At 71.6% G+C, this 46,515-nt stretch carries 33 protein-coding genes, 1 tRNA gene, 1 rRNA gene and 1 pseudogene (1 of these 36 cut by a window edge); 15 read left to right on the forward strand and 21 right to left on the reverse strand.

The features are described from left to right. Positions 1 to 718, forward strand: the 3' portion of a protein-coding gene (locus ACFYQQ_RS04445) for a TAXI family TRAP transporter solute-binding subunit (RefSeq protein WP_356172418.1). Its footprint begins 293 nt before the window's first position; the window shows 718 of its 1,011 coding nt (coding positions 294–1,011); the start codon falls outside the window, past its left edge; the stop codon is at positions 716 to 718. A 42-nt stretch (positions 719 to 760) separates the two neighbouring features. On the opposite strand, the gene ACFYQQ_RS04450 is transcribed toward ACFYQQ_RS04445, so the two are convergent. Both ACFYQQ_RS04450 and ACFYQQ_RS04455 read right to left on the reverse strand, forming a co-directional pair. Beyond that, positions 761 to 2,176, reverse strand: coding sequence for a HAMP domain-containing sensor histidine kinase (locus ACFYQQ_RS04450; RefSeq protein WP_355788035.1), 1,416 nt, complete (start codon positions 2,174 to 2,176; stop codon positions 761 to 763). Between the two features lie 9 nt (positions 2,177 to 2,185). Beyond that, positions 2,186 to 2,872 carry a response regulator transcription factor gene (locus ACFYQQ_RS04455; RefSeq protein ID WP_355788037.1) on the reverse strand — a complete coding sequence of 229 codons (687 nt, stop codon included), beginning with the start codon at positions 2,870 to 2,872 and terminating at the stop codon, positions 2,186 to 2,188. A 283-nt stretch (positions 2,873 to 3,155) separates the two neighbouring features. On the opposite strand from ACFYQQ_RS04455, the gene ACFYQQ_RS04460 reads away from it, so the two are divergent. The 8 genes from ACFYQQ_RS04460 (at position 3,156) to ACFYQQ_RS04495 (ending at position 10,163) form a co-directional block, all read left to right on the forward strand. Next, on the forward strand, positions 3,156 to 3,932 hold the full coding sequence (locus tag ACFYQQ_RS04460) for an amino acid ABC transporter ATP-binding protein (protein WP_355788040.1): 777 nt from the start codon (positions 3,156 to 3,158) through the stop codon (positions 3,930 to 3,932). Between the two features lie 61 nt (positions 3,933 to 3,993). After that, positions 3,994 to 4,833: a glutamate ABC transporter substrate-binding protein gene (locus ACFYQQ_RS04465; protein WP_355788042.1), complete on the forward strand. Its 840-nt coding sequence runs from the start codon at positions 3,994 to 3,996 to the stop codon at positions 4,831 to 4,833. Positions 4,834 to 4,938: 105 nt separating this feature from the next. Further along, positions 4,939 to 5,607, forward strand: a complete 669-nt coding sequence (locus ACFYQQ_RS04470) for an amino acid ABC transporter permease (protein ID WP_355788045.1) — start codon at positions 4,939 to 4,941, stop codon at positions 5,605 to 5,607. Continuing rightward, entirely contained in the window at positions 5,604 to 6,521 is a 918-nt protein-coding gene (locus ACFYQQ_RS04475) for an amino acid ABC transporter permease (RefSeq protein WP_356172427.1), read from the forward strand. The genes ACFYQQ_RS04470 and ACFYQQ_RS04475 overlap by 4 nt, the downstream gene beginning before the upstream one ends. Positions 6,522 to 7,020: 499 nt before the next feature. After that, complete coding sequence (locus ACFYQQ_RS04480) at positions 7,021 to 8,772, forward strand: FAD-dependent monooxygenase (protein ID WP_355783339.1); 1,752 nt, start codon at positions 7,021 to 7,023, stop codon at positions 8,770 to 8,772. 80 nt (positions 8,773 to 8,852) lie between these two features. Further along, complete coding sequence (locus ACFYQQ_RS04485; protein ID WP_355783336.1) at positions 8,853 to 9,155, forward strand: putative leader peptide; 303 nt, start codon at positions 8,853 to 8,855, stop codon at positions 9,153 to 9,155. A 76-nt stretch (positions 9,156 to 9,231) separates the two neighbouring features. Then, positions 9,232 to 9,759 carry a cysteine dioxygenase gene (locus ACFYQQ_RS04490; RefSeq protein ID WP_355783333.1) on the forward strand — a complete coding sequence of 176 codons (528 nt, stop codon included), beginning with the start codon at positions 9,232 to 9,234 and terminating at the stop codon, positions 9,757 to 9,759. Beyond that, on the forward strand, positions 9,756 to 10,163 hold the full coding sequence (locus tag ACFYQQ_RS04495) for a rhodanese-like domain-containing protein (RefSeq protein WP_355783330.1): 408 nt from the start codon (positions 9,756 to 9,758) through the stop codon (positions 10,161 to 10,163). The genes ACFYQQ_RS04490 and ACFYQQ_RS04495 overlap by 4 nt, the downstream gene beginning before the upstream one ends. A gap of 732 nt (positions 10,164 to 10,895) precedes the next feature. Here the strand turns inward: ACFYQQ_RS04495 and recX are convergent. Then, positions 10,896 to 11,789: a recombination regulator RecX gene (gene recX / locus ACFYQQ_RS04500; protein WP_355783327.1), complete on the reverse strand. Its 894-nt coding sequence runs from the start codon at positions 11,787 to 11,789 to the stop codon at positions 10,896 to 10,898. 3 nt (positions 11,790 to 11,792) lie between these two features. Then, positions 11,793 to 12,917, reverse strand: coding sequence for a recombinase RecA (gene recA, locus ACFYQQ_RS04505; protein ID WP_355783324.1), 1,125 nt, complete (start codon positions 12,915 to 12,917; stop codon positions 11,793 to 11,795). 463 nt (positions 12,918 to 13,380) lie between these two features. Between recA and ACFYQQ_RS04510 the strand changes: the two genes are divergently transcribed. Continuing rightward, positions 13,381 to 14,217 carry a hypothetical protein gene (locus ACFYQQ_RS04510; RefSeq protein WP_355783321.1) on the forward strand — a complete coding sequence of 279 codons (837 nt, stop codon included), beginning with the start codon at positions 13,381 to 13,383 and terminating at the stop codon, positions 14,215 to 14,217. A 3-nt stretch (positions 14,218 to 14,220) separates the two neighbouring features. Here ACFYQQ_RS04510 and ACFYQQ_RS04515 read toward each other — a convergent pair whose 3' ends face one another. Next, a complete protein-coding gene (locus tag ACFYQQ_RS04515) occupies positions 14,221 to 15,477 on the reverse strand; it encodes an AI-2E family transporter (protein WP_355783318.1) in 1,257 nt (418 codons plus the stop codon). Between the two features lie 265 nt (positions 15,478 to 15,742). Further along, the gene (locus tag ACFYQQ_RS04520) at positions 15,743 to 15,937 is read right to left on the reverse strand and encodes a DUF3046 domain-containing protein (protein WP_355783315.1); all 195 of its coding nucleotides are present in this window, start codon (positions 15,935 to 15,937) and stop codon (positions 15,743 to 15,745) included. A gap of 80 nt (positions 15,938 to 16,017) precedes the next feature. On the opposite strand from ACFYQQ_RS04520, the gene ACFYQQ_RS04525 reads away from it, so the two are divergent. Further along, positions 16,018 to 16,971, forward strand: a complete 954-nt coding sequence (locus ACFYQQ_RS04525) for a hypothetical protein (RefSeq protein ID WP_388903359.1) — start codon at positions 16,018 to 16,020, stop codon at positions 16,969 to 16,971. Between the two features lie 285 nt (positions 16,972 to 17,256). Here ACFYQQ_RS04525 and ACFYQQ_RS04530 read toward each other — a convergent pair whose 3' ends face one another. From ACFYQQ_RS04530 to ACFYQQ_RS04540, 3 genes and pseudogenes are all read right to left on the reverse strand, one after another. Continuing rightward, a complete protein-coding gene (locus ACFYQQ_RS04530; protein ID WP_355782593.1) occupies positions 17,257 to 17,565 on the reverse strand; it encodes an AzlD domain-containing protein in 309 nt (102 codons plus the stop codon). Next, entirely contained in the window at positions 17,562 to 18,314 is a 753-nt protein-coding gene (locus tag ACFYQQ_RS04535; protein WP_355782606.1) for an AzlC family ABC transporter permease, read from the reverse strand. The genes ACFYQQ_RS04530 and ACFYQQ_RS04535 overlap by 4 nt, the downstream gene beginning before the upstream one ends. Positions 18,315 to 18,577: 263 nt before the next feature. After that, positions 18,578 to 19,336, reverse strand: a pseudogene (locus tag ACFYQQ_RS04540) (AraC family ligand binding domain-containing protein); the annotation flags it as partial. Between the two features lie 98 nt (positions 19,337 to 19,434). Here ACFYQQ_RS04540 and ACFYQQ_RS04545 point away from each other — a divergent pair. The 3 genes from ACFYQQ_RS04545 to ACFYQQ_RS04555 all read left to right on the forward strand — a co-directional run bounded on the left by ACFYQQ_RS04545 (position 19,435) and on the right by ACFYQQ_RS04555 (position 26,246). Then, complete coding sequence (locus ACFYQQ_RS04545; protein WP_356172443.1) at positions 19,435 to 24,504, forward strand: ATP-dependent helicase; 5,070 nt, start codon at positions 19,435 to 19,437, stop codon at positions 24,502 to 24,504. A 51-nt stretch (positions 24,505 to 24,555) separates the two neighbouring features. Beyond that, a complete protein-coding gene (locus ACFYQQ_RS04550) occupies positions 24,556 to 25,401 on the forward strand; it encodes a DNA-formamidopyrimidine glycosylase family protein (protein WP_355793524.1) in 846 nt (281 codons plus the stop codon). An 83-nt stretch (positions 25,402 to 25,484) separates the two neighbouring features. Then, on the forward strand, positions 25,485 to 26,246 hold the full coding sequence (locus ACFYQQ_RS04555) for an SDR family NAD(P)-dependent oxidoreductase (RefSeq protein WP_355793522.1): 762 nt from the start codon (positions 25,485 to 25,487) through the stop codon (positions 26,244 to 26,246). A gap of 1,248 nt (positions 26,247 to 27,494) precedes the next feature. Here ACFYQQ_RS04555 and ACFYQQ_RS04560 read toward each other — a convergent pair. The 9 genes from ACFYQQ_RS04560 to ACFYQQ_RS04600 all read right to left on the reverse strand — a co-directional run bounded on the left by ACFYQQ_RS04560 (position 27,495) and on the right by ACFYQQ_RS04600 (position 42,126). Beyond that, the gene (locus ACFYQQ_RS04560) at positions 27,495 to 27,965 is read right to left on the reverse strand and encodes a DNA starvation/stationary phase protection protein (RefSeq protein WP_355792695.1); all 471 of its coding nucleotides are present in this window, start codon (positions 27,963 to 27,965) and stop codon (positions 27,495 to 27,497) included. Between the two features lie 206 nt (positions 27,966 to 28,171). Beyond that, entirely contained in the window at positions 28,172 to 28,549 is a 378-nt protein-coding gene (locus ACFYQQ_RS04565) for a helix-turn-helix domain-containing protein (protein WP_037620346.1), read from the reverse strand. Between the two features lie 109 nt (positions 28,550 to 28,658). Further along, positions 28,659 to 29,204: a CinA family protein gene (locus ACFYQQ_RS04570; protein ID WP_355792692.1), complete on the reverse strand. Its 546-nt coding sequence runs from the start codon at positions 29,202 to 29,204 to the stop codon at positions 28,659 to 28,661. Continuing rightward, a complete protein-coding gene (gene pgsA / locus ACFYQQ_RS04575) occupies positions 29,201 to 29,908 on the reverse strand; it encodes a CDP-diacylglycerol--glycerol-3-phosphate 3-phosphatidyltransferase (RefSeq protein ID WP_355792689.1) in 708 nt (235 codons plus the stop codon). Before pgsA ends, ACFYQQ_RS04570 begins: the two co-directional genes overlap by 4 nt. After that, a complete protein-coding gene (rimO, locus tag ACFYQQ_RS04580) occupies positions 29,905 to 31,380 on the reverse strand; it encodes a 30S ribosomal protein S12 methylthiotransferase RimO (RefSeq protein ID WP_356172456.1) in 1,476 nt (491 codons plus the stop codon). The genes pgsA and rimO overlap by 4 nt, the downstream gene beginning before the upstream one ends. A 92-nt stretch (positions 31,381 to 31,472) precedes the next feature. Further along, positions 31,473 to 32,327, reverse strand: a complete 855-nt coding sequence (locus tag ACFYQQ_RS04585) for a RodZ domain-containing protein (protein ID WP_355787621.1) — start codon at positions 32,325 to 32,327, stop codon at positions 31,473 to 31,475. A 265-nt stretch (positions 32,328 to 32,592) separates the two neighbouring features. Then, positions 32,593 to 35,355, reverse strand: coding sequence for a DNA translocase FtsK (locus ACFYQQ_RS04590; protein WP_355787624.1), 2,763 nt, complete (start codon positions 35,353 to 35,355; stop codon positions 32,593 to 32,595). A 255-nt stretch (positions 35,356 to 35,610) separates the two neighbouring features. Then, entirely contained in the window at positions 35,611 to 36,291 is a 681-nt protein-coding gene (locus ACFYQQ_RS04595; protein ID WP_355787627.1) for a response regulator, read from the reverse strand. 339 nt (positions 36,292 to 36,630) lie between these two features. Next, complete coding sequence (locus ACFYQQ_RS04600; protein WP_356172464.1) at positions 36,631 to 42,126, reverse strand: HAMP domain-containing protein; 5,496 nt, start codon at positions 42,124 to 42,126, stop codon at positions 36,631 to 36,633. Positions 42,127 to 42,469: 343 nt separating this feature from the next. Between ACFYQQ_RS04600 and ACFYQQ_RS04605 the strand changes: the two genes are divergently transcribed. Continuing rightward, positions 42,470 to 45,217 (forward strand): SpoIIE family protein phosphatase, encoded by a 2,748-nt coding sequence (locus ACFYQQ_RS04605; RefSeq protein ID WP_356172466.1) that lies wholly within the window; start codon positions 42,470 to 42,472, stop codon positions 45,215 to 45,217. Between the two features lie 87 nt (positions 45,218 to 45,304). Here the strand turns inward: ACFYQQ_RS04605 and ACFYQQ_RS04610 are convergent. The 3 genes from ACFYQQ_RS04610 to rrf all read right to left on the reverse strand — a co-directional run bounded on the left by ACFYQQ_RS04610 (position 45,305) and on the right by rrf (position 46,355). Continuing rightward, positions 45,305 to 45,377: transfer RNA gene (locus ACFYQQ_RS04610), tRNA-Thr, on the reverse strand. A gap of 84 nt (positions 45,378 to 45,461) precedes the next feature. Next, positions 45,462 to 46,124, reverse strand: a complete 663-nt coding sequence (locus ACFYQQ_RS04615) for a DegT/DnrJ/EryC1/StrS family aminotransferase (protein ID WP_355794025.1) — start codon at positions 46,122 to 46,124, stop codon at positions 45,462 to 45,464. A gap of 114 nt (positions 46,125 to 46,238) precedes the next feature. After that, positions 46,239 to 46,355, reverse strand: a 5S ribosomal RNA gene (rrf, locus tag ACFYQQ_RS04620). Positions 46,356 to 46,515: the final 160 nt, after the last annotated feature.

The following is a 46,515-nucleotide window of genomic DNA, read 5'->3' on the forward strand; positions in this document are numbered from 1 at the left end:
CGCCGCGGCGGACGCCGTCGAGACGTACAAGCACCACAGGGGCAAGGGCGCGGACCGGCTGCGCGGCTGCGCGCGGCTCTACGACGACTACGTGCACCTGGTGGTCCCCGAACACTCGAAGGTGCGCTCGGTGGCGGGGCTGCGGGGCAAGCGGGTGGCGGTGGGACCGGACGGCTCCGGGGTGCGGCTCATCGCGGACCGCGTGCTCAAGGCCGCAGGCCTCGACCCGCGGACGGACATCGTGCCGCTGCCGGACGGCATAAAGACCATGCCCGAGAAGCTCGAGAGGGACCGGATCGACGCCTTCTTCTGGTCCGGCGGCCTGCCGACGAGCGCGGTGACCACCCTGTCGGACCGTTTCCCCGTCCGGCTGGTCCCGATCGACGGCGAGGTCGTCAAGAACCTCCAGGCGCAGGCCGTGGCGGGGATCACCGCGGCCCGCTACTACCGGGCCGCGGTGATCCCCGCCAATGCCTACCCCAAGGCGCAGCAGGGCTCCCCGGTGCCGACGGTGGCGGTGGCGAACCTCCTCATCACCCGCGAGGACACGGACGAGGACCTCACCGAGGCGCTCACCCGTACCGTGATCGACAGCCGTGACTCCATCGGCGAGAAGGTGCACGCGGCACAGCGCGTGGACCTGCGCACGGCCCTGTACACCGACCCGCTCGATCTGCACGAGGGCGCGAAGCGGTACTACCGCTCGGTGAAGCCGTGAAGCCGTGACGCCATAGGGCCCGGGAGCCGCCCTCCGCGGCCCTCAGGAGGCCTGCCGGGTCCTCGGCACGGTGACCGTCACCCGCAGGCCGTGGGGCTCGTGACGGGCGTACGCGATCGAGCCGCCGCCGGCCGACAGCAGGGCCCGCGAGATCGACAGGCCCAGCCCCGAGCCCTTGACGTTCTGGTGTCCGGCACTGCGCCAGAAGCGGTCGCCGACACGGGCCAGCTCCTCGTCCGTCAGGCCCGGCCCCCGGTCGGTGACGACCACCCTCGACGTCTCGCCGTTCGACGCCACCAGCACCTCGACGCTCTCGCCCTCGGGCGTGAACTTCAGGGCGTTGTCGATCACCGCGTCCAAGGCGCTGGACAGGGCGATGGGATCGGCCCAGGCGGTGGTGGCCGGGCAGGTCCCGGTGAGCCGGACCCCCTTGCTGTCGGCGACCGGCCCCCAGGCCGCCACCCGCTCCTGAGCCAGCTCGCCGATGTCGGTGAGGCACAGGTCCGCCTCGGCGTGCTCGGCGAGCGCCAGATCGAGCAGGTCGTCCAGGACCTGCGCCAGGCGCTTGCCCTCGGTGCGGACGGAGGCGATCTCCTCGTTGCCCTCGGGCAGTTCGAGCGCGAGCAGCTCGATGCGCAGCAGAAGTGCCGAGAGCGGGTTGCGCAGTTGGTGCGAGGCGTCGGCGACGAACGCGCGCTGCTGTTCCAGGACGTCCTCGACGTTGTCGGCCATCTCGTTGAACGACCGTGCCAGGCGCCGCAGTTCGGGCGGTCCTCCGGCCGCCGCGACCCGCGACTTCAGCCGTCCGGTCGCGATGTCGTGGGTGGTCGCGTCCAGGACGCGTACGGGCTTGAGGACCCAGCCGGTCAGCCGCAGCGCGGCACCGAGGGCGAGGAGCATGGCGGCGATCTCGCCGGCGCCGATCCAGAGCCAGCCGTGCAGGGTCCGCGAACGCAGCTCCCCGGTGGGCGAGTCGGTGACGACGACCGCGACGACGTCGCCGTCGCGGATCACCGGGGACGCGACGACGAGCCGGCGCCGCTGCCAGGGCCAGACCTGCTTCGGGTCGTGGCTGCGGCGCCCCAGGAACGCCTCCGCGAACGCGTCGCGGCCCTCGCCCTTGACAGGTACGTACCAGTTCTTCGGAGCGTTGGCCATGGGGGCTTGGCCGGACCGGTAGAAGACGCCGGCTCTGATCCCGTAGACGTCGTTGTAGGTGTCGAGTTCGTCCTGCAGGATGTCGCGGCGCTCGTCGTCCCCGGCGCCGTCCGACCGGGAGCCGGTGGGAGGGTCGGTCACGAACTGGGCGAGGGCGGCGAAGCGCGCGGTGTCGTCAATGCGGTCGACGACCACCTTCTGCTGCTCGGCGGCCGCCAGGCTCGCGGCCAGCGGCACGCCGAGCGCGAGCAGCACGGCGGCCATCAGGACGATGAGCAGCGGAAGAAGGCGAGTGCGCACCGGTGCACGCTACGACGTGGGGGCGACGAGCCGGTACCCGACGCCGCGCACGGTCTCGATCAGCGCCGGCATGCGCAGCTTGGAGCGCAGGGACGCGACGTGCACCTCCAGGGTGCGCCCGGTCCCCTCCCAGCTGGTGCGCCAGACCTCGCTGATGATCTGCTCCCGGCGGAACACCACACCGGGGCGCTGGGCCAGCAGCGCGAGCAGGTCGAACTCCTTGCGGGTGAGCTGGACGACCGTGCCGTCGACGCTCACCTGGCGGGTCGGGAGGTCGATGCGCACGGCGCCGAGCCGCAGGGCGCTCTCGCCACCGGCCGCGGCGTCCTCGGGGACGGTGCGCCGGGCGACGGCGTGGATGCGGGCCAGCAGCTCACCGGTGTCGTACGGCTTGACCACGTAGTCGTCGGCGCCGAGGTTGAGTCCGTGGATCCGGGAGCGCACGTCGGCGCGGGCCGTGACCATGATCACCGGGGTGCTGGTGCGCTTGCGGATCTTGCCGCAGACCTCGTAGCCGTCCTGGTCGGGCAGTCCCAGGTCGAGCAGGACCACACCGAACCCGGCGCCCTCGGGAACCAGCGCCTGGAGGGCCTCCTCGCCGCTGCGGGCGTGCGTCACGTGGAAGCCGTGCCGGGCCAGGACCGCGGACAGGGCGGCGGCGACGTGGTTGTCGTCCTCGACGAGGAGCAGTCTCATCCCGGCCCCCTCCGGTTCATCGGTCGTACGGTCTGGGCTTGTATTGACCGGCACACATGTGTGCACCCTGGAAGTCACGCTGATGGACGACGACGGCGTCAAGGGCGTTCCGGTTCGGGGCGGCTTCCGTTACCCAGCCGGTACGCGCTCCGTCCGCGGCCGTCACGGTGAGTACCCGGACGCTACCGGATCGTTATGCTCAATATTCCCTCAGATGTAATGACGCTGGTCGTACGGGGTCACTACTGTCCACCGAAACCGAGGAGGACGGAGCCCCAGAGCGATGACCGAAGTATCGGTGGCCAAGGACGCCGTGGCCGCGACCGACGAGCTGGTCGTCCTGAAGAGCGTCAACAAGCACTTCGGCGCGTTGCACGTGCTCCAGGACATCGACCTGACGATCGCCCGTGGCGAGGTCGTCGTGGTCATCGGACCCTCCGGGTCCGGGAAGTCCACCCTGTGCCGCACCATCAACCGTCTGGAGACGATCGACTCGGGCCACATCTCGATCGACGGCAAGCCGCTGCCCGAGGAGGGCAAGGCGCTCGCCCGGCTGCGTGCCGACGTGGGCATGGTCTTCCAGTCCTTCAACCTCTTCGCGCACAAGACGGTGCTCGAGAACGTGATGCTGGGCCAGGTCAAGGTCCGCAGGGCCGACAAGAAGGTCGCCGAGAAGAAGGCCCGCGAACTGCTGGACCGGGTCGGTGTGGGCACGCAGGCGGACAAGTACCCCGCGCAGCTGTCCGGCGGCCAGCAGCAGCGGGTCGCGATCGCGCGGGCGCTGGCGATGGACCCGAAGGTCATGCTCTTCGACGAGCCGACCTCGGCACTGGACCCCGAGATGATCAACGAGGTCCTGGAGGTCATGCAGCAACTCGCGCGTGACGGCATGACCATGGTCGTCGTCACCCACGAGATGGGCTTCGCTCGTTCGGCTGCCAACCGAGTGGTGTTCATGGCCGACGGACGCATCGTCGAAGAGGCTGTGCCGGACCAGTTCTTCAGCAACCCCCGCAGCGACCGGGCCAAGGACTTCCTGTCGAAGATCCTGCACCACTGACACGGCCCGCATCTCTTCAGTACTGAAGACCTGTATCTCTTCACATCAAAGGATGTTCACGATGAAGCTCCGCAAGGTAACCGCCGCCTCGGCCGCCGTCCTGGCCCTCGCCCTCAGCGCCACCGCGTGCGGCGGCGACGACAAGGACGACTCCGGCTCGGGCTCCGGCGGGGGCAAGATCAAGGTCGGCATCAAGTACGACCAGCCGGGCCTCGGCCTGAAGGAGCCGGACGGATCGTTCTCCGGTTTCGACGTGGACGTCGCCACCTACGTGGCCAAGGAGCTCGGCTACAAGCCCGACCAGATCGAGTTCGTCGAGACCAAGAGCGCCGACCGTGAGAACGCGCTGGCCCGCGGCGACGTGAAGTTCATCGCGGCCACGTACTCGATCAACGACGAGCGCAAGCAGAAGGTCGACTTCGCCGGCCCCTACCTGCTGGCCCACCAGGACCTGCTGATCAAGGCCGACTCGGACATCACCAAGGGCACGGACCTCAACGGCAAGAAGCTGTGTTCCGTGACCGGCTCCACCTCGGCGCAGAACGTCCAGAAGACGATCGCCCCGAAGGCCCAGCTGAAGCAGCAGGCCGGCTACTCGGAGTGCATCGCGGGCCTGCAGAGCGGCGCGGTGGACGCGGTGACCACGGACGACTCGATCCTCGCGGGCTTCGCCGCGCAGGACAAGTACAAGGGCCAGTTCAAGCTCGCGGGCCTCAAGCTCAGCAACGAGAACTACGGCATCGGCATCAAGAAGGGCGATGCCGCGACCGAGAAGAAGATCAACGCCGCCCTCGAGAAGATGGTCAGCGACGGCGCCTGGGAAAAGGCCGTGAAGGACAACTTCGGTCCCGCCGAGTACAAGAACGAGCCGGCGCCGAAGATCGGCGTCATCGTCAAGTAACGCCCGCAGGTCCACAGCGCGCCGCCGCCCGCCGCGATCACGGCGGCGGCGCGCCGTGTCCGCCCCGTAGCCACGTACTCCACACACCCGGAAGCGCGGGAGATCGTGTTCGACTTTCTTGAAGGTTACGACGTCCTCGGGGCGTTCTGGATGACGGTGAAACTCACCGTCCTGTCCGCCATCGGCTCGCTGATCTGGGGCACGCTCCTCGCCGCGATGCGGGTCAGCCCGGTCCCGCTGATGCGCGGGTTCGGCACCGCCTATGTGAACATCGTCCGGAACATCCCGCTGACCGTCATCATCGTCTTCACCTCACTCGGTCTCGCCGACATCTTCGGCATGACGATGGGCGCACCCGACAACTTCGACGACCAGAGCTTCCGGCTCGCCGTGCTCGGACTGATCGCGTACACCGCGTGCTTCGTCTGCGAGGCGATCCGCTCCGGCATCAACACCGTGCCCGTCGGCCAGGCCGAGGCCGCCCGCGCCATCGGCCTGAGCTTCAGCCAGGTCGTGCGGCTCATCGTGCTTCCGCAGGCCTTCCGTTCGGTGATCGGCCCGCTGGCCAACGTCCTGATCGCGCTGACCAAGAACACCACCGTGGCCGCCGCCATCGGCGTCGCCGAGGCCGCTCTCCTGATGAAGAAGATGATCGAGAACGAAGCCCAGACCCTCGCCATCGGCGCGGTGTTCGCCCTCGGCTTCGTGCTCCTGACCCTGCCCACCGGTCTCATCCTCGGCTGGCTGAGCAAGCGACTGGCGGTGAAGCGATGACCTCCGTCCTCTACGACGCCCCGGGCCCCCGCGCCAAGCGGCGCAACGTGCTCCTCTCCGTTGTCTTCTTCGTGCTGCTCGCCCTGGTGCTGTGGTGGGTCTGGACGAAGCTGGACGAGAAGGGCCAGCTGAAGTGGGCGCTGTGGGAGCCGTTCACCACTGGTCAGGCCTGGACGACCTATCTCCTGCCGGGCCTCGCGGACACCCTGAAGGCCGCGGCGCTCGCCATGGTCATCGCCCTTCCGCTGGGTGCGGTCTTCGGCATCGCCCGCCTGTCGGACCACCGGTGGGTGCGTGTCCCGGCCGGCGTGGTGGTGGAGTTCTTCCGCTCCATCCCGGTCCTGCTGCTGATGCTCTTCGCCAACGAGGTCTACGTCCGCTCCACGGACGTCACCAGCGAGATCCGGCCCCTGTACGCGGTCGTCACCGGCCTGGTGCTCTACAACGCCTCGGTCCTCGCCGAGATCGTCCGGGCGGGCATCCTCTCCCTCCCCAAGGGGCAGTCCGAGGCCGCCATGGCGGTCGGCCTGCGCAAGAGCCAGACGATGACCAGCATCCTGCTGCCGCAGGCGGTCACGGCCATGCTCCCGGCCATCGTCAGCCAGCTCGTCGTCATCGTGAAGGACACCGCACTCGGCGGTGTGATGATCGGTTTCACCGAGCTGCTCAGCGAGCGCGCCACGCTGGCCGCGAACTACGCCAACGTCATCCCGAGCTTCATCGTCGTCGCGATCCTCTACATCGTGCTGAACTTCATCCTCACCAGCTTCGCGAGCTGGCTCGAGGCCAGGCTGCGCCGCAGCAAGAAGAGCACCGGCGCGGTCCTCGGCACCAAGGACGTGGAAGAGATCAACGCCGCCGAGGTGGGTGGCACCTTCGGCACCGGTGCCGGCGGTGGCGGCGGCTTCGCGTGACCCGCTGACCCGGATCGGGACATCCCGCTCGACCCGGGCCGCGTGGACGGTGCCCTCGGAGCAGGACACCGTCCACGCTGAGATCGCACCGGCCGACGGCCGGTCCCGGCGGCAAGGCTCCGGACGGGGGCGGCAGGACTCCTGCCGCCCCCGTCCGGCGTCCGCGTCGGCACGCCGAGCCCCTCGGCCGCCCGCACGGACAAGGCTCTCCCCCCACACGTCCTTAGAGCGGCACGAGTCGGGTCCCGCCGCCCGCCGGCCGCGGCTTCGCCGGCGTCCGAGCCGGCCCGGCGGGCAGGACCGGAGCGCGTGCCGGCTCGACGGCATGATCCGGACGACGCCCGGTGTCGTCCGGCCTCCGGTCGGGGACCCGCTGCCTCCGTCACTTGACGCAAGCACCGGCAATGGGTTGCATACGTTCTGTGATCGTGCACCCCGCTCCAACTGCCTGTTTCCGTACGTCTTCGAGGACTCCGCTCCGGGCAGGGGGCACCGCGTCATGGACCCGGTGATCATCGTCGGCGCGGGGCCCGTGGGGCTCACGCTCTCCCTTGCGCTGGCCCGCCACGAGGTCCCCTCCGTGATCCTCGACGAGAGCCCGGGCAAGGAAGAGCAGCGGTTGGCACGCACCGTCGTCCTGCGCGAGGACACCGCCGCGCTCGTCGAGCGGCTGACCGGATTCCCGCTGGACGCGGCCGGTCTGCGTTGGGCCGGATGGCGGTCGATGCGGCGCAAGCAGGTGATGCGCGAGATCAGGTTCGACGGGGACGGCACGGCCGCCACGGAGGGTGGCACGGGGCGCCCCGGCGGCGCCGTGGTGCCGGCCCAGAAGCCCGGCGGCGCGCGCGGCTCCGTCGGCGCGGGAGGCTACGGCGCCGCACACGGCCCGGCCGGCGCCCAGGGACCCGTCGAGTCCGGTCAGGCCCCACCGCTGCACCTCGCCCAGCACGTCCTGACCGCCGTTCTGCGCGAGGCCATCGCCCGCGAGCCGCTGGCCAGGATCGCGGTGAACAGCCGGCTCGACGCCCTGGAGCAGGAGAAGTCCGGCGTCACCGCCCACACCCGCGGCCCCGAGGGCACCTGGTGGCGCGGCAGCCACCTGGTCGCCTGCGACGGTCCGCGGTCGACCGTGCGCAAGCTCCTGGACATCCGCTTCCCGGGCCGCACGGCCGTGGAACGGCACGCCGTGGCGGCGCTGCGCACCGAGCTGCCCTGGCACGGCGAGGCGGTGCTGCACCGGATGCCGCCCTGGCGGACGACGGGCCCCTCGGCCGGTGAGGTGACCGGACGGCCCCTGCCGGACGGCGTGTGGCGTCTGGACTGGCTGCTGCCGCCGGGCAAGGACCTGGTCACCCCCGACCTGCTGGTGGCCCGTATCCGGGAGACCCTGGCCGGCTGGAGCGGCGGCCCCACACCCCCGTACGAACTGCTCGACACCGGTGTCCACACCGTCCACCACCGCCTCGCCCGCCGCTGGCGCGTGGGCCGGGTCTTCCTCGCGGGAGACTCCGCGCACCTGCTCGGCGCGCTGGGCACCCAGGGTCTGGACGAAGGTCTGCGGGACGCCGACAACCTCGCCTGGAAACTGGCACTGGCCTGGCACCAGGGCCCGCACGAGGCGCTGCTCGACAGCTACCAGGCCGAGCGCCGCGCCGTCGTCGCCGCCCGGCTCCGCGCCGCCGACCAGGCGCTCCCGCTTCTGCGCGGGGGCGGAGGACTGCGTTCGTACGTCCCCGGCTCGGCCCGCGGCCACGACGCGCTGCTCACCGACGGCCACCTGGGACGCGGTTCGCTGGGCGCGCCGGGGGCGTACGCCGATTCGCCGCTGGCCCCCGAGCCCAGCGAGGCGGCGGCAGCGGTCGCCACGGCGCCGGGCTCGCCGGTGACGGACGTACGGGTGACCGCCGAGGACGGCTCCTTCGTTCGGCTCCGGGACCGGCTGGGCCGGGCGGTGCTGCTCGTGGTGCTGATCGCGCCGGGAACGGGCGTGTGGGAACGCAAGCACTGGGTCTCGGCGGGCATCATGCCCCGGCTGGCGGCCGCCGTGACCGCGCTGCCGCATCCGGCCGAGCTGCTGGTCGCGGAGAGCTACCCGGGGGCGGCAGCGCACACCGTGCTGCTCGTCCGTCCCGACGGCCACCTGGTCACCGCGCTGAGCGGCGTCCGCCCGGCCGACCTCTACGCGGCGGCCGAGGCGACCCTCGGCGGACCGGCACGGACGGGGGCGCAGGCGACGGCGGGCAAGAGCTGAGGCGCGGGCGCGCCCGGGTCGCGGCGCGTTGGACGCCACCTCGTGCGGGCCTGGAGCGGGCGGCCTCCACGGCTGCGTGGATGCCCAGAGACGCCGTGCGTCCGTCCCGCCGCGCCCTCCTCGCGACCCCGCCACGGGTTCTTCTTGAACCGGAGCCGAGCGGGGCGCGGGCCCGACGCGAGCCTTCCTGGCGACGGGCCAGGTCACGCGGTGTCCGTCCGCCTCCCGGCTCACCGCGCGGTCCACATAGTGACAGTGAGTTGAACCGCCCGCGTCGTCGTGGTCTACTCCCGATCGTGACCGACACCTGCGTGCATCTGTGGCGGAGGGTCCACATGGACCTCGTCCGCTATGCGGGCTGCGTGTGTCGTCCGTCCTGCTGAATTCGCCTCCCTCCTCCCGCGTGCCCGCCTTCGTCGGCGCGGCGCGCCCCCACGCGAAAAGCCCAGGACGGTACCCGTGTCTGTGTCACCCTCTGTCTCCGCACCCGCGCACACCCCCACCCAGGCCGAACTGCTGGACTTCGTGCGCCGCGCGGCCGCTGACGCCGCACTGATCGACTCCCTGCCGCTCGACCCCGAGGGCCGTACCTGGGTACGCCTCGAAGGCCCCGGCGGCAGCGAGGCCTGGCTCATCGGCTGGCCGCCGGGCACCGGGACCGGCTGGCACGACCACGCCGACTCGGTCGGCGCCTTCCTCACCGCGTCGGGCGAACTCAAGGAGAACTCCCTTGCCGCCCGTCTGCCCACCGACGGCTGGCGCACCCTGGAACTCACCGAAGGCGTGGACCGGGAGCGGCGCCTGACCGCCGGCAAGGGCCGCTCGTTCGGCCGTCACCATGTGCACGAGGTGCTGAACGAGTCCACGGAGGAGCACGCGATCTCCGTGCACGCCTACTATCCGCCCCTGCCGCAGATCCGCCGCTACAGCCGTACGGGCCAGGTGCTGCGCCTCGAGCAGGTCGAACGTCCGGAGGACTGGCAGTGAGCACGCGTCCCGAACGACCCGTGGGAATCGACGAGTTGCTGGAGCGGGTCCGCGAGGGCCTCGACCGCGTGACGGCCGAGGAGGCGTACGACGCCACCCGCACGGACGAGGCCCTGCTGGTCGACATCCGGTACGCGGCCCTGCGCGAGCGCGACGGACTCATCCCGGGCGCCCTGGTCGTCGAGCGCAACGAACTGGAGTGGCGCCTGGACCCCCAGGGCAGCCACCGCGCCCCGGAGGCCACGAGCCATGACCTGCGGGTCGTGGTCGTCTGCAACGAGGGCTACGCGTCGAGTCTGGCGGCTGTGTCGCTGCGGCAGCTGGGACTGTGGCGGGCGACCGACCTGGTCGGCGGGTTCCAGGCGTGGAAGGCAGCCGGACTCCCCGTGACCCCTGCCTCGTAGGGGACCTGTAGGGGATGGCCCTGCGGCACCCGTGCAGGTCCCGACGCCGTGGGGCGGCCTCCGCGCCGGGGTGCGGTTGCGGGGATTACTCGGCGGCACCGGGGCAGGTCCCGGCGCCGTGGGGCGACCTCCGCGCCGGAGTGCGGTTGCGGTTGCGGCAGTCGTGCGCCGAAGTGGGCGCCCCTTGTCGTAAGGCGTCCGTGCACAGGTGTCTGTGCATCGCTGTGGCCCGGCGTCTCCCGCGGGGGTCAACCCCGCTTCGGCGAGCGGGAGTTGCCGCGACCTCGGCACCGGAGTCGTTTGCCCCCCGGGGTGCCACCGGCGCGGGGCAGATCCGCGTTACCGCCGTACGGGCCCCGAACGCGGTCGGCGCCCCCGCGCGTCCACCGAGTTCAGGGCCCGTGACCGGACAGCCGGTGCGGCACCGCTGAGCTAACGCTGACGGACCGGTCCGTCACCCACGGAGCGGACGGAGTCCGTGCGGCCGACCGCGCCGTCACGCACGCCCAGCCCAACGCGCCTACTCGGTCCCCCCACGCTCGCCTGATCGTCCCGCCCTTCCACCCTCCCCGCGCGCCCGGTCGTCACGTCGGCCGCGCCGTCACGCACGCCCGATCGTCACTCCGACACCCCCGACGCCCCCACCCGGTCCTCACGGCCACCCCCGCCGGGACAGAAGCCCGCCCGTCCCCGCCGCCCCCTGAAGCCAACCTCCCAGTTCTTCCCCGGAGATCAGAAAACCTCGTCCCCCAGCCCTTCCGTGTCCTCGCCCTCTTCCTCCAGGGCCTGTCGGACCACCCGGAGCGCCATGCCCTCGGAGTAACCCTTGCGGGCGAGCATGCCCGCGAGACGGCGCAGCCGCTTGTCGCGATCGAGGCCGCGAGTGGAACGCAGCTTGCGGGCCACGAGCTCGCGCGCGGTCGTCTCCTCCTGCTCGGAGTCGAGCCGGCCGACGGCGTCGTCGATCAGCGTCGAGTCGACCCCCTTGGTCCGCAGCTCCCGCGCGAGCGCCCGGCGGGCCAGACCCCGGCCGTGGTGCCGGGACTCCACCCAGGCGTCCGCGAAGGCACCGTCGTTGATCAGTCCGACCTCCTCGAACCGGGACAGCACCTCCTCCGCCACGTCGTCCGGGATCTCGCGCTTGCGCAACGCGTCGGCCAGTTGCTTGCGCGTGCGCGGGGTCCCGGTGAGCAGGCGCAGGCAGATCGCCCGTGCCTGCTCAGCCGGGTCCCGCGGGGGCTCCCCCTGCTCGGCCCTCGACGAGAAAGGGGGGCCTCCGTCCTGTGTGCCGGAGGTGTCACCGGGCGGGTCGCCGAATCCCCCGCGCCGCCGACGGCCCCGGTTTCGTCCGCCCCCGCGCGGACCCCCGTCACCCGCCCGCCGGCCACCGCCACGGCGCGGCCCGTCCCCCGACGGATCCCCACCTTCGGCAGGACCACCCTCGGCTCCGTCGCCGAACGGCCCCGCGGAGCCGTGAGCGTCGCCGTCGTACGGCCCTTCGGCGTCGTACACCTCACTGCCCTTCCACCCGTCGCCGTCCGGGGACGACATGCCGTCCCGTCGGGACGGCCGCCCTTCGGGGGCGACGGGTCGGGCGTACTCGGCCCAGTCGGTTCGCCGTGTCACGGACTAGCTCTTTGCCGCCGCGGCCTTGGACTTGGTGGTCTTGGCCGCGGGAGCGGGCACCGTCTTCGCGGCGTCGTCCGGAGCGACCGAGACCGCCGCGTCCGCACCCGGTTCGGCGGCGGGCTTCTCCGGCTTCACGCCGACGCCCAGCTTCTCCAGGATCTTCTTCTCGATCTCGTTGGCGAGGTCGGGGTTGTCCTTGAGGAAGTTGCGCGCGTTCTCCTTGCCCTGGCCGAGCTGGTCGCCCTCGTACGTGTACCAGGCGCCGGCCTTGCGCACGAAGCCGTTCTCCACGCCCATGTCGATCAGGCCGCCCTCGCGGCTGATGCCCTGCCCGTAGAGGATGTCGAACTCGGCCTGCTTGAAGGGCGGCGCGACCTTGTTCTTCACGACCTTGACGCGGGTGCGGTTGCCGACCGCGTCGGTGCCGTCCTTCAGCGTCTCGATGCGGCGGATGTCCAGACGCACCGAGGCGTAGAACTTCAGCGCCCGGCCACCGGTCGTGGTCTCCGGGGAGCCGAACATCACGCCGATCTTCTCGCGGAGCTGGTTGATGAAGATCGCGGTGGTCTTCGACTGGTTCAGCGCGCTGGTGATCTTGCGCAGGGCCTGGCTCATCAGTCGGGCCTGGAGACCCACGTGCGAGTCACCCATCTCGCCCTCGATCTCCGCACGCGGCACCAGGGCCGCGACCGAGTCGATGACGATGAGGTCGAGCGCGCCGGAGCGCACCAGCATGTCGACGATCTCCAGGGCCTGCTCGCCGTTGTCCGGCTGCGACAGGATGAGGTTGTCGATGTCGACGCCGAGCTTCTTCGCGTACTCGGGGTCGAGGGCGTGCTCCGCGTCCACGAACGCGACCTGGCCGCCGGCCCGCTGGGCGTTGGCCACCGCGTGCAGGGTCAGGGTCGTCTTACCGGAGGACTCCGGGCCGTACACCTCCACCACTCGGCCGCGGGGCAGGCCGCCGACGCCGAGAGCGACGTCGAGTGCGGTCGATCCGGTGGGGATGACCTCGATGGGCTCGTTCGGCCGCTCGCCCAGGCGCATCACCGCGCCCTTGCCGAATTGCCGTTCAATCTGTGCGAGCGCGGCGTCCAGCGCCTTCTCGCGGTCGGTTCCTGCCATGGGTTCCACCCGATTTGCTTGAGTCGATCGCTTCACGTCAAAGACGCTAACGCCTGCCACTGACAATGCGCCTCGACGCCCGCCCGCCCTGTGGATAACTCGGACACTTCTGCCTGAAATCCCCGTCGAAAGCCCTGCCGGAGACTCCATAAGAATGGATGTTCGATTTTAGTGTCAAGCGCACCACGCGGGCTCACGGGGTGCGAGTGACCCTGCTTCGGGTCTCTGACACAGAGCCCGGCATCGAACGCCCCGACCTCGGCACCGACCCGGCACCAAGGGCCCACCGCGCCCCGGACGCCGCGTCGGACCCGAGCCGACGAGGCCCAGGCCGGGGCCTCTTCCCGAGCCCTGCTCCTCCCTTTCCCGACCCCTACTCCCCGCCCCCCTACTTCCGTGGGCGTACGGCAGAAGACTTCGGCCGTAGGACGACCCCGGAGCCCCTCCCGCCGAAGCTGGTCCCATGCAACGTCGCAGTGGCTCCCGCGTCCCCGCCGGTATCGCCGTCACCGCCCCCGCTCCCCCGGCCGCACCGCTTCCCGTCCGCGCGGCCGCCGCCCGCTCCCGGTGGAGCACGGCACGTGCCGCCGAGCGCTTCTGCCACGCCACCGGCATCGCGCTCACCCTGTCCGGTCTGGCCCATCTGGTGGTGTTCGCCGTGGACGGCGGCCCTTGGGACGGCCCGGTCTCCTGGCGCAAGCCCGTCACCTTCGGGCTGACGCTGATGGCGGTCACCTGGGTCACCTCGTATCTGCGGATGGGGGCCCGGCTACGGACCGTGCTGCTCGTGGTCTTCGCCGCGGACTGCGTTCTCGAGGTCGGCGGGATCACCCTTCAGGCCTGGCGCCGGGTGCCCTCGCACCTCAACATGGAGACCGCCTTCGACACCGGGGTGTCGATGACGCTGGCGGTGGGCGGCGGCGTGCTCGTCGTGGTGCTCACCGCGTTCGCGCTCGCCTCGTTCCGGCGGCGGCCCGACGGCCCATCGGGAATGCCGCTCGCGCTGCGTTCCGGATTCGCGATCCTGCTCGTGGCTCTGCTGTCGGGAGCCGCGATGATCGCGCGCGGTGTCGTCCTCACCCGGACCGGCCACCAGACGGCGGCGTACGACTCGACGGCCCCGCTCAAGCCACTGCACGGCGTCAGCCTGCACGCCGTGCTCGTGCTGCCGGCGGTGGCCTGGCTCCTCTCGCGCACGTCGTGGAGCGACCTGACGAGGCGGAGGCTCGTGCTCGCGGCGGTGGCCTGTTACGGCACGGCGGTGGCCGCCGCGGGCGGGTGGGCGCTGCTCGGCCTCTGAGGACTACTCGTCCCCGGACTCCGTCTCCTCCTTCTCCCCCGTCTCCCGCCGGGTCCGCAGCCCGCGCGCGCGTCTCAGGAGGCTGCCCGGTCTGCGCCCCCGGTGCCCGTGGACCCGCGGGTCGTCCGTGACGTCGTACCGCTTCACGTACGCGCCCAGGAACGCCTGGAGCGTGGCGACCGCCGGGATGGCGACGAGCGCGCCGACGGCACCGAGGAGCGCGGTGCCCGCGATGACCGAGCCGAAGGCGACCGCGGGGTGGATGTCCACGGTCTTCGAGGTCAGCTTGGGTTGCAGTACGTAGTTCTCGAACTGCTGGTAGATCACGACGAAGAGCAGCACCCACAGCGCGTACCAGGGATTGACCGTGAACGCGATCAGCATCGGCAGGGCGCCCGCGAGATAGGTGCCGATGGTGGGGATGAACTGGGACACCAGGCCGACCCAGACCGCGAGCACGGGCGCGTAGGGGATACCCAGGGCCTGGAGGAGGACGTAGTGCGCGACGCCCGAGACCAGCGCCATCAGACCGCGCGAGTACAGGTAACCGCCGGTCTTGTCGACGGCGATCTCCCAGGCGCGCAGCACCTCGGCCTGCCGGGCGGGCGGGAGCACGGAGCAGAGCGCGCGTCGCAGCCGCGGCCCGTCGGCGGCGAAGTAGAACGAGAACAGCGCGATCGTCAGCAGCTGGAAGAGGCCGCCCAGCACCTGCGCGGACACGTCCAGGACGCCCGTGGCGCTGTTCTGCACGTACTTCCGCAGCCAGTCCGAGTGGACCAGGCTGTCCTGGATGTCCACCCGTCTGAGGTCGGTGTGGAAGGTCGCGTTGATCCAGTTGATGACCGAGTCGAGGTACTCCGGGAAGCTCTCGACCATCTTGATGATCTGACCGGCGAGCATCGAGCCCAGGAGTGTGACGAAACCGGCGGCCACGACCATCGCGCCGAGGAAGACGAGGAAGGTCGCGAGCCCCCTGCGCATCCCGTGCCCGGCCATCCAGCTCACCGCGGGCTCGATGGCGAGCGCCAGGAAGAACGCGATCAGGATGTTGATCAGCAGGCCGGTGAGCTGGTGGAACGCCCAACTGCCCAACTGGAAGACGGCGATGAGGGCGAGGGCGAGCACCATGGCGCGCGGCAGCCAGCTGGGCATACGTCCACCCCGTCCGGCGGCGTCCCCGGCCGGAGGGCCTGCGGGCGGCGTCGTACCGAACGGCGACGGGTGCTGGGCGACCTGCGAGGTCTCGTCTGTCGGGGCCACGGAGCAAGTCTCGCCCACACCACCGACAATCGGCTCCACTCGTCCGATCTCGTGACCCTTCAGCGGCTCAGGGGGCCGGGTCTCGGGGCCTCGCGGACTCCCGGCTGCCGGGTTCCGACGCCGGTTCCGACGCCGGTGCCGACGCCGGCACTGGTGCCGGTACTAGTGCCGAGTCCGCCATCCCCGCCCGCCGTCCGCCGTCCGCCGTCCGCCGTCCGCCGTCCGCCAGGCTCCACGGTCCTGCCCGGGTTCCGCTCCCGATGTGTCAGCGGTTCTCGTGCGGCACGTTCATGGCCGTGCAGACCACCCGCCACACGTCTTTGGCCTCCCAGCCCGCGTCCAGTGCCTCCTGCACCGTGCGCCCGCCGAGTTCCGTCATCACGTGATCGCGCGCGAAGGTGTCGGCGTACCCCGCCCCGAAGTGATCCGCCATCCGCTGCCAGAAGACCGTCAACCGCATGACACCAGTATCCCGCCCCTGAGGGTGGGCCCCGGCCGGTACCCCTTGCCGGAAACGCTTTCCGCCCTACGGTCTGACCCATGGCCGAAAACGGAGCATCCCCACTCCCCCCGACGCCCCCGGCGCGGACCCCGCTCTCGCGCGCCGAGCACTTCGTCTGGCTCACCGCGCGCGTGCTGGAGCAGCGGCGTTTCGCGTACCACTTCCTCGACGACGGCGACGGGAACGCGGACGCGGTGGAGACCGCGCTGGCCGCGTACCGCAACGAGGACGGCGGGTACGGTCACGCGCTCGAACCCGACCTGCGCGGTCCCGCGAGCCAGCCGCTGCACACCGCGCACGCGCTGCGCGTGCTCGACTCCATCGGGCGGTGCGGCGGACAGCGGGTGGAGCGCGTGTGCCGCTATCTGACCTCCGTGTCGACGCCGGACGGTGCCCTGCCCGCGATCCATCCCAGCCAGCGCGGCTATCCGGCGGCCCCGTTCGTGCCGGTGGTGGACGACCCGCCGAGCGATCTGCTGGCCACCGGGCCCGTGGTGGGCCTGCTGCACCGCAACGAGGTGTGGCACGCCTGGCTGTTCCGGGCCACCGACTTCTGCTGGCAGGCCGTGGAGTCCCTGGAGAAGTCCCACCCGTACGAGATCGAGGCCGCGGTCGCCTTCCTGGACGCGGCACCCGACCGCTCGCGCGCGGAGGCCGCCGCCGACCGGCTGGGCCGCCTGACGCGCGAGCAGCGGCTCGCGGTGCTGGATCCGGCCAGGCCGGACGCGTACCCGGTGGCGCCCGGTTACGCGCCCGGCGAGCACCACTTCCCGTACGACTACGCGCGGACGCCGGACTCCCTCGCGCGCGCGTGGTTCACCGACGACGAGATGGCCCGCTCACTGGACCATCTGACGAGCGAGCAGCGGGAGGACGGCGGCTGGCCGGTCCGCTGGCGCCAGTGGGCCCCGGGAACGGCCCTGGAGTGCCGCCCCATGGTGACGATCGAGGCGTTGCGCACGCTGCGCGCGTACGGACGGCCGTTGAGCTGACCGCGCCGGTGGGCGACGGCCTCGTCCGCCGAGGGGGCGAGGCCGTCCCGGCGTAGGCGCGGTGCCGCCGCTCGACGAGCGGACCGGAGGCCGAGAGGCGAGAGGCGAGAGGCGAGAGGCCGAGCATGGCGGGGATCGGCAGCCGTGACCGACCCCAAGGACTCAAGTCGAGCGGAGCGGCGATCGGGCGCCGTAGCCGGCCCCGAGGCCGAGGCCGAACACGGCGGCGGACCGCCACCCCGGCCGCCCTGCCGGCCGGCCCGCACGGCCGCCACCCCCGCCGCGTCAGCCCGTCACCGCCCGCACTCCGGCCGTCACCGCCACCGCCACAAGCACGACGAGCAGGAAGGGCGCACGCAGGATCAGGGCCACCGCGGCCGCCGCGAGTCCGGCGGCCTTGGCGTCCAGCACCAGCGCGCGCCCGTCCGCGAAGGTCTGCTGGGCCGTGAGGGCGGCGAGCAGGGCGACCGGCAGGAGCGCCGCGAGGCGCTGGACGAGGGGCCGTTCCAGGACGCCCGCGGGGACCAGCAGTCCGACGAGTTTGACGAGGTAGCAGCCGACGGCGGTGGCGCCGATCGCGATCCAGATGTTCAACGGTCTTCCTTCCGTTCTTCGCCGGTCTCGGTCATCCTCCGGCGGCCGGTCGCCCACAGGACGGCGGGGGCGGCCAGCGCGGCCACCAGGACGGGCACACCGGCGGGCAGGACCGGGAGCAGGCCGAGTCCCAGGACGACGGCGACGCCCGCCACCGCGCGCTCGGTACCGGACTTCAGCATCGGCGCGAGGAGCGCGAGGAAGACCGCCGGACCGGCGGCGTCCAGCCCCCAGGCGTCGGTGTCACCGATGGCCTCGGCTCCCATCGCGCCGAGCAGCGTCGTCAGGTTCCACAGCACGTAGAGCGTGAGTCCGGTGACGGTGAAGCCGATACGGACGCTGCGCCGCGTGGGCTGGGCGAGCGCCACGGCGGTGGTCTCGTCGATGACCCACTGCGCGGCGAACGGCCGCAACGCGCGCGGGAGGGCCAGCAGCTGCGACAGACGGAGCCCGTAGAAGGCGTTCCGCACGCCCAGGAAGAACGCTCCGGCCGCCGCCGTCAGCGGGTTGCCTCCGGCGGCCAGCGCGCCCACCAGCGCGAACTGGGAGGCGCCGGTGAACACCAGGAGGCTGAGTGCGCAGGTCTGCAGCAGTGTCAGCCCGCTGCCCGCCGAGGTCACCCCGAAGGCGAAACCGGACAGGCCGACGGCGACCCCGACTCCGAGTGCGTCTCGTACGACGGCGGCGTCGGGTTTCCCCGCCTGCCGTCCGTCCCCGCCTGTGTCCCGGTCGTCCTGCGTGGCGTGGATGTCCCGCGCTCCCCGGGTGTCCTCCGCGTCTCCGTCCCGTCGGGTCCGGCCGCCGGGTCGGTCCTGGTCGCGTGCGTCTGCGGTTGCTGGCTGTTCTCCCACGCCCCCGACGGTAGGAGAAGACCGTCCGGCGGGTCTTGTACGTTCTTGCGCGGCCCGTCGCTCCGCTGGTCCCGCACGCCTTCGCCCGCCTTCAGGCGCTCGCGCTGGTACGCGCCCGGCGGCACCCCCACGATCCGGGTGAAGTGGCGGTTGAGATGCGGCTGGTCGGTGAAGCCGACCGCGACGGCGGCCTCCACGGGGGCGGTACCGGCGTCCAGGAGGTGCCGTGCGCGCCGTACCCGGGCGTCAGTCAGCCAGGTGTGGGGCGGCATCCCGTAGGTGTCCCGGAAGGCACGCAGCAGCGCGAACGGACCGGCACCGAGGTCGGCGGCGAGCCGCTCCAGGGACGGCGGGTCGGCCATGCGCTCCTCGAGCACGGCACGCGCGCGTGCCGCGATCCGGGCGCCCGCGGTGCGTACCGCGCGGCGCGGCATCGGCCCGCCGTTCAGCCGCAGCAGCCGGGTGACGGCCACCCGCAGGAGCGTGTCGGCGGCGAGCGCGTTGCCCTCGTCGGCCGCCCGGAGCACCTGGTGGACCAGGCGGGCGGCGTACGGATCGTCCAGTACGGGGCTGGTGAAGCCGGGCGTGCCGTGGATCCGGGTGGTCTCCGCGGCGATCTCGGCCACCAGGTCCGGCGACGGGTACACGGCTCCGTACCGCCAGCCCTCGGGGACGCCCGCGCGGCCCGTGTGCGGGGTCTCCGGATTGACCAGCGCCAGGGAGCCAGGGCCCGCGTACTGGTCGGCGCCGCCGTGGTGGAAGACCTCGACGCCCTCGGAGATGGCGGCGATCACGAAGTTCTCGTGGGTGTGCCGAACGAAGATCTTCTCGACGTAGCTGGCGCGCAGCAGGTCGACACCGGGCAGCTCCGCGTACTGCCAGTGCCGTGCCCGCTCCCCGGAACCCGCCATGCACTCCATTCTGCGCCAGCCCTCGCCCCGCCCTTCTCCCGCCGCCGCACCGCTCCTCGTTTCCGCAGGTCAGGCGCGATGTCAGTGGCCGGGTGCAGGATGGACGCATGGCGAGCTCTGCACATCGAGCCCTCGAGGGCTTCTCCCCCGCGACCCGCGGCTGGTTCACGGGGGCCTTCTCCGCGCCCACCGCGGCCCAGGCCGGGGCGTGGCAGGCGACCCGTGAGGGCTCGGACGTGCTGGTGGTCGCCCCGACCGGTTCCGGCAAGACACTGGCCGCCTTCCTCGCCGCGCTGGACCAGCTGGCGTCGACCCCGCCGCCGGCCGACCCGAAGAAGCGCTGCCGGGTGCTGTACGTGTCACCGCTCAAGGCCCTCGCGGTCGACGTGGAGCGCAATCTGCGCAGCCCGCTGACCGGTATCCGGCAGGAGGCGGTCCGGCTCGGCCTGCCCGAGCCGGAGGTGAAGGTGGGCATCCGCTCCGGTGACACCCCTCCCGCGGAGCGCCGCGCCCTGTCCACCCGCCCGCCGGACATCCTGATCACGACCCCGGAGTCGCTGTTCCTGATGCTCACATCGGCCACGCGCGACGCGCTGACCGGCATCGAGACGGTGATCCTGGACGAGGTGCACGCCGTCGCGGGCACGAAGCGCGGGGCGCACCTGGCGCTCTCCCTGGAGCGCCTGGACGAACTGCTGCCCAGGCCCGCCCGCCGCATCGGCCTGTCGGCCACGGTGCGCCCGGTGGACGAGGTGGCACGCTATCTCTCGCCGCGCCGCAAGGTGGAGATCGTCCAGCCGCCGTCGGGCAAGGAGTTCGACCTCTCCGTCGTCGTCCCGGTCGAGGACCTCGGCGAGCTGGGCGGTTCCCCGGCCTCCGACGGCAAGGAGGGAGCCGAGAAGCCCTCCATCTGGCCGCACGTCGAGGAGCGGATCACCGACCTCGTCCTGTCCCACCGGTCGACGATCGTGTTCGCGAACTCGCGCCGCCTGGCGGAGCGCCTGTGCAACCGGCTCAACGAGATCGCCTACGAGCGGGCCACCGGCGAGACCCTGGAGGAGCACCACTCGCCAGCGGAGCTGATGGGCGGCTCGGGTGCGGCGCAGGGCGCCCCCACGGTCATCGCGCGCGCCCACCACGGTTCCGTCTCCAAGGAGCAGCGCGCCCTCGTCGAGGAGGACCTCAAGGCCGGCCGCCTGCCCGCGGTGGTCGCCACGTCCAGTCTGGAACTCGGCATCGACATGGGAGCGGTGGACCTGGTCGTCCAGGTGGAGTCCCCGCCGTCCGTGGCCTCCGGCCTGCAGCGCGTGGGCCGCGCCGGACACCAGGTGGGCGCGGTCTCCACGGGTGTCGTCTTCCCGAAGTACCGGGGCGACCTCGTCCAGGCCGCCGTCGTCACCGAGCGGATGCGCACCGGCTCGATCGAGTCCCTCCGGGTCCCGGCCAACCCACTGGACGTGCTGGCCCAGCAGATCGTCGCGATGACCGCCCTCGACACCTGGCAGTTCGACGACCTCCTGGCCACGGTGCGCCGTGCCGCCCCCTTCGCGGCGCTCCCGGAGTCGGCGTTCACCGCCGTGCTCGACATGCTCGCGGGCCGCTATCCGTCGGACGCCTTCGCGGAGCTGCGTCCGCGCGTGGTGTGGGACCGGGTCGCCGGCACGATCACCGGCCGCCCCGGTGCCCAGCGCCTCGCCGTCACCTCCGGGGGCACGATCCCCGACCGCGGTCTCTTCGGCGTCTTCCTCGCGGGCTCCGACCCCAAGAAGGGCGGCGGCCGGGTCGGCGAGCTCGACGAGGAGATGGTCTACGAGTCCCGGGTCGGCGACGTCTTCACGCTGGGCACCAGCTCCTGGCGCATCGAGGACATCACCCGCGACCGCGTCCTCGTCTCGCCCGCGCCCGGTGTCCCCGGCCGGCTGCCGTTCTGGAAGGGCGACCAGCTGGGCCGCCCCCTCGAACTGGGCCGCGCGCTCGGCGCGTTCCTGCGCGAGGTCGGCTCGCTGTCCAAGGACGACGCCCGGGTGCGGCTCCTCGCCGCCGGGCTCGACGACTGGGCCGCTGACAACGTGCTGTCGTACCTGTCCGAGCAGCGCGAGGCCTGCGGGCACATCCCGGACGACCGCACGATCGTCGTCGAGCGGTTCCGTGACGAGCTGGGCGACTGGCGGGTCGTCGTGCACTCCCCCTTCGGCGCCCAGGTGCACGCCCCCTGGGCGCTCGCGCTCGGCGCCAAGCTCTCCGAGCGGTACGGCATGGACGCCCAGGTGATGCACGCCGACGACGGCATCGTGCTGCGGCTGCCCGACGCCGACCTGATGGGCATGGACCTCCTCGACCAGGAGCCCGTCAAGCTCGGCCGGGAGTACGACGCGGAGCAGGCGCCCGTCGGCGCCGCGGACGTCGTCTTCGACAAGGGCGAGGTCGACCAGGTGGTCACCGACCAGGTCGGCGGGTCGGCCCTCTTCGCGTCCCGGTTCCGCGAGTGCGCGGCCCGCGCGCTGCTGCTGCCCCGCCGCAGTCCGGGCAAGCGCACTCCGCTGTGGCAGCAGCGCCAACGCGCGGCCCAACTGCTCCAGGTGGCGAGCGAGTTCGGTTCGTTCCCCATCGTCCTGGAGGCGGTCCGCGAATGCCTCCAGGACGTCTTCGACGTACCGGGCCTCACGGAGCTGATGGGCGACATCGAGTCGCGCAAGGTGCGCCTGGTGGAGGTCACCACCCCGGAGCCGTCGCCGTTCGCCCGCTCCCTGCTCTTCGGGTACGTCGCGCAGTTCCTGTACGAGGGTGACTCGCCGCTCGCCGAGCGGCGCGCCGCCGCCCTGTCGCTGGACTCGCGGCTGCTGGCGGAGCTGCTGGGGCAGGCGGAGCTGCGCGAGCTGCTCGACGCCGACGTCCTGACCGAGCTGGAGCGGGAGCTCCAGTGGCTCACCGACGACCGCCGGATCAAGGACGTGGAGGGCGTCGCCGACCTGCTGCGCGTACTGGGCCCGCTCACGGACGCCGAGCTGGCCGAGCGCGGCGCCGAGCCGCAGTGGGCCCAGGAGCTGGCCGGGGCCCGCCGCGCCATCAAGGTCAGGATCGCCGGTGCCGAGCACTGGGCGGCGATCGAGGACGCCGGCCGGCTGCGCGACGCGCTGGGCACGGCCCTGCCCGTCGGTGTCCCGGAGGCCTTCACCGAACCGGTCAAGGACCCGCTGGGCGACCTCCTCGCCCGGTTCGCGCGCACGCACGGCCCGTTCACGTCGCACGCGGCGGCGGCCCGCTTCGGACTCGGCACGGCCGTCACCGAGGGAGCGCTCCAGCGGCTCGCGGCCAACGGACGTGTCGTACAGGGTGAGTTCCATCCAGCGGGCATCGGCCAGGAGTGGTGCGACGCGGCCGTCCTGCGCCGCCTGCGCCGCCGGTCCCTGGCCGCCCTGCGCCACGAGCTGGAGCCGGTGCCGCCCGCCGCGCTCGCGCAGTTCCTCCCCCAGTGGCAGCACGTCGACAGCGGGCACGGCCTGCGCGGGGTCGACGGACTGGTGCGTGCCGTCGAGCAGTTGCAGGGTGCGTCCGTGCCCGCGTCCGCCCTGGAGAAGCTGGTCCTCCCGTCCCGCGTCTCGAACTACACGCCCGCGATGCTCGACGAGCTCACCGCGGCCGGAGAGCTCGTCTGGGCCGGCGCCGGCGCCCTGCCCGGCAAGGACGGCTGGGTCTCGCTCTACCTCGCCGACGCGGCCCCGCTCCTCCTGCCGCCGGCGCACCCGCTGGAGCTGACGGCACTGCACCAGTCCGTCCTGGACACCCTCTCCGGGGGCTACGGCCTGTTCTTCCGTCAGATCGCCGATCAGGTCCGCGCCACCACGCACCCCGACGCCACCGACCCCCAACTGGCCGAAGCGGTCTGGGACCTGGCCTGGTCCGGCCGCCTGACGAACGACACCCTGGCGCCGATGCGCGCCCTCCTGGGCTCGGGGCGCACCGCCGGATCCACGGCGCACCGCGCGAAGCGTGCCGTCCCGCGCGGAAGGTACGGCTCGTTGACGGCCGCGGCGCGCTCCCAGTCCCGTACGGGACCTCCGACCGTCGCCGGCCGGTGGTCGCTGCTGCCCGAGCGGGAACCCGACCCCACCGTGCGCGCCCACGCGCTGGCCCGCACCCTGCTCGACCGCCACGGAGTGGTGACCCGGGGCGCCGTCGCCGCGGAGGGTGTCGAGGGCGGCTTCTCGGCGGTGTACCGCATCCTGTCCGCCTTCGAGGAGACCGGCCAGGCCCGTCGCGGTTACGTGGTGGAGGGCCTCGGCGCCGCGCAGTTCGCGATGGACGGCGCGGTGGACCGCCTGCGCGCGGCGGCGAACGCACGGGACCGGGGCGAAGCCCTGCCCGCGGAGGGCTTCTCGTCGCCGTTCCCCGCAGCGGACCCCGGCTTCCAGCCCGACTTCACGGGATCGCGGGGCGCCCCGGACTTCGGGTCCGAGTTCCCCGCAGAGACGGGGCGCGGCCCCGCCGTACCCACGGTGGACGGCAGCGATTCCCGCAGCTCCCCCGCCGACTTCGGCACACCCCCGGGCGCCGGCTTCCTCGACGGCTCCGGCGCGGCGAGCGACTTCCGATTGCCCGGCGACGGCGACGGTACCTCGGACGACTTCCCCTTCCCCGGCGACTTCGGCTCGCGGAACGGCTCCGACCCCTTCGCCACCGGTCCCCGCTCGGGACGTCCGGGCCGCCCGACCGGGAACCGCGGGTGGGCGAACGGCGCCTCCCCGAGAGGCGGCGCCCCAGGCGGCCGCTCCCGGTCCAACGGCACCAGCCGGGCCGTGGTCCTCGCGGCCGCCGACCCCGCGAACGCCTACGGCGCGGCGCTGTCCTGGCCCGAGCCCCCCACCGGCGCCGGCCACAAACCGGGCCGCAAGGCTGGTTCCCTCGTCGTCCTGGTCGACGGCGAGCTGACGCTCTACATGGAGCGGGGCGGCAAGACGCTGCTCGCCTGGCCCTCCACCCCCGATTCCGAGGTCACCGACGACCCCCGCCTGCGGTCGGCCGCGGAGGCCCTGTCCCTGGCGGCCCGCGCGGGCTCCCTCGGCACGGTCACCGTGGAGAGGGTGAACGGCGCCTCCGCGCTCACCGCCCCACTCGGCACGCTCCTCGAAGCGGCGGGGTTCATCGCGACCCCGCGCGGCCTGCGGATCCGCGCGTGAGCGGGCCGACGCCTCCGGCGAACCCCTCGAACCCGTGCGACCCTTGAACCCATGCCCGAAGGAGACACCGTCTGGATGGCCGCGAAGCGACTGCACACCGCCCTCGCGGGCACCGTGCTGATCCGCTCCGACCTGCGCGTGCCCAAGTTCGCCACAGCCGACCTCACCGGCCGCACCGTCCTGGACGTGACGCCGCGCGGCAAACACCTCCTCACCCGCATCGAGGGCGGCCTGACGCTCCACTCGCACCTGCGGATGGACGGCTCCTGGAAGGTGTTCGAGAACGGCCGCCGCTGGACCGGCGGTCCCGACCACCAGATCCGCGCCATCCTCGGCAACGCCGACCGCACGGCCGTCGGTTACCGCCTCCCCGTACTGGAGCTGCTGCGCACCGCCGACGAGGAGCGGGCCGTCGGCCACCTCGGCCCGGACCTCCTGGGCCCCGACTGGGACCCCGACAAGGCGCTGGCCAACCTGCGGCGCGACCCCGACCGAGCCCTCGGCGAAGCCCTGCTCGACCAGCGCAACCTCGCCGGTATCGGCAACGTCTACAAGAGCGAGCTGTGCTTTCTCCTCGGCGTCACTCCCTGGCTCCCCGTCGGCGAACTCCCCGCGGACCGCGCCGCCCTGCTGACCCCGCTGGCCCAGAAGCTCCTCCAGGTCAACCGGGACCGCCCGAACCGCGTGACCACGGGCCGCCCCGAGCAGAAGTTGTTCGTGTACGGCCGCGCGGGCCGCCGCTGTCTGCGGTGCGGGACGCGCATCCTCGTGGCCGAACAGGGCGACGGCTCGCGCGAGCGGCCCACCTACTGGTGCCCGTCCTGCCAGCCCGGCCCCACACCGCCCGGCACGGCCCCCAGGACCGCGGGACCGACGTCGCGCAGCGTGCCCCGCTGACCCGGACCCCGTCGCGGAACGGCCGGAATGCCACCCCGCACGACTAATTGACGACCCGTCAGAAATGCTCGTACCGTCGTCACATGGCCCTGAAGGCGTACGACCTCACCGGACGCACGGCGTTCGTCACGGGAGCCGCCGGCGGCATCGGGCGGGCCTGCGCCGTCCTGCTCGCCCGCGCGGGGGCCGAGGTGCGCTGCGCGGACCGTGACGAGCAGGGCCTGCACGAGACGGCGGCCCTGATCAAGGACGAGGGCGGTACGGCCCGCACCCATCACCTCGACGTGACGGACCCGGCCGGGCTCCAGCAGGCCATGGAGTCCTGCGAGCGCCTCGACGTGATGGCGGCGGTCGCCGGGATCATGCACAGCAGCCCGGTCCTGGAGACCCGGGACGAGGATCTCGACCGGGTGCTGGGCGTCAACTTCAAGGGCGTGCTGTACGCCTGTCAGGCGGCGGCCCGCCACATGATCGCGCGGCAGGTGCGGGGCAGCATCGTCACGATGGCCTCGGGCGCCGTGGACACCGGCGGCCCCGGTCTGCTCTGCTACGGCGCCTCGAAGGCGGCCGTCGTGCAGCTGACAAAGACGCTGGCGACGGAGGTCGGCCCGCACGGGATCCGCGTGAACGCCGTGGCCCCCGGCTGGGTCCGCACCCCCATGACCCAGCGCCACGGGGAGGCCCAGGCGCACACCGAGGCGCTCATGGCCCGGCGGTCACCGCTCGGCCGGGTCGGCGAGCCCCAGGACGTCGCCCATGCGGTGCTTCACCTCGCCTCGGACGCGTCGTCGTTCACCACCGGCCAGATCCTCCGCCCGAACGGCGGCGTCGCGATGCCGTGGTGACTCAGCCCGCCCCGCGCGCCCCGTACCACCCCGGCCCCGCACCGGCGGGAGCACGCAAAGCCCGCCCATGCCGTTGACAGCAAGCGTCATGCACCGCGCGACATGCTGCCCGCCCAGGAGTCGCGTTCAACGGCAGCGTCGCGTTCCCGTGGAGACCAGGGACCACTCCCGCGCCGACGACGACGGGAACGCGCACAACCCGCCCACACGCCCACGGCAAGCAGCAGGCCCCACGCCGCGATCTGCCTGTCCAGGAGTTACACAACTGCCCCCTGACAAGGGCACGCCCGGACCAGCCTCACAGAACCCGGCGCATCACCCACCTCGTACGCCGCGCACGACAACGGCCAAGCGCCCCTGCGCCATCCCCGTACGAGGGACCGGGCCCCCCGAGTACGGCACACACGCGAGCCGGCGCGGTGCGACCCACACCGCGCCCAACCCTCGCGAACGGCGCCCCTCGACGCCGCCCCAGCGCACCCACCAGCCCCCTTGCCGGAAGAGCGGCTCCGCAGCCCACCCCTCCGCCACAGGACATCCCGGCATCAGCGCACCCCGAGGCCCCACGCACCCACCGGCACCCCCGCACGAAGAGGCGGCTCCGCAGCCCACCCCTCCGTCGCACGGCATCCCGGCATCGGCGCACCCCGTCGCCCCGCGCCCCCGTCCCCCGAAGTCGCGCCCCCTCGCTACACCCCCCGTCCCCGCTCCTCACCGGACCCGCGTCGCCATATCCCCGCGAGGCGAAGACTCCGCATCGCCCGCTGGTCCGAGTCCACGGCCCGGGCAGCCCGCGCCTTCGGCACGCAATGCACGGGCAGCAGGCTCAGCCCCCACCCTCCGGCCGCGACAGCCCCCTCCCACACCCCTGCGTCGGGAGCCAGCGCGAGCCGGAGGATCCCCCACCACCACAGCGCCCCCAGCGTCAGCGTCGCCCCCCAGCGCGCCGTCCGCCCTGCCATGGTCTGCCACCTCCAGCCCGACGCTAGACCGCCGCTCGAGGCGGCAGGGAGGGCGCACCACCGGCACAGAGGCGCACCGCACGCACACACACGCCTCACCCTGCCGGGATCTCGGGGCCGTGCCCCGCCGGGCGCCCCGCGTCCGGGGCCGCGCGCCCGCCACGCGCCCCGCCCACGGTCCGGCGCGGCCCGCCGCCCGCGCCGGCCACGCCACGGCACCGCACGTCGCGGTATGCAGCCCTCGGCGGCCCCCGGTGGTCCGGCCCGCCTGACCCTCACTCGGGCCTCAGCCGTTCTCCGCCTGGAACATCCAGTGGTGCTTCTCCAGATCCGCGGTGATGCCGATGAGGATGTCCTGGCTGACCGGGTCCGGGCTCTCGGTCGCCTTCACGCGCTCCCGCATCCGTGTGATGACCGCGCCCAGCGCGTCGACCAGCCTGCCCACGGCGTCCGCGTCCTTGACCCAGCCGTCGGCCACGGCGCCGATGCCGCTGCCGGCGGCGACCGTCGCGGCGCGTCCGTCGGGCGAGACGCCCAGCGCGGAGGCGCGTTCGGCCACCGTGTCGGAGTGCAGCCGCGCGCTGGCCACGACGTCGTCCAGTTGGAGGTGGACGGAACGGAAGCGCGGTCCGACGACGTTCCAGTGGACCTGCTTGGCCACCAGGGAGAGGTCCACCAGGTCGACCAGGGCGCCCTGCAGTGCCTCGGCCACGATCTTCAGGTCCGAGTCGGACAACGGGCTCTTCACCACGTACATCGAATCCTCCGATTCAAGATCATTCGCTACGGCCCCGAGCCACCGCCTCTCCACCATGACCGCCGGGGAACACACCGGCAAACGGGGTGGCACGGGGTACGCGGAAACACGAGAGCCCCGGCCGGTCCCCTCCGGGTCTCCCCGGAGAAGCCCCGGCCGGGGCTCTCGTGTACGTGGTTCAGTCCAGGACCGCGAGGCCGTGGACGCTAGGCCGCGACGACGTCGACCGCCTCGGCAGGTGCCTTGATCGTGACCCGTTCCGGTGGCACACCGGTCACGGACACGGAATTGAGCATCGGGCGACGCACCGGTGCGGGCACCGGTTCGGTGGCCGCAGCCGACTGTGCCAGCTCGGCGAGGGCGAGTTCATCGCTCACTTCCCGCATGAGCTCGGACATCCGTACGTCAAGCGCGTCGCAGATCGCGGAGAGCAGCTCGGAGGATGCCTCCTTCTGCCCCCGCTCCACCTCGGAGAGATAGCCGAGTGAGACTCGGGCGGACGAGGAGACTTCGCGCAGAGTACGGCCCTGGCGCTGGCGCTGCCGACGCAGCACGTCACCCAGCAGGCGACGGAGCAGAATCATCGGTGGCTCCCTCCTCGGACCGCGTAGCCGCATCCTTCACGCCCCACCGTACCGCCTCGCGCCGCGGCCGTGCGGGGAGCGATGTCGTGTTTACTCAGGGCTGCAAACATCAAGTCCCCCCGTTCTGTTCCGTATCCTGTGCCAGCTCGTTTCCGGTCTGTTCGCCCGCGAGCTCCTCCAGGAGCAGCGCGAGTACGCTCCGTACACTCTCCATACGAATTTCCGCCCGACCGCCGTTCAACCGCAGTGAGGCCACTTTCCCGCCAACATCGGCCGCGGATTCCGCCGTCGCCGGTCCGTCGACGGCGACGAAAACGGTACCGACCGGCTGCCCGTCCTGGGAATCGGGGCCCGCTACGCCGGTGGTGGCGATCCCCCAGTCCGCACCGAGCGCCTTGCGCACGCCGGCCGCCATCTGCGCCGCGACCTGCGGATCCACCGCGCCGCGCTCGGCCAGCAGAGTGGCGTCGACCCCGAGCAGCGCGTGCTTGAGCTCGGTGGCGTACGCGGTCACGGAACCCCGGAAGGCCTTCGACGCCCCGGGCGTCCCTGTGATCTCCGCTGCCACCAGGCCACCGGTGAGCGATTCGGCGACGGCGAGCGTCTCGCCTCTCACCGTGAGTAGTCGCAGCACGTCAGCGGCCGTGGAACTCACCGCTCCGCCTCCTCGGCGGACGCCTGACGGGCGGCGATGCCCTGTCGGCGCAGCACAATGGCCTGTCTCACGTAGTCGAGTCCCGTCACGACGGTCAGGACGACCGCCACGGCCATCATCCAGAACCTCAGGGTCGCCAGCGGCCCCGTCAGCGCCAGCACGTACATGCCGACGGCGGTGCCCTGGGCCAGGGTCTTCATCTTGCCGCCGCGGCTCGCGGGAATCACCCCGTAACGGATCACCACGAAACGCAGCAGGGTGATCCCGAGCTCCCGCCCGAGGATCACCCCCGTCACCCACCACGGCAGATCGCCGAGGTAGGACAGACAGATCAGCGCCGCGCCCATGATCGCCTTGTCGGCGATGGGGTCGGCGATCTTCCCGAAGTCGGTGACCAGGTTGTACGTGCGGGCGATGTGACCGTCGAAGACGTCGGTGATCATCGCGACGGCGAAGGCCGCCCAGGCCCACGCGCGCCACACGGGGTCGTACCCGCCGTCGGCCAGCAGCAGTGCCACGAAGCCGGGCACCAGCACGAGCCGGAGCATGGTGAGGAGGTTCGCGACGTTCCAGAGGCTGGCCTGGTCGACGGCCGCAGCGCCCAGCTTTCGCACCGGCTTCGTTCCTCCCGGGGTGCCGGACGCACCGGCCGCGCCTTTCGCGCTGGAGGAACTGCCCGCCGCGGATGCCGGGGCTCCGGTCATCTGCCCGCCTCCTCAGTCCCCGCGAACGAGCCCGGGAGCGGCTCGGCCACCAGGTCGACACCTTCCGTGCCGACCACCTTTGCCTCGACCATACGACCGACGGTCAGACCCGCGCTGCTCGTGAGCAGCACCTGTCCGTCCGTCTCGGGCGCCTGGTGGGCGGCGCGGCCGACCGCACCCTCCTCGTCGTCGATGGACTCGACCAGGACCTGCAGGCTTTCCCCGACGCGCTCCTCGGCGCGCTGGGCGACCAGCTCCTCGGCGAGCCGCGAGACCCGCGCGAGACGCTCGGCGACGACGTCCTCGTCGAGCTTGTTGTCGTACGTCGCCGCCTCGGTGCCGTCCTCGTCGGAGTAGCCGAACACACCGATGGCGTCGAGCCGCGCGCCCGTGAGGAAGCGCTCCAGCTCCGCCAGGTCGGCCTCGGTCTCCCCGGGGAAGCCCACGATGAAGTTCGACCGCACGCCGGCCTGCGGGGCCTTGGAGCGGATGGTGTCGAGCAGCTCCAGGAAGCGGTCGGTGTCGCCGAAGCGCCGCATCGAGCGCAGCACGTCGGGGGCGGAGTGCTGGAAGGACAGGTCGAAGTAGGGCGCGATGTTCGGCGTCGACGTGAGCACGTCGATGAGCCCGGGGCGCATCTCGGCGGGCTGGAGGTAGCTGACGCGCACGCGCTCGATGCCCTCGATCGCGGCGAGCTCGGGCAGCATCGTCTCCAGGAGGCGGATGTCGCCCAGGTCCTTGCCGTACGAGGTGTTGTTCTCGGAGACGAGCATGACCTCCTTGACGCCCTGCTCGGCGAGCCAGCGGGTCTCGTTCAGCACGTCGCTGGGGCGCCGAGAGATGAAGGAGCCGCGGAAGGACGGGATGGCGCAGAAGGAGCAGCGCCGGTCGCAGCCGGAGGCGAGCTTCACGGAGGCGACCGGGGAGCCGTCCAGGCGGCGGCGCAGGGGCGCACGGGGGCCGGAGACCGGGGCGACGCCCTCCGGCAGGTCCGCGGGCGCGCCGTGGCCGGGCAGGGCCACCTCGTCGCCGGCGGACTGCCGCTCGGCCGGGCTGATCGGGAGCAGCTTGCGGCGGTCGCGCGGGGTGTGCGAGGCGTGGATGCCGCCGTTCAGGATGGTCTGGAGGCGGTCGGAGATGTCGGCGTAGTCGTCGAAGCCGAGCACGCCGTCGGCCTCGGGGAGCGCCTCGGCCAGTTCTTTGCCGTACCGCTCGGCCATGCAGCCCACCGCCACGACGGCCTGGGTTCTGCCGTGCCCCTTGAGATCGTTGGCCTCCAGGAGGGCGTCCACGGAGTCCTTCTTGGCGGCCTCGACGAACCCACAGGTGTTGACGACGGCGACGTCCGCTTGCTCGGCGTCCTCCACGAGGTGCCAGCCGTCCGCCTCCAAGCGGCCTGCGAGCTCCTCCGAGTCCACCTCGTTACGGGCGCAGCCAAGGGTGACGAGTGCGACGGTACGGCGTTCAGGCATGGGCTCTAGACTACTTCGTCCCGCCGACAGCCCACGTCGACGGGGTTGGCCGATCCCGGCCAACCCCGTACGCGCCTTGCCCCGCGGGCCGTTTATCCGACCTCGGGGTCGCCCTTGGTGTAGGTCAGGCGCTCGACCTGGCCGGGCTGGAAGTCGTTCTCGATCTTCTTGCCGTTCACGTACAGCTGGATGGCGCCGGCGTCGCCCAGGATGAGGTTGATCTTGGTGTTGTCCTGGAAGGTCTGCGACTGGCCCTTCTTGAGCAGCCCGTCGAAGAGCATCCGGCCGTTGTGGTCCTTGGCGGAGATCCAGCTGCGTCCGTCGGTGGCGGTCACCTGGACGGTGACCTTGTCCTGCGGCGCGGCGGCGATGGCGCTGTCGGACGGGTCGGGCTTCGGGTCGGTGGGCTTGGTCGGCTTGGGCTTGTGCGCCGGCTTGCTGGTGGTGGGCGTGGAGCCCTCGGCGACCTGGGCCGTCGAGCCGTCCCCGTCGTCGCCGCCCTTGACCATGGTGAACCCGACGAAGCCGATCACCGCGACGATCGCGGCGACCATGGCGGCCGTCCAGTTCGGCCCGCGGCGCTCGGGACGGATCCGTTCCGCCTCGAACAGGGGGGCCGCCGGGGTGGGCGCGGGGCGCCCGCCGTGCTCGTCGTCGTACTGCGCGAGAAGGGGGTCGGGGTCGAGGTGGACGGCGCGTGCCAGGGTCCGGATGTGACCGCGCGCGTAGACGTCACCGCCGCAGGGCGCGAAGTCGTCCTGTTCGATGGCGTGCACGATGGCGATGCGGACCCGGGTGGCGCTGCTGACGTCGTCGACAGTCAGCCCGGCCTCGATGCGCGCCTGCCGCAGGGCGTGACCGATCGAGGGGCGTTCCGCCTCGCGATCGTCTTCGAACGGACGCTCGTCTTCGGGGGAGTTGCCGTCAGGGGAGTTGCCGATGGACACGGGGGCGCCTTTCGAGCGTGTAGCCACCTGTGCTGGAGGTTCAGTCTAGGGGGGGTACGAAAGGGTGGGGCAACCGGGCGGTGGGACTTTGTACGCCATCAGAATGGCCGGTCATCCTGATGATGGGACAGGTGATCGTCCCCTCGCTCAACTTGACGTGCGAGGAAGGGAAACGGTTGCTCACAGATCCCTTACAGCTGAGTCACGTTCGAATACCCGCTCGTCGCGGATCCACCCCTGCGGCGGCTCGTGTGCCCCCGTTTCCCTACGCTTCGGTCTCCCCGCGGATCACGGCCAGTACGCCGTCCAGTTCGTCGGCCTTGACGAGGACGTCGCGCGCCTTGGAGCCCTCGCTCGGGCCCACGATGTTGCGCGACTCCATGAGGTCCATCAGCCGCCCCGCCTTGGCGAAGCCGACGCGCAGCTTGCGCTGGAGCATCGAGGTGGACCCGAACTGCGTGGAGACGACCAGTTCGGCCGCCTGGCACAGCAGGTCGAGGTCGTCGCCGATGTCCTCGTCGATCTCCTTCTTCTGCTTGGTCCCGACGGTGACGTCGTCCCGGAAGACCGGCGCCATCTGATCCTTGCAGTGCTGGACGACGGCCGCGACCTCGTCCTCGGTGACGAAGGCGCCCTGCATACGCGTGGGCTTGTTGGCGCCCATCGGGAGGAACAGTCCGTCGCCCTTGCCGATCAGCTTCTCCGCGCCCGGCTGGTCGAGGATGACCCGGCTGTCGGCGAGCGAGGAGGTGGCGAAGGCGAGCCGGGACGGCACGTTCGCCTTGATCAGGCCGGTGACGACGTCCACGGAGGGCCGCTGCGTGGCGAGCACCAGGTGGATGCCGGCCGCGCGCGCGAGCTGGGTGATGCGCACGATGGCGTCCTCGACGTCCCGCGGGGCGACCATCATCAGGTCCGCGAGCTCGTCGACGATCACGAGCAGGTACGGGTACGGGCTCAGCTCGCGCTCGCTGCCCTCCGGCAGCTTCACCTTGCCGTTCCTGATGGCCTCGTTGAAGTCGTCGATGTGCCGGTACCCGAACGCCGCGAGGTCGTCGTAGCGCAGGTCCATCTCGCGGACGACCCACTGGAGCGCCTCGGCGGCCCGCTTCGGGTTGGTGATGATCGGCGTGATCAGGTGCGGGATGCCCTCGTACGCGGTCAGCTCGACGCGCTTGGGGTCGACGAGGACCATGCGCACGTCCTCCGGGGTCGCCCGCACCATGACCGAGGTGATCAGGCAGTTGATGCAGGACGACTTGCCGGAACCGGTGGCGCCGGCGACCAGGACGTGCGGCATCTTCGCCAGGTTGGCCATCACGTAGCCGCCCTCGACGTCCTTGCCGAGCGCGACCAGCATCGGGTGGTCGTCCTCGGCCGCGTCCGCGAGGCGCAGCACGTCACCGAGGTTGACCATCTCGCGGTCGGTGTTCGGGATCTCGATGCCGACCGCCGACTTGCCGGGGATCGGGCTGATGATCCGCACGTCGGGGCTGGCGACGGCGTACGCGATGTTCTTGGTGAGCGCGGTGATCCGCTCGACCTTCACGGCGGGGCCGAGCTCGACCTCGTAACGCGTGACCGTCGGACCGCGCGTGAAGCCGGTGACGGCGGCGTCGACCTTGAACTCCATGAAGACGTTGGACAGCGAGGCGACCACGGCGTCGTTGGCGGCGCTGCGCGTCTTGCCGGGTCCGCCGCGCTCCAGCAGGTCCAGGGACGGCAGCGCGTAGGTGATGTCGCCGGAGAGCTGGAGCTGCTCGGCCCGGGAGGGCATCTCGCGCGGCGTATCGGGTGCGGCCTTGGTCAGGTCGGGCACGACGGCCTCGGCCTTGAACGGGTCCTGCTTGGCCTGCTTCGGCTGCTTGGCACCGGCGGGGGGCTTGGCGGCCGCCGGAGCGGTCCTGGCCCGCGCGGCCGGCACCGGCGTCGTCTCCTCGTAGTCGTCCCGCTCCGGGTGGACGCCCTGGGTGAGGTCGGCGACCAGCGGCGAGGGCGGCATCCCGTGCAGGACGGCGCCGTCCAGCGCGGCGGCCGCCGCCGCGGCGACGTCGACCGCGTCCATCGGCCGGTCCATGTCGGGCTGCTGCACGGCACGCCGGGGGCGGCTCCGGCGCTTGGTGAGCGCCTCCTGCTCGGCTCCGTCGGGGTCGTACGCCTCGGGGGCGCGCGGGCGCCGGGAGCGCGCCGGCAGGGCCTCACGCCACTGCTCGTCGTAGCGCTCGTCGTCCTCGGCCCAGTCCTCCGCGTCCTCGGGGGACGCGAGGATGCCGAGCTTCTCGCCGAGCAGGCGCAGCCGCTGCGGGATCGCGTTCACCGGGGTCGCCGTGACGACGAGGAGCCCGAAGACCGTCAGCAGCACCAGGAGGGGGACGGCGAGGACGTCGCCCATCGTGTACGTCAGCGGGGTCGCCACGCCCCAGCCGATCAGCCCGCCGGAGTCCCTTATCGCCTGCATGCCGTCGCTGCGGGCGGGCGCGCCGCACGCGATGTGGACCTGGCCGAGCACGCCGATCACGAGCGCGGACAGGCCGATGACGATGCGGCCGTTGGCCTCGGGCTTCTCCGGATGCCGGATCAGGCGGGCGGCGACGATGCCGATCAGTATCGGGACGAGCAGGTCGAGGCGCCCGAAGGCGCCGGTCACCAGCATCTCCACCAGGTCGCCGACGGGGCCCTGGAGGCTCGACCAGGTACCGGCCGCGATGATCAGCATGAGGCCGAGCAGCAGCAGCGCGACGCCGTCCTTGCGGTGCGCCGGGTCGAGGCCCTTGGCGCCCGCCCCTATGCCGCGGAACAGCGCTCCGACGGCGTGCGCGACTCCGAGCCAGACGGCGCGCACCAGTCGGTACACGCCTCCGGTCGGGCTGGGCGCCGGCCTGGGAGGGGCCTTCTTGACCGCGGCCTTCCTGGCGGGCGCCCTTTTGACGGCGGCCTTTTTCGCGGGGGCCTTCTTCGCCGGAGCCTTCGTCGGGACGACCGCCTTCTTCGCGGGCGGCTTCTTGGCTGCGGACTGACGTGAGGCCATGGGTATGAGGTTACCGGTGGAGACGACAGCGGACACGTGTGCCTACCGCTTCACCCGTTCGTGTCGCCCTTCACGGGGACCACAACTGACGCCGTTTCACCGCTTTTGCACCTCGACGGGCGCGAAGTGACGGTCCGTCCGCCGCCGGAAAGGGCACCCCTGGACGGTCGGCGGTCTCGGTCAGTACGGCGGCGGCGGAGGGCCCGCTCCCCATGACGGGAACAGGCCGACGCGGCGCGGGAGTTCCGGCCCGCGTCAGTTCTGCGAGGGCAGCGACGGCGCCCCGCTGCCCGCGCCGGGCTCCAGGGCGTCCAGCGCTCTGCGCAGGCCCGTCAGTTTGCGTTCGAGATGGGCCGCGGTCGCCACGGCGGCCGCGTCGGCGGAGTCGTCGTCGAGCTGCTTGGACAGCGCCTCGGCCTGCTCCTCGACGGCCGCGAGCCGCGCGGACAGCTCGGCCAGCAGCCCGGCGGGCTCCTTGGTGTCGGCCGCCGCCTTGCCGCCGCCCTCCAGCTGGAGCCGCAGCAGCGCCGCCTGCTCCCGCAGTTGGCAGTTCTTCATGTAGAGCTCGACGAAGACCGAGACCTTCGCGCGCAGCACCCACGGGTCGAACGGCTTGGAGATGTAGTCGACCGCGCCCGCCGCGTACCCGCGGAAGGTGTGGTGCGGACCGTGGTTGATCGCGGTGAGGAAGATGATCGGGATGTCCCGCGTCCGCTCCCGCCGCTTGATGTGGGCGGCGGTCTCGAAACCGTCCATCCCCGGCATCTGCACATCCAGCAGGATGACCGCGAAATCGTCCGTCAGCAGCGCTTTGAGCGCTTCCTCCCCGGACGATGCCCGCACCAGTGTCTGATCGAGCGCGGAGAGGATGGCCTCCAGCGCCAGCAGATTCTCCGGCCGGTCATCGACCAGGAGGATCTTGGCCTTCTGCACCATGGCCCGCCCTCCTCGCCCCGGCAGTGCACCGGGCGCCGCCCCAGAGGACGACTCCCTTGCGCCGCCCGTCCTTGTGCCGGTCATGGTAGCCGCACCCCGCCTGTCGCCACACCCTGTCACCGTGATGTCACTGTGCACATAGCAGAAACGTAGTGGGAGACCAGAAGGTTCCCCGAATCCCGGGTTTCTACACGGCCTCGGCCACCCTCGGTCATGCCACGTCGGGCGCGCCCCGCCGCCCCGCAGGGCGGTCCGGCCGGCCGAACGGACCGCCCGGCGGACGGGACCCGCCGGCCGCCCCCGGACGCGGGGCGCTGACACCGCGTAGCCGCCCGCACGTCACTGCCCCCGCATCCACTGCTCCATCACCGACAGCAGGTGATCGGGGTCGACCGGCTTCGTGACGTAGTCGGAGGCACCCGACTCGATGGCCTTCTCCCGGTCGCCCTTCATCGCCTTCGCGGTGAGGGCGATGATCGGCAGACCCGCGAACTGCGGCATCCGCCTGATCGCCGTGGTCGTCGCGTACCCGTCCATCTCCGGCATCATGATGTCCATCAGGACGACCGTCACGTCGTCGTGCTGCTCCAGCACCTCGATGCCCTCGCGGCCGTTCTCGGCGTACAGCACGGACAGACCGTGCTGCTCCAGCACGCTGGTGAGCGCGAAGACGTTGCGGATGTCGTCGTCGACGATCAGCACCTTCTCGCTGTCGAACCGGATGCCGGACCGCGGCTTCGGAGCCGTGTCCTGCTGCCCTTCGGCCGGCCACTGCTCATGCCCCTGCCCGGCGGCCGACGGGCCGGTGAGCCCCGGCCGCTGCTCGACCGCGGGCACCGCCCGGCGGCGGCGCCGGAACAGCGCGGCGGGCCCGTTCTGGGTCTCCTGGTACGACTTCACCTCGGCCGGCGTCTCGATGCCCGGCCCGGCCGGCTCGGCCTCGGAGGCGAGCAGTTCCCCGGCGCCGAGGGCCGGCGCCAGCTGCCCGTAGCCCTGCGGCGGCAGTTCGCTCGGGTGCAGCGGCAAATACAGCGTGAACGTCGAGCCGCGCCCCGGTTCGCTCTGCGCGTGGATCTCCCCGCCCAGCAGCCGCGCGATCTCCCGCGAGATGGACAGCCCCAGACCCGTACCGCCGTACTTGCGGCTGGTGGTGCCGTCCGCCTGCTTGAACGCCTCGAAGATCACCCGCATCTTGCTCGCGGCGATCCCGATGCCGGTGTCGGTGACCGAGAAGGCGATCAGGTCGCCGTCCGCGTCCCGCAGCGAGCCGGACTCCAGCAACTGCTCCCGGATGGCCACGGGGACGTCCGCTGCCGCCGGCCTGATGACCAGCTCCACCGCTCCCGAGTCGGTGAACTTCACCGCGTTGGACAGCAGGTTGCGCAGCACCTGGAGCAGGCGCTGTTCGTCGGTGTGCAGCGTCGCGGGCAGCTCCGGCGAGACCCGTACCGAGAAGTCGAGCCCCTTCTCCGCCGTCAGCGGGCGGAACGTGGCCTCCACGTAGTCGACGAGCTGCACCAGCGCGATACGGGTCGGCGAGACGTCCATCTTGCCCGCCTCGACCTTCGACAGATCGAGGATGTCGTTGATCAGCTGGAGCAGGTCGGAGCCCGCGCCGTGGATCGTCTCGGCGAACTCGACCTGCTTCGGGGTGAGGTTGGAGTCCGCGTTGTCGGCTAGCAACTTGGCCAGGATCAGCAGGGAGTTGAGCGGCGTACGCAGCTCGTGCGACATGTTGGCGAGGAACTCGCTCTTGTAGCGCATCGACACCGCGAGCTGCTCGGCACGCTCCTCCAGGACCTGCCGCGCCTCCTCGATCTCCGTGTTCTTCACCTCGATGTCGCGGTTCTGCTGGGCCAGCAGCTCGGCTTTCTCCTCCAGTTCGGCGTTGGACTCCTGGAGCGCCTTCTGCCGGTTCTCCAACTCGGCCGACCGCTCGCGCAGTTGCTCGGTCAGCTCCTGCGACTGCTTGAGCAGCACCTCCGTCTTGGTGTTGACGGAGATGGTGTTGACGCTCGTCGCGATCATCTCGGCGATCTGGTTCAGGAAGTCCTTCTGGATCTGCGTGAACGGCGTGAACGACGCCAGCTCGATCACGCCGAGCACCGTGCCCTCGAAGAGCACCGGAAGGACGATCACCTGCGCGGGCGGCGCCTCGCCGAGACCGGAGGAGATCTTCAGATAGCCGCTCGGCGCGTTCTCCACCAGGATCGTGCGCTTCTCCTGCGCGGCCGTCCCGATCAGCGCCTCGCCGGGCCGGAACGACGTCGGCATGGAGCCCATCGAGTAGCCGTACGACCCGAGCATGCGCAGCTCGTACGCCTCCTCGTCCTGGGTGCCCGCGTCCTTGCCGTCCATCAGCGGCATCGAGAGGAAGAACGCGCCGTGCTGCGCGGACACGACCGGGGTCAGCTCGCTCATGATCAGCGAGGCCACGTCGTCGAGGTCGCGCCGCCCCTGCATCAGGGCGGAGATGCGCGCCAGGTTGCCCTTGAGCCAGTCCTGCTCCTTGTTGGCGATGGTGGTGTCGCGCAGGTTGGCGATCATCTTGTTGATGTAGTCCTGAAGTTCCTGGATCTCGCCCGAGGCGTCCACGTCGATCTTCAGGTTGAGGTCGCCGCGGGTCACCGCGGTCGCCACGCGCGCGATGGCGCGCACCTGCCGGGTCAGGTTCCCGGCCATCTCGTTCACCGACTCGGTGAGGTCGCGCCAGGTGCCGTCCACGTCACGCACCCGCGCCTGGCCGCCCAACTGCCCCTCGGTGCCCACCTCGCGGGCGACGCGGGTGACCTCCTCCGCGAAGGACGACAGCTGGTCGACCATCGTGTTGATGGTGGTCTTGAGCTCCAGGATCTCGCCGCGCGCGTCGATGTCGATCTTCTTGGTCAGATCGCCCTTCGCGATGGCCGTCGTGACCATCGCGATGTTGCGCACCTGGCCGGTCAGGTTCGACGCCATCCCGTTCACCGACTCGGTGAGGTCCTTCCACGTACCCGACACCCCCGGTACGCGCGCCTGGCCGCCGAGGATGCCGTCCGTGCCCACCTCGCGGGCCACCCGGGTCACCTGGTCGGCGAACGAACTCAGCGTCTTCACCATGGTGTTGACGGTGTCGGCGAGCTGCGCGACCTCACCGCTCGCCTCGACCGTGACCTTCTTGGTGAGGTCGCCGTTGGCCACCGCCGTCGCGACCTGCGAGATGTTCCGCACCTGGTTGGTCAGGTTGTTGGCCATCACGTTGACGTTGTCGCTGAGGTCCTTCCAGATGCCCGTCACGCCCGGCACCCGGGCCTGACCGCCCAGGTTGCCCTCGGTGCCCACCTCGCGGGCCACCCGGGTCACCTGCTCCGCGAAGTTGGAGAGCTGGTCGACCATCGTGTTGACGGTGGTGACGAGTTCGAGGATCTCGCCCTTGGCGTCGACGGTGATCTTCTTCGACAGGTCGCCCTTGGCGACGGCGGTCGTGACCTCGGCGATGTTGCGGACCTGGATGGTCAGGTTGTTCGCCATGAAGTTCACGGACTGGGTGAGGTCCTTCCAGGTGCCGGAGACACCCTGCACCTCGGCTTGGCCGCCGAGCATGCCCTCCGTACCCACCTCACGCGCGACCCGCGTCACCTGCTCGGCGAAGTTCGAGAGCTGGTCCACCATCGTGTTGAGGGTGTTCTTCAGCTCCAGGATCTCGCCGCGCGCGTCCACGTCGATCTTCTGCGACAGGTCACCCCGCGCCACCGCCGTCGCGACCTGCGCGATGTTGCGGACCTGCGCGGTCAGGTTGCCGGCCATGCCGTTCACCGAGTCGGTCAGGTCGCGCCACACACCGGCCACGCCGGGCACCTGCGCCTGACCGCCCAGCCGGCCCTCCGTACCCACGTCACGGGCGACCCGCGTCACCTGGTCCGCGAAGGCGGAGAGCTGGTCCACCATCGTGTTGATGGTGTTCTTCAGCTCCAGGATCTCGCCGCGCGCGTCCACGTCGATCTTCTGCGACAGGTCACCCCGCGCCACCGCCGTCGTCACCTGGGCGATCTGCCTCACCTGAGAGGTCAGGTTGCCCGCCATGAAGTTGACGGAGTCGGTGAGTTCCTTCCACGTACCGGACACGCCGTCCACGCGGGCCTGCCCGCCGAGCCGGCCCTCGGTGCCCACGTCCCGGGCCATCCGCGTCACCTGGTCCGCGAAGCTCGACAGCTGGTCCACCATCGTGTTCACGGTGTTCTTCAGCTGGAGCATCTCGCCGGACACGTCGACGGTGACCTTCTGCGACAGGTCGCCGTTCGCCACCGCCGTCGTCACCTGCGCGATGTTGCGCACCTGACCGGTGAGGTTGCGGAACGCCGTGTTGACGGAGTCCGTGAGGTCCTTCCACGTACCCGCCGCGCCCGGCACCTGCGCCTGCCCGCCCAGTTCGCCCTCGACACCGATCTCCCGCGCCACCCGCGTGACCTCGGCACCGAAGGACGACAGCTGGTCGACCATCGTGTTGACGGTGTTCTTCAGCTCCAGCATCTCGCCGGCCACGTCCACGGTGACCTTCTGCGACAGGTCGCCGTTCGCCACCGCCGTCGTCACCGCGGCGATGTCCCGCACCTGCGTCGTCAGGTTCCGGAAGACCGTGTTCACCGAGTCGGTGAGGTCCTTCCAGGTGCCGGCCGCACCTGGCACGTTCGCCTGGCCGCCGAGCCGTCCCTCGCCGCCGACCTCGTTCGCCACCCGGGTGACCTCGTCCGCGAACGTCCGCAGCGTCTCGGTCATCTGGTTGATCGTCTCGGCGAGCTGCGCCACCTCGCCGCGCGCCGACACCGTCACCTTCTGCGACAGGTCACCGCTGGCGACCGCCGTCGTCACCTGCGCGATCCCGCGCACCTGGGCCGTCAGGTTGCCGGCCATCAGGTTCACCGAATCGGTGAGGTCCTTCCACACACCCGCCACACCGGGCACCTGGGCCTGACCGCCCAGCTCACCCTCCGTGCCCACCTCGCGGGCGACCCGCGTCACCTCGGAGGAGAAGGAGGACAGCTGGTCCACCATCGTGTTGACGGTGTTCTTCAGCTCCAGCATCTCGCCGGCCACGTGAACCGTGACCTTCCGGGACAGATCACCCTTGGCCACCGCCGTCGTGACGAGCGCGATGTCCCGTACCTGGGCGGTCAGGCGATACGCCATCGTGTTGACGGAGTCCGTGAGGTCCTTCCACGAACCGGACATCCCGCGCACCCGGGCCTGCCCGCCCAGCTTGCCCTCGGTGCCCACCTCGCTGGCCACCCGCGTCACCTCGTCGGTGAACGTGGACAGCTGGTCGACCAGGTTGTTGACCGTGCGCCCGACCTTCAGGAACTCCCCCCGCAGCGGATGTCCGTTCCCGTCCGGCGCCTGCGCCCGCAGCTCCATACGCGGCGACAGATCGCCCTCCGCCACCGCGGACAGCACCCGGCCGACCTCGGCGACCGGCCGTACGAGATCGTCGACCAGGGCGTTCGACGCGTCGATCGCGGCCGCCCAGGAACCCTCGCAGGCCCCCGTCTCCAGCCGCTCCGTGAGCTTGCCCTCACGCCCGACCATGCGCCGCACCCGCGACAGCTCACCCGTGAGGTGCAGGTTCCGGTCGGCCACCTCGTTGAAGACGGCCGCGATCTCGGACATCACACCGTCGCCCGAGACGGTCAGCCGCTTGCGGAAATTGCCGTCCCGCATCGAGACCAGGGCCGTCAGCAGCCGGTTCAGGGCAGCCGTGTCCACCGCGGTGGTCCCACCCCTCGGTTTCCGCTCGTTGCTCGGGGACTGTCCGCCCTTCGCGCGCGTCTTCGTGCCCCGCGTCGCTGCGCCAGACTCCACTGTGTCCCTCCCGCAGGGGTCGACCATTACTGCTCTGCGTGCTCAGTACTTCCACTCGGTGTACCGGGCGGGCTTCCGCTCGGCATACTCGGAAAGGCCCTCTGCCTGCCCGGACCTTCCCATGGAGCCTGCCCAGTGTTTCACCCCGACCGAACCAGGCCATAACAGTTCGGCAGCTTCGCACATCGTCCGCACACCCTCTGGACGGAAACACTGGCGACCGGCATCCGCACGGGCGGCGAAGGTAAGTAACCTTGCATGCGGCTGTCCAGCCACGCCGGTTCCGTCCGGACTGGGCGGTGGCACGAGCACGAGCGGGCAGGCATCGGAGGGGCGCCGCACCATGACCACCGGACTGCATCCTGGGGAAGCGCCCCGGGATCCCCGGCCGACGGGGAACCAGCCCCTGCCCCGGCAGGAGCGAGTCGACCCCGCATCCGTGCACGCCGACAACCGGACAAGGAGATCTGTGATCACCGCGCGCGCGGCCGCCAGCTTCGAGCCCTTGGGGCGATCGGTCGCGACCGCCCGCGCCTTCGTCCGTGACACCCTCCAGGGCTGGGGCTTCGCCGATGTCGTCGACGACGCCGTGGTCCTCACCAGTGAACTGGTCACGAACGCCGTGGTGCACGCCGGCACGTCCGCGGACGTCCTGTGTCTGCGCAGCGACGACGGCGTACGTATCGAGGTGGCGGATCGCTACCCCGAACGCGAGATCCCACTCCAGGGCTCCGTCGCGAACATGGGCAGCCCCGACCGCGAGGGCGGCCGCGGCCTCCAGCTCTGCGCCGCCCTGGCCGACCGCTGGGGCGTCGACTACACGCCCACCCAGAAGCAGGTCTGGTTCCAGCTCGACCTGCCCGAACGCGCGGTGGGCACCCGCACCGCCGGCCCGTCCCTGCCCGCCGCCCTCCTCCCGCTCGCCGACGGCCGCGTACGCGTCGCCGTCGTCCAGATCGACCGCGTCGGCGCCATCACGGCGTGGAACGAGGACGCCGAGGAGCTCTTCGGGTACACGGCCGAGCAGGTCACCGGCAAACCGCTCACCGACCTCGCCGCCTGGCCGCACACGCCGGGCACCAGCACCGGCATCGTCGAGGCCCTCCAGCTCTCGCGCTGGGAGGGCAGCTACGGCCTGCGGGGCGCCGACGGCCGCGTGACCGCCGTGTACGCCTCCCACCTCCGCGTCCGCGACACCGGAGGCGAGCCCTCCACGGTCTGCCTCCTGGTCCGCAACCACGAACGGGCCGTCCTCCAGACGCCGTTGCGCGGCGCCTCCCCCGACTCCGGCACGATGGCCGAGGGCCAGACCACCGACCCGTTCGAGGTCTTCATCGGCTCCCCCGCCCCGGACGACCTGGACGGCCTCCTCCAGCGCACGGTGGAGCGCGCCCGCGACATGCTCGACGCCGACTCCGCCTTCCTGCTCCTCGCCACCGACGACGAGACGGAACTCGAGGTACGCGCCTCCACCGGCCTGCCCTCCGCCCGCCAGCGCTTCGCCCGCGTCCCCGTCGAAGCGGGCCCCGGGCGCTACGGCTCGGCCCGGATGCCGGCCGTCCACGACGACCTCTCGGCCGTCCCGGGCGCGGTCCCGCTGCTCAACGGCACCGGCATGCGCTCGGTCGTCACCGTCCCGCTGAAGGTCGAGGGCCGCCTCACCGGCTCCCTCGGCGTCGCCGCGGAGGCGCCGGGCCGGTACTCGAACGAGGAGGCGCTGCGCCTGCAGTTCGCCGCCGACCGCATCGCGCTGGCCGTCGAGTCCGCCCGCCTCGGCGAACTGGAGCGCCTGCGCCGCGGTTCGCTGTCCTTCCTCGTCGAGGCCTCCGACCTCCTCGCCGGCACCCTGGACCGCGACCAGACGCTGGCCCTCATGGCCCAGATGACGGTCCCGACGCTGGCCACCTGGTGCGCGGTCTACACGATCGCCGACCAGTCCTCGGACCCCTACCTCTCGTACGTCCTGCACGAGGACGAGGAGCGCATCGACGGCCTCAAGGCGCTGCTCTCCAAGATCGACCCGCCCGACCCGGTGCCCACGCCGGGCGCCCGCGTCTGGTCGGCCCCGGCCGAGGCGGCCCACCAGGCGGCGCTGCGCACCTCCATGCGCAGCCTCGGCCTCGGCGAGTCCCCATCGGTGGGTTCGGGCATCGGCACGACGCTCGCGACGGCCGCGGCGGTCGGCGGCGAGACCGTCGTGCTGCCCCTGGTGGCCCGCAACCGCGTCATCGGCATGCTCACCCTCGGCAAGCCGTCGGACGAGCACTTCCGCCAGGAGATCCTGGAACTCGCCGAGGACCTGAGCCGCCGCGCGGCCCTGGCCCTGGACAACGCCCGCCTGTACTCGGAGCGCACGGCGATCAGCCAGTCCCTCCAGCGCAGCCTCCTGCCGCCCGAGCTCCCCGTGATCGACGGCGTCGAGGTCGAGGTCATCTACCGAGCGGCCGGCGAGGGCAACGAGGTCGGCGGCGACTTCTACGACGTCTTCCCGATCCGCGACGGCGCCTACGGCTTCGCCATCGGCGACGTGTGCGGTACGGGCCCGGAGGCGGCGGCGGTCACCGGCCTCGCCCGGCACGCACTGCGGCTCCTGGCCCGCGAGGGCTTCGGCGGTCCCGCGGTCCTGGAGCGCCTGAACTCCGCGATCCTCGACGAGGGCGCCCGCAGCCGCTTCCTGACGCTGCTGTACGGCGAGTTGTGGCCCCAGGAGGACGGCTCGGCGGTGCTGAAGGTGGTCTGCGCCGGGCACCCGCTGCCGCTCCGCCTGCGCCAGGACGGCACGGTCGAGCCCGCCGCGGAACCGCAGCCGCTCCTCGGCGTCATGGACGACCTGGAGCTGTACGAGGAGACGGTGACGCTGGATCCCGGCGACGTGCTCCTGTGCGTGACGGACGGCGTCACCGAACGCCGTGAGGGCACCCGCATGCTCGGCGACGACGGCCTGGCCGACGTGCTGACCACCTGCACCGGGCTGACGGCGGGCGCGGTGGCGGCCCGCATCATGCGCGCCGTGGAGCGGTTCGCGTCCGACGCCCCGTCCGACGACATGGCGATTCTCGCGATGCGTGTTCCAGGACTCCAGAAGGACTGACCGAAAAGCCCGGATTTCCGGACTCCCGGAAGTCCGGGCAATGCAGAAAGGCCCCCCACCCGAATGGGCGGAGGCCTTTTCTTTCGGAGCCCCCCAACGGAATCGAACCGTTGACCTTCTCCTTACCATGGAGACGCTCTGCCGACTGAGCTAGGGGGGCCGGTCGCCTTTTCGAGGTTTCCCTCGCGGCAACGGAATAGATCATACCCCGAACAGCGGGGTGGTCCCAACCAGTCCGGCCGAATCAGAAGGCCGGCTGAAGCAGTCCCCCGAGCGCATTGCACGAGGACACGATGCGCTGCATCTCGCGCTTGGTCAGGGACGCGTCCACGGGCAGCGCGAGTGTCTCGTCCGCGGCCCTCTCGGTCTCGGGAAGGCACACGTCGCGACGGAAGACGGGCATGCGGTGCACCGGCGTCTTCACGGGCACCCGGCAGTCGACTCCCCTGGCCCGCACCGCCCGCGCGAAAGCGTCCCGGTCCGGCCGCCCGTTGCCGGGCACGCGCACGACGTACTGCTGGTAGGTGTGCCCGTCACCGCCGTCCGGCGTCCGCACCCCGCTGAGCCTGGAGTCGAGGTACGAGGCCCGCGCCCTGCGCTGGGCGATCTCGTCGTACGGCGCCTCGGACTCCCCGTGTTCCAGTACGAGGAGGCCGTGCCGCTGCCCGAGCGCGTGCAGCGGAGCCACGGCAGCCGGCCGTCCGAACCGGTGCACCACGACGACGGCGGCGGTCCGCGAGGTCACCGCGTACTCGACCGCCAGTGCGTCGAGGCAGTACGTCGTCGGGTCTATGTCGGCGAACACGGGCGTCGCCCCGGTGAGGGTGACGGCCTCGGCGACCTCGACGTTCCCGAAGGCCGGCACGACGACCTCGTCACCGGCGCCGACACCCGCGGCCCTGAGCATTGCAGCAGTACCCATGCCTCGGATGGTGGTCGCGCAACGTGAACGACAAGTGACGCACAACAAAAAAGAGCTGGTCCCCGAACCGAAGTTCGGGGACCAGCTCTATTAAAATTTGTTCGGCGGCGTCCTACTCTCCCACAGGGTCCCCCCTGCAGTACCATCGGCGCTGTAAGGCTTAGCTTCCGGGTTCGGAATGTAACCGGGCGTTTCCCTCACGCTATGACCACCGAAACACTATGAAACTGTCAACCGGAGCCGTGGCATAGCTACGACGGTTGTTCGTGGTTTCAGAACCAACACAGTGGACGCGAGCAACTGAGGACAAGCCCTCGGCCTATTAGTACCAGTCACCTCCAGCGGTTGCCCGCCTTCCAGATCTGGCCTATCAACC

This window comes from Streptomyces sp. NPDC005496 (genome assembly GCF_042872045.1).
GTDB lineage: Bacteria > Actinomycetota > Actinomycetes > Streptomycetales > Streptomycetaceae > Streptomyces.

Coding starts and splice junctions, on each gene's coding strand:
- ACFYQQ_RS04615 (WP_355794025.1), bottom strand. CDS start 46,124: ATGCTCAGGGCCGCGGGTGTCGGCGCCGGTGACGAGGTCGTCGTGCCG.
- ACFYQQ_RS04475 (WP_356172427.1), top strand. CDS start 5,604: ATGACCTCCGTCCTCTACGACGCCCCGGGCCCCCGCGCCAAGCGGCGC.
- ACFYQQ_RS04455 (WP_355788037.1), bottom strand. CDS start 2,872: ATGAGACTGCTCCTCGTCGAGGACGACAACCACGTCGCCGCCGCCCTG.
- ACFYQQ_RS04510 (WP_355783321.1), top strand. CDS start 13,381: ATGCAACGTCGCAGTGGCTCCCGCGTCCCCGCCGGTATCGCCGTCACC.
- ACFYQQ_RS04560 (WP_355792695.1), bottom strand. CDS start 27,965: ATGTACGTGGTGAAGAGCCCGTTGTCCGACTCGGACCTGAAGATCGTG.
- ACFYQQ_RS04550 (WP_355793524.1), top strand. CDS start 24,556: ATGCCCGAAGGAGACACCGTCTGGATGGCCGCGAAGCGACTGCACACC.
- ACFYQQ_RS04460 (WP_355788040.1), top strand. CDS start 3,156: ATGACCGAAGTATCGGTGGCCAAGGACGCCGTGGCCGCGACCGACGAG.
- ACFYQQ_RS04525 (WP_388903359.1), top strand. CDS start 16,018: ATGGCCGAAAACGGAGCATCCCCACTCCCCCCGACGCCCCCGGCGCGG.
- ACFYQQ_RS04520 (WP_355783315.1), bottom strand. CDS start 15,937: ATGCGGTTGACGGTCTTCTGGCAGCGGATGGCGGATCACTTCGGGGCG.
- ACFYQQ_RS04555 (WP_355793522.1), top strand. CDS start 25,485: ATGGCCCTGAAGGCGTACGACCTCACCGGACGCACGGCGTTCGTCACG.
- ACFYQQ_RS04565 (WP_037620346.1), bottom strand. CDS start 28,549: ATGATTCTGCTCCGTCGCCTGCTGGGTGACGTGCTGCGTCGGCAGCGC.
- ACFYQQ_RS04485 (WP_355783336.1), top strand. CDS start 8,853: ATGCCCAGAGACGCCGTGCGTCCGTCCCGCCGCGCCCTCCTCGCGACC.
- ACFYQQ_RS04595 (WP_355787627.1), bottom strand. CDS start 36,291: ATGGTGCAGAAGGCCAAGATCCTCCTGGTCGATGACCGGCCGGAGAAT.
- ACFYQQ_RS04545 (WP_356172443.1), top strand. CDS start 19,435: ATGGCGAGCTCTGCACATCGAGCCCTCGAGGGCTTCTCCCCCGCGACC.
- recA (WP_355783324.1), bottom strand. CDS start 12,917: ATGGCAGGAACCGACCGCGAGAAGGCGCTGGACGCCGCGCTCGCACAG.
- pgsA (WP_355792689.1), bottom strand. CDS start 29,908: ATGACCGGAGCCCCGGCATCCGCGGCGGGCAGTTCCTCCAGCGCGAAA.
- ACFYQQ_RS04590 (WP_355787624.1), bottom strand. CDS start 35,355: ATGGCCTCACGTCAGTCCGCAGCCAAGAAGCCGCCCGCGAAGAAGGCG.
- ACFYQQ_RS04465 (WP_355788042.1), top strand. CDS start 3,994: ATGAAGCTCCGCAAGGTAACCGCCGCCTCGGCCGCCGTCCTGGCCCTC.
- ACFYQQ_RS04480 (WP_355783339.1), top strand. CDS start 7,021: ATGGACCCGGTGATCATCGTCGGCGCGGGGCCCGTGGGGCTCACGCTC.
- rimO (WP_356172456.1), bottom strand. CDS start 31,380: ATGCCTGAACGCCGTACCGTCGCACTCGTCACCCTTGGCTGCGCCCGT.
- ACFYQQ_RS04605 (WP_356172466.1), top strand. CDS start 42,470: ATGACCACCGGACTGCATCCTGGGGAAGCGCCCCGGGATCCCCGGCCG.